Raw genomic sequence first — 57671 nt, forward strand, 5'->3', positions numbered from 1 at the left:
GTAGCTGGTTGATTGCTCGTCCCATCCGCTGGTTCCTCTACTGGAGTAGCTGGTTGATTACTCGTTCCATCTGCCGGTGACTCTACTGTGCCACCTGGTTGACTAACAGTTCCAGTTCCCGGTTGTTCTTCCGTACCGTTATTTCCTTCCACAACAGGTGTTACTATCGTGACTTCATTTGAGAAACTACTTTCCACATCATTTACAATTTGGGTAGCCTTATACCCTGAACCCGCAGGGATGTCTGTAAATGTGATTGTTCCTTCTGAATTAGCGGTTCCGCTAACGACAACCTCTCCCTTACTATCGTAGATCGTAATCAATGCACCTGGTGTTGCATTACTAATCTTAATAGTATTTTCACCATTTGAACTTCCTGCAGCTGTTAATTTATCTGGCTTAACTATGAGAACACGTGTTACAGGATCCGCCTCATTGCCCGCTTTATCTTTTACAGTATAGGTAATCGTGAACTTTCCTGGTGTTTTTGTATCTTCTGGAATACCAGAGACCTGAATCCTGCTAGTAATATCTCCATCTATTAGATCTGTGGCTTCCGCTCCAGCATCTTGATAGACATCATTAGCTGTAACGTTGACTTTCTCATCACCTTTTAACACAAGAGTCGGCTTCGTCGTATCAATCGAGAATGTAACATCATCCGTTGCCGAGTTTACGGCAGCGGTTGCGGTATAGTGCCCGTCAGATAGTTTGTCCGTAACCGTAACACTCCACTTATTATTTTCCACTGTACCTGTATACGTATTGCCCCCGATTTTCACCTGCACCGAAGATCCATCTTTTACATTGGTTGTGCCAGTTATGGTTGGTGATTGATCTTTTAGATATGCATCATGATCCGGGCTGTCAATTTGAATCGTAGGGTCTGGAATAATCGCATCCATGACGATGTTATATCGCATCAGCGTTTCACCGATATGGATCACTCCATTCTTGATCCAGCTATCGCCAAGACTGCTATTCGTCTTCGAATCTAGCCGGCTATCAAAAGTGACATATCCATCTTTTTCACCTGTAATATAGTAATCTCCATCAGCGAACACCATCCAAGCATAATTACCAAGCTCTTCCGCATCAGCCGTCATACCGGTTGTCAGCTGTGGATTGCTATTTTGATTTGGCAAAAAGTTATTTAATTGAGGTAAAGATACCAACGTATTAGGGGTATGGCCGTTTGCCTTATTAAGGTCCGTATCCGCCCAATAGATTTTCATGTTTACTCCCTCAATTAACTCACCGGTAACACTATCTGTAACGAGACCAAACGGGTCAATTAATTCATGTTGAACGACTAATTGCCCATCAGAGCCTACCGTGATCTCTGAAAATTTACCCGCTAACCGCTGGCCATTCACTACTACATTAAAAACAACCTGGTATGTTTTATTAGCTTCAAATCCTGTTAATTCATAATGCCCCTGATCGTCAATCTGTGCTTTAATTGCTCCACTTGGATCGTTTAATACCTGCATATCCAAATCGGCATCTGGGAACATTGCTTGAATCGACTTTAATTTATCATTTCTCGTTTGTATAAATAATTGGCCGCTGACTTTCCGTTCTGATTTAAATTTTTCGCTTTGTCCACTAGCCTGAACATGAGCCTCCTGAGTATAAACAGAAGTCACCTTTTCATTCCCGACAAGTGATGTTACTTCAATATTAACCGTATAATCACCGCCCGTTGGAACGGTAATCTGATAATTTCCATCACTGTCTGTGGTCGCTTCGATTTTTTCACCATTCACCACAATCCATACCTTAGTGTCAGCAATTGGTTTTCCACTCTCATCTAAAACTTGTCCCACAATAATCGGGGGTTCAAAAGCAATGGTGATTTCATCTTTAGCAGAAATTCCCTTATCAGGATCACTAACCGAGGCACTCACTTTCTTCGTGACAGCAACTGTACCTTCTATTTTAGGAGCAGTCAATTCTACGATGGCTTCCCCTTGCTCATTTGTTTTACTAGTGGTCTGTGATAAGGTGCCTGCTTCTGCCTCAAAATGTACCTCAGTATTGGAAATAGGGTTTCCATTACGGTCTTTTAAGACGGCTTTAAGGATTGCGGTTGATGTCCCATCACCTATGATTCTTGTCGGATCCGCTGTTAAAACAAGGTCAACCGGATAATGAATGGAAATCGTGTGGTCAGAAGTTGTACCATCTTCCGCCGTAACCCGAATCATCAGGTTGCTGTCAATCTCTGTGGCAGCTGTTTTTTCTATCATCTCACCACTAGGACCCACAACTTCCAATTTTGCTTTTGGAGAAATCACTAACCCCGCTATCAATTCACTCACCTTGGTTCCAGCTGGTACTTCCTTGAGGCTATTATCCTCCGTCAGCTCTCCCAATGTTGTCGAAAGAATTTGTTTCTCACTACTAAAGGCACGTTCTACTACGACTTCCTTCACATCGCTTACCAGCTTTCCAGGAGACGTAGCATTAAGTGAAAGCTGCTCTCCTTCAGAAAGGGATTGATTGGCACTCAACTCTAAGGTCCAATTTCCTAATTCATTCGCTGATACCTTTCCTAATTCATCACCATTCTGCTTGACCAGGATTTCGGCTCCAGGCTCTGAAGTTCCATTCACCTGTCTGTCACCAGAACGAATCGTCCCTTTAACAACTGGGGCTGTTGTTTTTTCCTGTGCGGTCACATAGACCGTCCATTCTTTTTCTGTCCCATCTTCTGCTTTGACAATATAAAGTAAAGAATGCGTAAAATCATTGGCTGTCTGTCCACTTACCTGAGACACTTCACCAATTTTCACACCTTGGGCACGGCCGGACAAGGTAAAGGCAGCGATTAAACCTTCAAGTTCTGTCCCATACTTTACTTCCACATGTATGGTTCGGTTGGTTTGATCAATTTCAGCTGACTTTGTTTCTTCTGGGATTTGATAGGACTCAATATCAGCCGAATCACTCAAAATTTGAACAGTCCCTTTTGGTGGAGAAACATTTCCATCATTATTAATCCCTGCTGGTAACTCTCCAAAACTGCCTGTAAACACATAGGCACCCGCTTGATTTCCATTATAACTCGGGGAAGATTGCTCACTCCAAGTAACCGGCACATCAATCTTGTCACTATTCTCTAACTCGACCCTGACGGTTGTTCCTAATGCCGCAAGAGCTGCTGTTTTACTCGTTCCTAATGCTACTGTTTTCGTCAAATCGGACACTTTGGCAATCTTTACAGTTTGCGGCTCTTGAACAGGAACTGGCTCTTGATTAGGAGCTGGGTCTTGATCAGGAGCTGGCTCTTGAACAGAAACTGGCTCTAATACGGTAACTGATCCAGTTGGAGTCGCGACTTCATCCGCGTTATCTATACCAGCTGGTAACGTTCCAAATGTTCCTGTAAATTGATAGGTTCCTACGTGTGAACCATCATAACTTGGGGTCGATTCAGAGCTCCATGTGATTGGTATTTGTACCTTTTTACCATTCTCTAACTCAACCTCCACTGAAGTCCCCAATGCTGCGATCGCATCTTCTTTGGCTGTTCCATTGGGGACTGTTTTTGAAACATTGTCTACATGTTTTAAACTTACCGTAGGTGGCAATTGAACGGTCACTATTCCGGTTGGAGCCGAAACTTCAGCATCATTATCAACACCAGCCGGCAAGGTCCCGAATGTTCCTGTAAAGACATAGATTCCTGCCTTAGTTCCATCATAGTCTGGTGTGGATTGTGTACTCCAAGAAACCGGAATATCTTTAGTCTTGCCATCTTCCAGTACAACAGCCACACTCATGCCCAATGCTTTCTTGGCATCCTCCAGACTAGTTCCATTTTGCACAGATTTTCTAACATCATCTACGTTAGCAAGACTGCTGGTATCCGGAACAATGGTAAAGGTATGGGTATCTGTATCCTCATTCCCAAACGGATCGGCGGCCGTCGCTTGAATTGTGTAGGTTCCTACAGACAATTCAGTGGACATCGTGTTTAGCCACTCCCAAGTAGAACCTATAGTTGTACTCGAAGGCACCGCATTTATGTTAGTAATATGAACAACCTTTTGATTTTCATCTATGACACGCAGCTCAACGCTAGCATTCATTTCTGATGTTCCACTAAATGTAGGTTTTTTCTCTGATGAAGTGGAACCATCGGCTGGTGCTTTGATAGTCACAGACGTACCCGTGTCCACCACAAGCTGCTGGCTGGCACTTGCACCATTTACCGATGCCGTTATGACATGAGTACCATCATTAAGTGGCTTGATATCTGGAACCTCAATTGCCCAACTTCCGCGGCTGTTCGACTCGATGGTATCCGTATAGATATCTTTCCCGTCAATAACAACTGTAACAACACTTCCTACAGTGGCATTTGTATTCCCCCGTATGGTCGGTTTATTATCATTTGTCGTAACCGACGTACCATTGTCAATGGAAATGGCTGTGGTATTGACCGTATAGTCCTTATTTGCCGCTGCTGTATTTCCTGAAGCGTTACTTGCGATCGCGGTGATCGTATGATTTCCTGCCGTAAGAGGCTTCTCTAACGCCGGAATGGACCAACTGCCATCCTTATTCGGTGTGGCAAATTCAACGGTTTTCCCATCAATACGCAATTCCACTTTATCCGCTCCAGAGGAACTTCCAGTGATGGCGGGGTTGGCAGCTCCGGTTGCGCCTGTAATAGCCACCTCTACAGGAGAGGCTGAACTTCCCTCTTTATACGTTAACTGTTGCGTGGTGGTTGCAAAAGTAGAAGCATTATTCGCTGTACCAGTCCAATCCACCTTGACAGTATAGGTCTTCCCATCAACAGGGGCCGGTAGGGTTTCTTGGTAATTCCAAGTCAATATATTAGTATCTCTAGGAGCATTATCCGTTTGCATTACCCCATCTATATAGACCTTAATCCGAACATTATTTTTGTTGGTTCCTGCATACGTACCAGATAGGACAGGAGTTTTGCTGTTTGTCATCGCAAACGAACTACCGTTAATCACCAGAGTATTAGAATTATCCAGTATCACAATATCCTGCTTAGCGGTTTCTGTCTTGTTGTTATCCGTTACCGCGGCAACGGCCTGATAAGTTCCATTTATTCCCGTGATCGTCGGCGGAAGTTCATAGTTCCAGCTATGCTGGTTAATATTGACTGATACCGCCGGGTCATTATTGATTTTTAATGAAACAGTACCAGTTTCTAAGGAACTTTTTCCCGTAACCGTATGATTGGCGGTGCTATAGGTTTTACTATTTCCACCATCTATGGATACGGTAAGAGGCTGTTCATTAAGACTTAGCTCCTTTAAGCCGCTAAAACTCACGTTATCTTCCGTACCGTTTGCGTTCATCCAATCTTTATTAATAACAGATAGATTGGCAGCTTTGGAGGTACCGAAGAAAAATTGGACGGGTTGTGTAGCGGTAATGTCAGAGGCCACTTCTGTAACCTTACTAATCGGCACCTGAAAATCTAAAAAGTACTGGCCATTCTCAGCCGGTGTAATTCGTGTTCCAGCTACTTCCGATCCACCATCGGTTGACGTTTGATAAACCTTATGTACATCTGTTCCAGATTCATTCGCTACATATACGTAATCAATATGCGGAGATTTTCCATTTAAACCAATAGTTGCCTTGGCTTCCCCATTCACCGCCAGCTTCACTAACCAGACTGAAGAAAGAAAGCCTCCTTTTCGGTCATATGGATTTCCTTTCACTCGTAATCTTACAAAAAAGTTTGTTCCATCTGAAGCCACATACATCGATGGCAGTACCCCTGTACCCCGGTCTACCCCGCTGGTAATATCAACATCAACTGGATGGACATCACTTGCTGGATCTAAAACGGGTGTACCGTTTGCTAGGGTATAAGGTGAGAATACCTCTGGCCATGCAGCGGGAGTTGAACCAGACTCTGTAGCTCCCTTAGCTGGCTTCGGGGGAACAAAGGTAGAGAATAATACAAAGAAAGTCAGTACTATTATCCCTATTTTGTTCAAGTTTTTCATTTTTACGATAGCCCCCCTCTTCTTAAAGATAACTATTTTAATAGATATAAATTTTCCTCTCCTTTCCCTAACTCGATCGAAATAGAAACATTTTCCTAGTACTTTTTGACTATTAAAAGAGTAAAAAAATTTTCGATTCGCTATTTATAGACAAATTTCACTATAAAACTAGAAAATAATGGAGTTATAGAAAAAGTATAGTCGGAAATTGTTGACATGTCACGAAAAGTTTAAGAAATTTGTTGAAATTTTTTATTGACACATTAAAGCGATAAATAGCAATACTGGTTTCAAATAAATATTTTCCGGGTATCCCAATATCGACACCATTTTTAATATACTTTCAAACTATACGAAAAAGTGATTCGAGGGGGAACTTTGCATGAAATTACAAAGATTATTGAAGCTATTCTATCCTGTATTAATGGTTTTTACATTGTTATTACTACCCTCACAGAGTTCACAAACATATGCAAATACGAACATTACAAAACCCCCAAAGGTGGAAAAAGCAACAACCTACATAACTTCCTTCAAACAGATAAATGGGAAATGGGTGGGAAAATTTGATTATATCCAATGGTATTTCGGCAAGTCTGCTGATAGAGAATTTCTAAAGGATTGCAAATGCCAGAAAGAAATGGATGGTGCCCCAGACGGGTACTGGATCCGAAACGTTAATCCTAAGATACGTACCTTTACCATTTCAAACAATGCCCAATATGTCTTACAGACACGTAGTCTATACGAAATCAAATGGAATGAAAAAGTAACCAGAAGTCAATTTATTACTTTCTTGAATCAGCGGGATAAGCACCATCAGATTCCTTTTCATCTCGAGATAACAAATGGGGTTGTAACGAAAATTATAGAACAATATATACCTTAAAATAATAAGCCCATTATTTCTGATACAGAGATAATGGGCTTATTTATGTTGACCGTTTTATTAAAATCATCCATCCATAACAAAAAGGCCAAACTAGGCCCCTTCTACTTTAACCTATATCTTCAAATATTTTTTCAAATACCTCAGACGCTTCTGTATCGATACCAGCCATCCAATGAATATATTTAATTTCTTTTCCTGTTAAATCCCTGTCGAGCCGATTTGAAATCAAACGGACCAATCGTTTATATCTTTCCTCATCTTCATTCACAAAGGTAATTGCTTCTAAATACTCTTTTCTAGTCATTATTTTGAATCTCCTCCCTCATCCAATCCTTTCCAAGAATCGATAAAATTAAACCTAAGATTACTGATAAAATAGGAAACTATGACAATACATACCGCTTATTCTTCCTTTCTACTGCTATTAAAGCGTTCTTAAAGCCTTCTATTTAACAAATAGAAGCGTGTTTCTCTCGCCCCAAGGGATGCCCATATCCTTCCTCCATTAATACAACTTTCTAATCCCCCAAATTATTAAAACAGGAATATTGGGAACCAAATAAATGGCTAAAACATTAGAATTGCAATTTGACTCAGAGTTTGGAAAACTGCGGAGGTCATAATGAATTAGAACAGAACAATCATTAAAAAGGAGCACGCGAATCAACCTCATCGGCGACCCCTTCCATAGGCCTTATTCACCCAACAGTCTATGAATATCAGATAATTTTCTACAAATTTTTTTTACCAGTTTAATCTTATTGAATGCATTCTCCAAAAATAGTAAGATTAGTCAGTAATTGTAAGGCTAAATAACAAAATACTATTTGTCTAATTCAGTGGAGGAAAATATGAAGAAAAAGAGTGGAAGAAAACGAAAAATTATTGGCTTCAGTATTCTAGGAATCTTACTTCTAGGGGTTGCTGCATTCGGCTATGAATACTATCAACTACAGCCCAAAAATCACTTCTCAAAAGTTCCCGTAGTGGGTGCGGAGAAAGCATCAGGTTCAACGAATACAGAGGAAAAGGTTGACGTGAAGACACCTGTATTTAACGTCCTCTTAATCGGTTCGGACCAACGAAAAGGTGATAAATTAGGTCATACCGATTCTATGGTGCTTGTCCATGTCGATTTAAATAAAAACAAATATCAGGCGGTTAGTATACCTCGTGATACTCGTATTCATTTAGATGGTTATGGATATACAAAATTAACGAGTGTTCAATATATTAAGCAAGCCACCGTTGGGTCCCAAAAAGGGATTGAAGCTGCTGTTACAGCCATAAGTGAGTTTATGGGTGTCCCGATCAATTATTATGTTGAAACAAACTATTGGGGCTTCCAATCTATGGTTGACGCATTGGGTGGAATCGAGATGAATGTACCTTTTGATGTAAAATTAACACACCCTTGGTATGCTGAAAATAGTAATAAAGTAATTAATACAGGTACTTATTCATTTGATGGGAAAATGGTAACAGAGGTTGTTCATGAGCGTTATTCACTAAAAAATGGTGAGTATGGCCGTCAGCAGTTACAGGAAGAAGCACTAAAGGGGATTGCAAAAAAAGCATTAAGCCCAAGCAATATCACAAAGTTGCCAGCCCTGGTTAAAACGATCCCTCAATTTGTTGTCGCTACAAATATGTCAACAACTGATATGTTGAGCCTAGGTCTGTCTGCGAAAGACTTTGATCCAAAAACTCAGTTGGTTTATCAGCAAATGCACGGTGAAGGAAAAAAGCTTTACGATGATATACTAAAAGCAAACAATTCCCAAATAGTGATCAATCAAGAACAAGTAAAGGCTATAGCAGCTAACTTTCAATAAAAAGTCAAAGGAACGGTTCTCATGCTTCCGAAGCATGAGAACCGTCCCTTTGCTTCTTTCTTCACCAAAAATCAACAATTAACCCCTAAATCTCACGTAATTATTTTTATTATTCCACAATTTATTCCATTGATATTGAAAGCGTTTTCAGTTATAGTTAATAAAACACTTTTGATAGGCTTAATCGTTATCTACAATTATTCCTAGGAGTGGATGTACATGGACAAACAAGGGAATTTATTAGTGGGATTATTTTGGGGTACGTCTTTAAGTATACCTTTGTGGATGGCGTTTTTTGGCTGGCTGAAACTTATTATTCATTTTGTTATTTAGTTTAAAAACCTAATAATTATATAGCAACCATAAAAGAGTAAGGAACAATCATGGTCCTTACTCTTTTGTATTCATTCAATTTAAGTATATGAAACAATCATTTCACAATTACCATCGATCTTAAACTCGCCAAATCCAACAGGAAGAATGAAATGGGTTCCCTTCCTTAAATCATATTGTTTTTCATGATGAGATAGGGTGCTTTCACCTTTAATCACACTAAAAAGCAAATACTGGTCATTAAATGAAAAGCTAGTCCTGCCACCAACTTGCCATTTATAAACAGAGAAAAACTCTGATTCCACAAAGGTGGTAATGGTAGTAGCATCTTTCTCTTGGACTGTTTTCATGCTTACCGCATCTTGATGCGGAACCGTAGTAACCTCGATGGCTTTCTCTAAATGAAGCTCCCTTAAGTTGCCCTCTACATCTCGGCGATCATAGTCAAAGACCCGGTAGGTTGTGTCAGAGCTTTGCTGTGTTTCTAATACAAGAGTTCCTTCACACAGGGCATGGATAGTCCCGCTTGGAACATAGAAAAAGTCACCTGGTTTGATTTTTACTCGGCGGAGCAGATCACTCCACTGACCTTCCTGAATTTGCTGCCGTAATTCTTCCTTGGTTTTGGCATTATGGCCGAAAATCATGTCAGCATTCTCTTTACAATCAATAATATACCAGCACTCCGTCTTACCAAGTTCGCCGTTCTCTTGAACCATCGCATAGGAATCATCAGGATGCACTTGGACAGAAAGGTCCATGTTGGCATCCAGTATCTTGGTTAATAAAGGAAATACCTTCCCCTGTGGATTTCCAAAAAGTTCCGGATGCTTCTTCCACAAACTATCTAAAGTCATTCCCTTATAGGGGCCATTATCTACCATAGAAGGTCCATGAGGGTGAGCGGAAATCGCCCAGCACTCGCCTGTGTTTTCATTAGGGATATCATATCCGAATACTTCCTGTAAAGCTGTCCCTCCCCATATTCTCTCTTTAAAAACGGGCTGTAAAAATAATGGTTCCAAAAATAGTCCTCCTCGTGGTTGTTAATCCGTCATAAACTTATATCTTAAAATAGCGGCAAGACCTGCACCATGCTTGAAATCACCTTTAATAATGAGGTCCTTCAGCTCTTCCATGGTAAGAGTATGCAATTCTAGTGTCTCGCTATTTTCTAACGTTTGCTGGGTTGAAGTTAAGCCAGCTGCCGCAAACAAGAATATTTCTTCCGTTGTTGAACCTGGAGAAGGATAAAAGCTACCTAATTCAAGCCAATGCTCTGCCACATACCCTGTTTCTTCCTCAAGTTCTCGTTTTGCAACCTCAAGCGGATCATTACCCACTTGATCAATCATTCCAGCAGGCAACTCCCATTGCCAACTATTAATCGCATGGCGATATTGTTGTAAACAGACGACTTCATGCTCTTTCGTTATTGGGAGAATGCAGACTCCTTTGGCAAAGTCCAAATAGGAAAACGTCTTTTCGTCCCCGTTTGGAAGAATCACCTGATCGATGGTTATGCCAAACCGATCTACCTTATTCTTATTAGAACTCGTAATCTTCCAGGTCAATTTGTTCACCTCAAACTTAATCATTCTTATTTTTCTAGTTTAACTAACTTATCTCCAAATATTAGGATACTACAAAACGAAAGAAAATAGGAGAACAAATTTATGATTACTTTATCTGTGACAAAGTTCCTTCAGGCACATTAGTTGGGATTTAAATGCCAGATTAATTTTCCTTCGTTTAGGGAATAATATCATTATTAAATTTCAGTAATGGATCAACTATTCGGTCATTTTATTTAAAAAGAGGACGATTATTTTTCGGGGTGAATTTCATGGAGAGGCAAGGGAACATTTTAGTAGGGATCATATGGGGTACGTCTTTAAGTATACCTTTGTGGCTGGCGGTATTTGGCTGGCTAAAACTATTCCTTCGTTATATTTAATGGTAACCTTCTGTTTTTAAGCGGGCTACGTATAAAAAGTAACGATCTGATAATAATTTACTGGACAAAAAAACAATCCCAATATAGAAAGGATTGTTTAGAAAACGTTTACATATTAATGATGAGTATTTAACATTTGATCTCCTCTTTTGGCTGCAACCATTAAACTCATAATCAAAAGCATCGAAAAAGAGCCGACAAATAAACCTGCTATAAATATAAACATAGTAAACCTCCTAGATGAATGATAATTCGTAGTAAGGCGATTCATATTCGGTAACTGGCTGGCATAGTTATAGTAAAAACCTTAGCCCCTCTAGCTTTGCGCGGCCACTTTTCAATGGTTTTGCCCTTTCGTACGAACTATGTATTTCTTATTTTATTATAACATTTATTACGAGTGTTCCATAGTATTAATAACCTTTTAAATATTTATATTATGTGAAAAGTGTTTAAGGGTGGCTCAATGTATGGACGAACTTCAATTGAGCCCGCAAAATGGAGGGAATAAATTTGAAAGAGAACGAGGATGGGGGGAACTTTGGTTTGGGATGCTTATGGGGGATCATTTTATCCATCCCTTTATGGATCCTCACCTATTTCATATTTCGTCATGTACGACACTAAAGAACAATTTACATCTATCAAGGAAGCTCAAGCAGAATAAATCACCTTATGGCTTTTCCACACCCTAAGAAATTATTTATTATGCGTCCAATTAAATGTTAAGATATTTCCTATATAAAGATTTAGTAGGAGTTCTTATGCAAAAAAGGTTACTTATTCTATTACTGTTTATCTTTTCATTGGTTTTTATTGTTAGATTTACGATGTTTCCAGATTCTTCGTTAGGCATAGGGATAAGTAAAGGGGAAATAAACTTAATACCTTTTAAATCTTTGGGAAATCCAATTTCATCAAACTTCATCGTGAATGTTGGGGGGAATATTTTATTATTTATTCCGTTTGGTTTTATCTTACCGTTGAGGTATCCCAAGATTAGTAGATTGCCAACAGTCACTTTAGTAGGAGTATGGTTATCCGACCCTAATTGAGTGTATCCAATTAACCATGCCCAATAGAACCACGGATATTAACGATGTTATGTTAAATACTTTAGGAACATATATTGGATTTAGTTTATTCAAAAAAGGGATGTAGCTTAAAGCCCTAGAATTCGAAGATTAACATTGGTAAACATACTTAATAGTATTAATTGTTTTCCAGAGTAGAGTAATAGTCCTGCTAGAACGATAATGAAAAAATTTTTTCACGTGCTTAGAAGAAGGATTGTTTTATTAGGTTTTGTGTAACATCACATTGCAAATTTCCCACGAGAAATAGATTATTAACATTCAACATCAGGGATGACCTGATGTGTTTTCATTTTATATAATGTCGTATAATTAAGTTAGCAATACACCTCCCTTTGAAGGAGGGGAGATCAATAACAATGTCAGCTATTCAAGCACAGTTAAATACCAATCGTCAGTACCTATTGTCTACACTAGACGAACAAGTCAATTGTACTGGAAACTGGCTGAGCACCAATTGATAAAGTATAAACCATTGGATTTATGCGAACCGTTACATGAACAACGATGGGAACAGTTGAAGTTAAGTTGATTTAATATTTGTCCGTAAGCAAGTCCAAATCAGGTCTTTATATAAAGAGGAGAAAATGCTATGTCCGAAGCATATCAAGTAATAAGTTTTGTTGAAAATCAAAATATGAAAATTGAGATTTTAGAGTATCAACAATTAGGCGGAAATGATAACTTTGCTGTTGCTGAAAAGCTATTTTTTGCACAAAAATCAAACATTAAATTAAGACAAGTAAGGATTACACTAAAAAACAGCGCTCTTACCGCTGAATCAGGTGCCCTACAGTTTATGAAAGGGAATATTTCGTTAAAAAGTCTAGGAGGAACGAGTGCAAAAGGGTTTTTAAAAGGGTTAGCTTCCAGTGTTTTAACCAATGAATCCATGATTAAACCACAATACCAAGGGAGCGGAATCATTTATTTAGAACCAAGCTTTAAACACTTCATGATCGTTGAACTAAATAACGAAGAAATCATTGCAGATAAAGGTCTTTTTTATTGCTGTGAATCGACTGTTTCGATCTCAGTCCAAGCAATGAAGAATATTTCTTCCGCCATTGCTGGAGGCGAAGGATTATTTCAAACAAAAGTATCTGGAAGCGGATATTGCGTATTTGAAATTCCTGTTCCTGAAGATGAACTAGTAGAGTTTGAACTGCAAAATGAAATGGTTCAAGTAGATGGAAATTTCACGCTTTTCCGATTGGGGAATATCGACTTTACCGTTGAAAAATCAACAAAAAGCATTTTCGGTTCTGTTACATCCGGCGAAGGTCTACTTCAAACATTTAGAGGAACGGGGAAAGTCTTTATTGCACCAACGTTACCTGTTTATGAAAAGCTAGGACATCTATTAAACCCGACGCCGCCATCAAAATAAAAAGGTTTTTTGGCTAAGGTTTAAAGTTTCGGAGAATAAGATGACAGCTTGTTAATTTCTACTGCATATTATGTAAAAAAGTCTTGTTTCATTTAAGCTGTAATACAACCAATGCCTATACCTGTTTTGTTTCTTGTCAAAAGTGCAGCCTTTGTCACAAAATTCCCCATTTTGTTGTGACAAGGGCTTTATTTTTAATCTTTAGAAAAAACATACCTCGGAGCGGAAGTTTGCCGCTGACTTGTGTTAGGGACTTTCACCCTTAAGTTCAATGTGCTGCCAAGCGCACAAAAGAAGCATGAGAACCGTCCCCATGCTTCTGCTGTCTACTTATGTGATAAAATTATCTCGCAATGACCGGAAATTTCAAATTCACCAAATCCTACAGGGACAATAAGATGCGTACCTTTCTTCAAACTATATTCCTCTCCATTATGTAAAAGTGCTCCTTCTCCATTTATAACACTAAGAAGTAAATAGTGATCATCAAAAGAAAACAAGGCAGACCCTTGTACTTCCCATTTATAAACCGAGAAAAACTCTGACTCTACTAAAGTAGTAATCTTAACATTCTCCTGCTCCTCAACCCTTTGAACAGCTTCACCATTTCGGTGTGGGACTGTCGTTACATCAATAGCCCTTTCTAAATGGAGCTCACGTAAATTTCCGGCTGAGTCCCTGCGGTCATAATCATACACACGATAAGTAGTGTCCGAGCTTTGCTGTGTTTCCAACACAAGTGTTCCTTCGCATAAAGCATGAATGGTTCCGCTTGGGACGTAGAAAAAGTCACCCGGCTTAATTTTCACACGGCGCAAGAGTTCATTCCATTTCCCCTCGGTAATTTGTTTTACTAATTCCTCCCTTGTCTTGGCGTTATGGCCAAAGATCATGTTCGCATCTTCTTTACAGTCGATAATATACCAGCATTCCGTTTTGCCAAGCTCCCCATTTTCATTTACCCTTGCATAGGCATCATCGGGATGAACCTGCACAGATAGATCCATATTGGCATCCAAGATTTTGGTTAACAACGGAAAAGCTTGCTCTTTTGGATTCCCAAATAGTTCAGGATGCTCCCGCCAAAGATTGTCCAGAGTTGTACCGGTATACGGTCCGTTTTCGATGACGGAAGGACCATTCGGGTGAGCAGAAATGGCCCAGCATTCCCCCGTGTTTTCAGATGGGATGTTATATCCATATTCTAGCTGTAACGTAGTTCCTCCCCAAATTCTCTCTTTAAAAACAGGCTTTAAAAATAATGGCTGCAACATAATACCACCCTTACTATATAAAATTTTTCTGTCGTCAATAAGAGCTATTGACTACCCTATTAACCTATTTTTTCCATATACGGTAGTCAATAAGGGTCTTTGACTACCCTGTTAACCTATTTTTTCCATTTACGGTCGTCAATAAGGGCTATTGTCTAACCTGTTAATCTATTTTTTCCATATAAGGTCGTCAATAAGGCCTATTAACTACCCTGTTAATCTATTTTTTCCATTAGTCCTCTTAGTAAGGAACTGCTTGGATTATTCCGTATGATTTAACCGATAGCCAAGACAGCGCTTAAAGAGTCGACAGGATTTCCAACTTCAATTTCAAACCATCCTTGTTCAAGCTTATAGGTATTTTGGCTGCTGAATACTTGTAATTCCTCCGCCCCAAGCTCAAGCATCACTTCTTTGGTCTCCCCGGAAGCCAGCCATACCTTCCTAAAACCTTTTAATTCCTTAACCCTTCTGGTTATACTTGAGCCCTTTCCTTTTAGATAGAGCTGAATCACATCATAGCCATCGCGGTCCCCTATATTGGTGACATCCACCGTTATGCTGAACTTTTCACCAGCCAACAATTGGTCAGCTGTTATGGTTTTCCTTGTGACCCGAAGATTTTCATACTTAAATTTTGTATAAGAAAGCCCAAAGCCAAATGGATACAAGGCATTTCCGGATTGATCGAAATAGTCCTTCTTGTATCCCCCGTCCTTATAATTATAAAAAACAGGCAGCTGCATGGAAGACCTTGGGATGGACACCGGCAATCGTCCGCTGGGATTGACCTCTCCAAATAACACCTCCGCTATGGCCTGACCACCCATTTGTCCTGGGTACCAAGCACTTAAAATCGCCGGGGCATGTTCCGCAATCCATGGTATCGCATGTGGTCTGCCCTGGATTAAAACAACGATAACCGGTGTTCCTGTTTCCATCACTTTTTGAAGCAGCTGGAGCTGAAGGCCGCCCAATTCCAAATTGGCTACATCCACATTTTCGCCGCAATCCATTTCTTCCTCGCCTGTTGTATTAACAACAGCTCCGTTTAGGTCAAATTGGGCATCAAATTTCCTGGCACTGGAACCACCTAAAACAACGATAGCCACATCTGAACCGCCGGCGAGACGAACAGCCTTCTCCATTCCTGACCGATCTCCAGAACGAATGCCGCAGCCCTTTTCATAAACCACTTCCGCCTCAGAAGCCAGTGAGGTAATCCCTTCCCGTACCGTGATAACGCGGCCTTCCCGCTGGAACGGTGTATAATCGCCAAGCTGATTATAGATTGCATCTGCATTCGGACCAATGACCGCTATCTTTTTAACATCTTTTTTGAGAGGAAGGATTCCGTCATTTTTTAACAGAACCATCGACTGCCGGGCCGATTCCAGATTAATTTTCTCAGCCTCTTCCTTATTTTTCATCTGACCGGATTCCACATAAGGCCGGTCAAGCAAGCTCATTTTGAATTTAAGCGTTAATACCCTTCTTACTGCATCATTAAGCTTTTCTTCACTGACGAGCCCCGTTTCCACTGCGGTTTCCAAAGTAGTATACACATCATCCCAAAGGCTGATATCTACTCCATTTTCAAGGGCCAATGCAGCGGCTTTCTCCCGGCTTCGGGTTAAAGCGGTCAAATTGTCGAGCGCACAGCCGTCAGCCATCACCACTCCCTTAAATCCGAACTCCTCCCGCAAAACTTGATTAAGAAGATAGCCATTGGCGTGACAGGGAATTCCGTCAATTTCATTGTAAGCTGCCATACAGGCAAGCGCTCCTGATTGGATGGCTGCGATCATCGGCGGAAGATGAATTTCCCTTAATTCTCTTTCCCCGATGGAAGCTGGCGCAGCATTCTTACCTCCTGTTCCGTTGCCCTGGGCCGCAAAATGCTTTAACACAGCGGTCATTTTCCCATCTGGGATAAAGTCACTTGGCTCCCCCTGCATTCCTTTAACAACAGCCTCGGTTAAACGGGAGGCGAGGTAGGGATCTTCACTGAAGCACTCCTCTGATCGCCCCCATCTTGGATCGCGCAGGATATCCAGTGTCGATACGAGGGCCAAATGGGCCCCTTTTGCCCTGACTTCCTCTGCAACAGCCGCCATCAGTTTTTCATGCAATTCGGGATTCCACGTGGCACCAATTCCCAAATTGACAGGCGTAATCATACTGTCCAATCCTTGATGACCATGGGAGCATTCCTCCGAAAGAAGGACGGGAATTCCCAATCTTGTATGTTCCTTTACATATTGTTGAATCAGATTGGCCACTTCAGCACTAACATCCTCCGTAATCCCATTTTCAAAATGAACGGCTGACCATGGATCGGAACGGAAGAGTCCATAAAGGACTCCGATTCCATCCCATCGCTCGACATGTTCTTTAAACTTTTCCGTTAGTTCGAAGCCGGTGTCTGTTTTTCTGTAAACTTCCCAGCCATACAATTTCTGATTAACCTGGCCGACCTTTTCCTTTAAGGTCATGTTAGACAATAATGCTTCAACTCGTTCATTTATCACTTCTGTTGCCGTATTAGAATGTGCCATTTTTCCACCTGACCCATGTAGTTTTTTGATTCTAAAAGCTTACTAAAATTGTTTTTACTTCAAATGGCTTCAGTGAGGAGGATAGCTTGTTCCCTTGGACGGAAATGTCTGCCTGTCTCTCTTCCAACAAATTGGTTTCATATGCAGACTGAACCTGCCCCGCCAAGGATAAGGAAATATTCTCTCTGCCGCCGCTAGATTCATACATTCTCAGCGTAAGCCCCGTGCCATCCTCTGACGGCTTGACCGTATCAAGAATGACCTGCTTGGACTCTGTCTTTATAAAAGAATGCGAACTTGGCAGGATTCCCTGATGGGCAGAAGTACAGAGAACAACAGCTGGGTGATTCAACTCATACCCGCGCTTAACCACTTCAGCCTCTCGCCAGTCACCTTCATGCGGGAAAAGGGAGTACGTAAATTCATGTTGTCCCTGGTCTGCCCCTTTGTCAGGCCATCTAGGTGCCCGAAGCAAGGATAAGCGCAGAACATTTTGTTTCACATCATATCCGTATTTGCAATCATTCAACAAACTGACTCCATATCCAGCTTCAGAAAGGTCGGCAAAGCGGTGGCCGCACACTTCAAACTGTGCCTGCTCCCAGCTCGTATTCGTATGTGTCGCTCTTTCCACCGATCCGAACGGGATTTCAAACGTGGCTTTATTGCTAACCACATCGACCGGGAAGGCAACCTTTAATAATTTGTGCTCCTCCTGCCAATCGACTCGCGTTTGGAAATCGATTCGTCTACTGTGGTGATAGAAAACCATCTCTTGCTCGATGGTTGATTGAGCCAGCTGCCATTTAAACCGGATCACATCCTTGACCGCTCCTTTTTGGATGTTTTTCTCAAGAAGGACAACCGCTTCCGCCGGCTGGTCTTCAAAATGGGGATCCACATCCCATGCATCCCAGAGCATCGGGCGGTCATGGAAGAGCTGGAACTGATTAGCGGCGGCACCGCTAGGCACCACTTCACGCTGGGCTTTTTTATCATAAAGGCGGGAAATTTCCCCCTTTTCATTCCATTCCACCAGATAATAGTCTGTTTCCCACTCGCGGCCCAATTCCTCTTGTTCCTCGACTACTTGTTTCCCTAAATCCTTTAACCATATGGCTGCATAGCCCATTTCTGGAATCTCAGGCACGTAAACAGTTAATTCAGTTTGGCCATCTTCCCTTTGAATAAAGTCCGTTGGAAGTTCCTGCCCCTCCTGATTGACTGCTCCCATTCCTGCCAATTCAGGTCCACCGGTCATTCTTACGGTTTCAGACTTCTTCCAAGACAAGCTATTAAAGAGGATGACCGGTACTCCGTCGCCCTCGGTGTCAATTTGCTTTTCAAGCGCATCCAAAGCCTCCTGTCTCACCGTTTCGCCGTTTGCAAAAATTTTCTTGTAATCGGACTCCGAATCCACATAGACCTCCGGAATAGATGACCCTGGAATTATATCGTGAAATTGATTGAGCAGAAGCAGCTTCCAGCCTTCTTTCAATGACTGAGAAAGATTGGCTCCGGCAAGGTTTCCAGCTAGGCTGCGCCAAATCTCTGCATCCCGGTAAAGGACTTCTGCTTTCCGGTTCCATTTCTTATTCCGGGCATGTGTAGTGTACGTCCCCCGATGAAGCTCCAAATACATATCCCCCACCCATGCAGGCAAAGCTGGATTGGCCTCACGGATCCCATCGAAAAATTCGTGGGCTGTACTGTTTACCACTGCCGGCAAGCCCGGCAAAGAGGCGGAACGATCAATATAATCAATCATTTCTTGTGTCACGCCGCCGCCGCCATCCCCATGTCCATAAAGGAGCATCTGTTTTGAATGGGCATTCTTTTGCTTAAAACTATCCCAGTGACTCTGGATTTCTTGGGGGTGGGTATATTCATTTAATCCATGATTCAAAAAGGAAAGAATCTGCGTTCCATCGATCCCTTCCCAATAAAACAAATCATAAGGAAATGGATTGGTGTCATTCCAGTTCATTTTAGAGGTCATAAAATAGTCAATTCCTGCACCCTTTAACAATTGTGGCAGAGAAGCACAATAGCCAAAGGTATCAGGGAGCCACTCAATTCTTGGCTGTACGCCGAATTCATCCTTGTAAAATTTCATCCCATATAACAACTGACGGACTAATGATTCACCGGATGGCATATTTAAATCGGGCTCCACCCACATGCCTCCGACAACCTCCCAGCGCCCATCGGAAATATGCTTTTTCACCCTTTCATAGATTTCAGGGTAATGCTCTTTCACAAAGGCATAGGCTTGGGGCTGGCTCTGTGCATAGGTAAAGCCTGGATTCTCATCCAGCAGGGTACTCATCGTCGAAAAAGTCCGGCTGCACTTGCGAATAGCTTCCTTTACCGGCCAGAGCCAGGCCAGATCAATATGAGACTGTCCTACCATTAACATTTGACCAAGGGAGTTTCCCGCCAAATCAGATAGTTTTTTCTTTAAGTCTTCTTCTATGCCAGCAACCCATAAACCATTCGTTAACGCTTCCGGCGCTTCAGACAGAATCCTTTTTTCAACCTCAGTCAAACTCTCAATGATTTTGAAACGTCCCATGTCACCTTCCGGCAGCAATTTTGCGGTGTCATAGTAACACTTCACGGTGGCCAGCAGACTTTGGACAGCCGTATTTGGAAAATCAAGATTGCCTCTCAGAAGGGTTAGTGGTGGGGGATCATATTCGGCAGGTTCATTTTGGTAATTTAACTCATCGAGCGTTTGGCCCGCATAGTTATATAATTCTATTTTTATGTTGATTTGTTCCTTTCCCCGTACATTCTCCGGAAAAGGAACATAACTACGGTTCCGATCAATTCCATGGTGGGGCATGCCATCGATAGAAACCAACCCCTCATGGAGAGTCCGGCGTCCCTTTGCACCGGCAAGAAAGGTAAGTCCAAAAGGCCGATTCTGCCAGTGAGCGGGGATCGATACTTCCTTCTCCAAAAACATGGTACCACCCGCATCGATTAACCAATCACCTTCATTAATGGTAAAGCCGTCCTCAGAATCAAACTCATAGTTTGCTGGTGACATATAAACGCCGCGTTTTGCACGCCAATCCTTAATCTCGATCGACTCTAGTATCTGCTGATTCGATAAATGCTGAATAAATCGCTGGATTCTCTCCAAAGTCAATGTCGTTCCCTCCCAAGCTAGTATTCTTTTTTTAAAAAAATGACTGTGTTAACTTTTGGCTGTTGATTTCCGCGGGCATTAACCAGCAAAAAAATAAAGAGTATGGCAGATCATTTTCTTATCTGCCATACCTGATAACTTCGCTGGCTAGCAGCGGTTTACTTCGACCATGTTCTTAAAAAATAGTCGGCGCTTGCTTTTAGTCTATTTTTCGTATCTTGTGAAACGCCTTTGAATTCACCGCGGTCAATTTGAGCTTTAAACTTTTCTAATTGCGTGGCTGCTTGCTTCAAGCGGCCTGCCTCATAATGTTCCTTCGCGGTGTTCAATGTGGCCGTTAGCATTTCACCAGCTGTTGCGGTCAATTCTTTTTTCTCAACTAATCCGTTGATGATACCGTAAAGGTCATCTAAGGTCATTCTGACAACCGTAGTGACTTTATTGCCCGAATAGTCCTCCATAACAAACTCAAGGATGCTGTTCGTTGACTGAGTTTTAAAGGTAAGCTCTTGTAAATGCGTGCGTCCGCGCACAATATACGGTTTACGTCCTTGACTGTAAGTGGTATTGAACGATTTAGCTACACCATTTTCATAGACATACAGGTAATGCCAATCCCTTGCGTCCGGTATTCCCCACGTCACGGAAGTCCCATTAATGGTAACTTTTTCGGCTGGATACGCTTCGATTGATTTGTCTACAAACGTGCCCTGATAGCTAATCCAGTCATGGCTGCCGACTTTTATTTTTAGAAGATATTGATCCCCATTAATCGGCATATTGGACAGTTTTGCTTCTGGCTTGCCATTACTTACAGTGACCGTTTCGTTCACTTCTTTGGCAGAGTCATACTCAGTTGAAAGATTGACGATGACCTTTCCATCCACATCCTTAGGATTTTCCCATGAAACCACCATACCGCCGTTATCCGTTTGGACAGCTTTTATGTTATGAACCCCTTTTGTTAAATCATACTGGACAACAGCAGGTTCACTTTCCTGGCCATCCTGACTCACGGCTGTGACGGAAATATCACCTGATAGCCCTTTCAAATTCTTGATGTAAAAGACATCATCATAAATACCGCCAACATAGGCTCCATTATTATAGACATTGTATTGTTTTACATGATCATAATCAGCGAGGTTCCAAGAGATATACATTTCATTAGAATCACGTAAAGCTTCAGTAATCTGAAGTCCTGTAGGTGCCTTCGGTTTCTCAATCGAGTTGTCGCTGATTTTCACCTGGCCAATATTGACCTGATAATTATTGATTTGTCCTTGTGCCCCGTTATCAAAGACGATTCCAAAGGCTTCAATCTCTTTGCCAGCATATTCGGACAAGTCAAGATCGGCTGTCACCCATCCATCGGTCTTTTTACCAGAATTCGGTACGGTCACTTTCACAACTTTTTCCGGTGCATCTTTAAAAAGTAAACCGACGCTCATCACAGATGCATCATCTTGGGATGTTTTATTGTAGGTGATTGAAAATTTGGAGCCCGCTTTTACTTTTAAATCAGTTTTATAAAGGTGTAAAAAGTTTTCCGCATCCAATGTGCCATTTACAACAAGTGAGTTTCCGCCGTTATAGGCACCTACCTTTTGATAATGGTAGCGTGAGCCTGCATTGTAATTAGGACCGAAATCAAAATCAGCCTGAAGCGGCATGCCTGATGTTTGCATCCACCACTGCCATGTCACAGGAATATCCTGAATATTGATATTGGACCATTCTTCATTGTTACTGACCTTGCCATTGACATAATAGGCTAATCCGCGGCCCATGTTAAAATTGGAGACAAAGTTGGAGCCCTGAATAACACTGCGTTCAGCGATATACGCAGCAACACCATCCCAGTTATCGCCTTTTGCCGCTACATCAGAAAGGGCAGCGTTTGCATTTCTGCCCGTATTGGTTGGATCAAGGTTAGGACCTGTCCACCATGCACGGTCACGAATAAACGACATCCATTGGTAATCGCTGTTGTTGCGGCGCATCGTATCCGCTCCGCCGAGATCTTCATCCAAGCCATGATGGGTAAAGTCCGCTCCAAGCATGGCGATACTGTTCATCGGTTTTCCTGTGCTGTCTAAATTATTGCGAAGATCGTTCCGATGGGTATTAAATCGATCGCCGCCTGCTTCCACACCGGCAAACACCGTCTCCAGAGGATTTAAACCTAAGCTCTCTGCCAGTGTCTTCGAATTTAACAACTTTTGTTTGTTCCAATTGTAATTTAAGAACATTGACTGAGCCAGATCGCCATATTGCGGATCCTTTACAAACGGACTATTTCCGGAGGTAAATTCGTTGTCGTATTTTAATTTACCAGTTGTATTATTAACTGCATCGTACCACTGGACATATAAACCACTATTTCGTAAAACCTTTAAAAACTCTTTATAAGTAGGGATATCTTTCACAGCTACCCCGGAAAGCTCTTCTTGGTTAAAGAAATAGCCGTCATATCCATAATACTTAGCCATTTCAATCAGTTTTTCAGCAACAGGGAAGTTCCCATCCTTGTCTTTGACAAGCATTTGCGTATAGGTTTGCGGACCCCTGTCATTGCTTGAGAAGAAAATAACAGCAAGGGATTTGACTCCGTTTTTATGGGCGGCATTGGTATAAGCCGGATTTGGGATATTTAATGCACCAAATTCAAACCATCTTTCATACCATTGAAGGCTCGGATCATATAAATCTTTTGGAACATCGGCTGTCGCCATTCCATGCCAATAAGAGTAATAATCTACATACTGCCAGTACGGAAACGTATACTGCCCGAATTTATTCGTGTAGGCGGTACTGTCCATAAAAGCATTCCCATAGTCACCTGCAATATTAGACATTTGTGTTTCCGGGCTCAAATTAGGGTTTGCCTGTGTGGCGGTAAATGCTTCATTACGTTGTTGTAATGGGACTCTCGACCTGAGCATCTCTGAATCTTTATCTGTTTCCGGTTTCCATTTTAAAATGTCATTCGATGTATAACCGTGCTGGGTTGGCTGATTTAATCCGGTTGCGCTGCTACCTGTATATGGTAGTGTATCCCCCGCCAAGGCTGAGGTTGCAAAGCCGGCCTGCAAGGTAAAAAGCGCCGAAATTGTGACGATCAGTGTTTTTTTCGTTTTTCCCATTCGTGAAAACATCCATTTCCCTCCCCTTTTTTCAGCTTAGCTGCTTAGACAAAAGAAGTAAGTTGATCACCTACAATTATGTAAGGCATCAATAGATTTATTGATTGATAGCCCCGCCCCCTTTTAAGTAAAATAGGTTACATTTCATCCCATAAATCGGCATAAATGTAAGCCTTTCCACTATTTTAGCAATACTATTCCTATCATCCTATTGGCTAAAACATAGATTCATTGGTTAAAGTAAAGAACACTATTGAACAATTCAGAATGTTAAAGTCGTGCTGCACGAAAAATGTCCTTCATCTAGGGATGAAGGACTAAACTAGGGTGTGCCCTCTCAAATCTGTGTAATAGACAGCGGCTATTGGACAAAATTTTAGATTCCCTTTGGTAATTGTCCAATAGCGATAACTCTATTAGACAAAACCCCATCGAACAGCGGGAAATTGTCCATTAGAAGAGTCCAACTTCTCGAATTTATTCAAGCCACCCACACAAAAAAAACGTACCACTCTCCCGAGTAGTACGTTCCCTCTATTAAAATACTTTCCTACTCTCACTCCATGCCTGCCGCGCCAGCAAAAGCGCCCCCGTAATCCCTGCATTATCTCCCAGACCAGGACTTACAATATACTCCGACAGCTCCGGCAACGACACATAATCACGCAGAAACTCCTCCAAATACTGATAGATAGAAGCGAATACTTGTTTTTGGTTCATCACGCCGCCGCCTAAGATGATCCTTTTTGGAGAAAGAATCAGAATATATTGCATCAGGGCCTGGGCGATATAGTAGCCTTCCAGTTCCCATACTTCTTCTCGCTCCGCCAAACGGACTCCTTTTTCTCCCCATCGTTCTTCAATGGCAGGCCCCGCCGCCAGTCCCTCCAGGCAATCACCGTGGTACGGGCATCTTCCCTGATAGGAATCTCTTGGATGACGTCGTACCAAAATATGCCCCATCTCCGGATGTGAATGCCCTTGAAGCAGTTGCCCCTGAACAAGCGCCCCTGCACCAATTCCTGTGCCAACCGTAATATATAAACAGCTGTCCAGCCCTTTGGCTGCACCAAAGGTCGCCTCGCCTAATGCGGCCGCATTTACATCTGTATGAAAGCCAATGGGAACATCAAAGGCATCCTGAATCGTTTGCACAAACGGATAGTCCTTCCACCCTGGTTTTGGTGTAGACGTAATATACCCGTAAGTCGGACTTTCCCGATTGACATCAATTGGGCCAAATGAGCCAATCCCGATCGCCTCCACTGGGTACTTTTTAAAAAAATCGATGACTTTTGGAAGGGTTTCTTCCGGAATAGTCGTGGGAATCTGAATTCGGTCCGTTATCTTTCCCGTTTCGTCTCCGACAGCACAAACAAATTTTGTCCCTCCCGCTTCAATCGCACCAAGCATTTACAACTCCTCCTAGTCTATTATTCTTGAAACCGTCCTTATCATTCAGAAAATGAAACAAGGCCCCGATTAAGTTGGCATCGTTACCAAATTGACACGCTTCTACCTCAATATGTAACGTGGATATATCATTTCTTAATCCCTTTAATTCACGATTGATCCCGGCAATCACGTCCTGCCGCTTGCTAACTCCCCCGCCAATCAGGATTTTTTGCGGGTCTAAGGCATATTTTAAATTATAGATACCAATTGCCAACCTCTTATAAAGCTCAGCAATACAGTCTTGGGCAATAAGGTCGCCTTCTTCGGCCAAACGAAAGACCTTTTCTCCGTTCAGCGTCCCTTTCTCAAGCAACTTTCTCCTTTCCACTTCCTCCACAAGGGCATTAGTGGAAGCGACATGGCTCCAGGTTGCTTGCAGCGGTTCTTGGAAGGGAGCTCCCATAATCATGTAACCGAACTCCCCGCCGTGCAGCGAGGCCCCGCGTAAAATCGATTGGTTCAGGACAATACTTCCGCCAATTCCTGTGCCTATCACAATACAAATATAGTAATCCGTTCCTTTGGCCGCACCTAGCCAGCCTTCCGCCAGGGCAGCGCAATTGGCATCATTTTCAATCGTTGTCTGAAGTCCCGTCCGTTCCTTTATGAGTCCGGTCATGTTGACTCCATGGATATAGGGAATCGCACTGGCCCCGCCAATAATGCCTGTTTTTACATCTACAGATCCTGGAGAACTTACGGCAATTCCTTGCAGTTCAAAGTCATCCGCATATTGTTCTACAATTCTTTGTAAAGTCAGCAAAAAGCTCTCCAAGCCTTCTTTGGGAGTTGCCAGCTTTCCGCTGATCAGTTTCTTGGCCGTTTCATCCATAACCGCATATTTGATATACGTGCCGCCAATATCGAATACCATGTAGGCTTTCATTAGAATCCCCCTACGTGTAAATTGTTCGTCTCACCAAGCTAAAATCCTTTGTTCTCTGCCAGCAGTTTATACCATCGGCCGGATTTTTTTATGGTTCTTTTTAGACCATTCTTCAAATCTACTTCTACCAACCCGTAGCGGTTCTTATAGGCGTTTGTCCATGACCAGTTATCCATGAAGGTCCAGATATGATATCCAAGACAATTGGCTCCTTCCTGAATTCCTTTATGTACCCACTTTAAATGTTCTTTCACAAACTCAATCCGATAGTCATCCTCAATGAATCCTTCTTCGTTACGAAACTTCTCTTCTCCCTCAACCCCCATGCCATTCTCGGAGATGAAGAAGGGGATGTTTCCATAATGGTCACGAAGATCGATCATAATGTCATAGATGACTTCCTCGCATATCTCCCAGCCACGATGCGGATTGATTCTCCGCCCTGGCATGATATAAGGATCAAAAAGATGTTCCGGCATAAACGGAGTATTCTCCGGCTCCGGCTGCTCCTTCGCTTTTACACGGCGCGGCTGGTAGTAGTTCACACCTAAAAGATCAATCGGATTCTCTCTGATCACGTCCAAATCGCTGGCCTCCACCGTTGGAAGCAGCTCTCTTTCTTTTAAGAGATCAACCAAATCACGCGGATACTCCCCTTTTGTGACTGGATCAAGAAAACTGCGGTTAAAGAACAGATCCGAAATATGGGCTGCGGCTACATCTTCCGAATCATCCTTGCTTCTTGGATAGGTAGGCGTTAGGTTCAGGATGATGCCGATGTTCCCTGCTATCTTCTCTTTCTTAAAGGCCTCTACCGCCCTTGCATGGGCCACAATCGTATGGTGCGCAACAACAGCTGCCCGTTTGAAATCTGTTACATTCGGATAATGCCAATTATATAAATAGCCTGCCTCGACTGGAACAATCGGTTCGTTAAAAGTAAACCAGTATTTCACGCGGCCTCCAAATAAACGGAAGCAAGTTCTTGCATAATTCACATAGGCATCGACGACTTCCCGGCTTTCCCAGCCGCCTATTTCCTGCATACACATCGGCATATCAAAATGATATAAATTCACAAACGGCTCTATTTTCTGGGCCAGCAGCTCATCGAAGACTTGATTGTAAAAGGCAACGGCCTTCTCGTTTACTTCCCCAGTTCCATCCGGAATTAACCGGGACCATTGAATTGAGGTTCGAAAGGAGTTATGCCCCGTTTCTTTCATTAACTGAATGTCTTCTTTAAAGCGATGATAGAAATCAGATGTCTGCTCCGGGCCGACCTGATGATGAAAACAATCAGGCTCTACGCTGTACCAATAATCCCAGATACTTTGCTTTCTTCCATCCATCATTGCGGCCCCTTCCGTTTGCGGACCGGATGCGGCACTTCCCCACCAAAATTTTTCAGGAAAACGATAGTTTAGTTGATTAATATTTTTTTCCATCTAGATCACCGCTTCTCTCTATTAAATGGTCATGCACGATTAAATTTTCCTCCACTCACTCGGTGTCGTGCCAATGATTTTCTTGAATTGCTTATAAAAGTAAGTAGTATCTGAATACCCGACCTTTTTTCCTATATCCCCTGCTCGATAATGGGTGGTTTTCAGTAATTCCTTTGCTTTCTCCAATCGGTAGCGATTAAGATATTCTGAAAAGACAACCCCTACTTCCTTTTGAAACAACTGCCCCAGATAAATGGCATTGACATGGAACTGCTGCCCTAGTGTTTTTAAGGACAGCCCCTGGTCATAGTGTGCATGGATGTACTGGAGCACATTCTGTACAATGGGGCTTCGCAAATGAACATGATTATGAATGGTCAAGATTAACTCGTAGCAATATTCAGTCAAGATGGTCCTCATCTGCCCGATATCCGAGCAATAAACAATCCGTTCAACGACAGCGGTATAAAGCGAAAGGTCATCCGGCTGCAGGGAATAATGAATATAAGAAATTAAATCAAATGTATATTTTTTTGCCACATGAGGGGAGATGATGGTTGATTTTTCTGTTAATCCCTTAAAGAATAAATCAATCAATTTTAATGATTCTTCCTCCTCATTCATGAGCTGCTTTACAATATTCTCCTTGAACTCCTGCTGACGTTTCAGATCTTCCTGGCGGTCGACTGCTAGTTTATCGGTCAGGAGCACATTCGGTTCTGAGTATAGCTGAAGAGAGCTATTTTCCCTAGCTACCATAAAACTTTCTTCAAATTCATCCATCGTACAGACGGGCTTTCCCATCGACAAATAGAATAAGCCTGTCCTTCTTTGTTCATTGCGGAGGTCCTCCACAAGGCTTTGATGCTGCTTTTCCAGTTCCTCTTCACTCGCACCGCCGAAAAAAATCACAATTTCTTGATGAGGACTATAGAAACATAATGCCGAGTATTGCTCTTCAATATGGTGCCTGACACCATTTACAACCTCTGGATTGTGGTAATGTTCAATAGTTAGGATTGAAACCGCGTACATTGTCTGGTTAAATTCGATTTGGTATAAGGCCAATCTTTCGAGGCAGTTATGCCTGTCTATTTCGCCATTTAGATAACTCCATAACGTATTGTCCAGCAGGGTGGCTGTTTCTTGTGCCTTACTGCCTGCTGCTTCAGCTTTTAATTTCCGTCCGAGGACTTGAAGCGTTGTCAATAATTCCTCTTCATCCACAGGCTTTACCAAATAATTTTCAATTCCTAATAACAACCCTCGTTTGATAAAATCAAACTCTTGATATCCTGTTAAAACCATACTTTTGGTCTCAGGCCGGATGCTATTTACCTCTTGTATCAGGTCTAAGCCGGACATTTCCCCCATCAATATATCCGTGATGAGGATATCGATGGGATATTTCTTAATATAGGAGAGCGCCTCCTCCCCGCTTTCTGCTGTATGGACGATTTCAAACCCGTAATCTTCCCAATCCAAGATGGCCGCCAGTCCTTTTGTGATGATGGGTTCATCATCAGCAAGTAACACCTTAAACATGGTAAAGGCCCTGCACTGGAATGGACAATGTGACCCTTGTTCCTGTGTCTTTGCTGCTTTTTACCGAGAGCCCAAACTGGTCCCCATACTTGTGTTTCAAACGTTGATGGATATTTCTTAACCCGATTGATTTCATTTCATCGCCCTCTTCACCATTAATATGTTGAACAACTTTGGCCAGTTCATCTTCAGACATACCTTTACCGTTATCTTCTATACAAATTTCGATTTTTTCACCAAGATTGGCCCCATAAATGTTTAATTCATTATCGGACCGATCCTTTTTAAAACCATGAATAAAGTAATTCTCAATAATCGGCTGAAGGATCAATTTTTGAACAGGGGTTTGTTCTACCTCGTCTGGAATATCGAAGTGGACTTCGAGCTTATCCGGATGCTTAAACTGCATTAAGGTTAAATATTGTTTGACATATTCCACTTCGGTATAGAATGGGACGGTATCCTTTGATTCCAGCGAGTAGCGAAACAATTTGGATAAATGAAAAATCATTTTACTGGACGTTTTGGAGCCCTCCAAGACCGCTACCATTCTGATTGCTTCAAGCGTATTGAATAAAAAATGAGGATTGATTTGAGCTTGTAGCGCTTTTAATTCCGCCTGCTGCTGCTTCATATTGAGCATGTAAAATTGTTCTATATAATTATTCAATTCATTAAGCATGGAATTCATATTAGAGGCAATGCTCGATAATTCATCTTCATGTTTGGACTCGGGAATCCGTGCATCCAGGTTCCCCTTTTCCACTTGACGAATCGTCGCAACAATCTTATTAATCCGTTTCGAATAATTTTGCATAAACGAATAAGACAGTAAAATGGCCGCCATAATAAGTAAAATGATTACGACCCACATAGTTCCCCTGACAATGGATAACTTTTGCCACCCTTGGTCGGTAATAACACTGACAAACGTATAATCACCCTTGTTAGCGATGGTATTGACATAATACTTTTCAAATTTATACTTTATCTTCGTTTCATTTGTTTCTTGTTTTAATTGATGGACAAGCGCGAGAGGGACTCCCTCATTATGTGAATAAACAATTTGGCCGTCTTGATCGATTAAAAAGAAAGAAGCCGGTGCACCTTCATCCCTTTTGACCATCTTATCTAAATGTTCAGTAGAGTAATAGATGGAGATTTCCCCAAGTTTCTCAAGGGTGACTGGGTTATTAATGACCACCTTTTTTGTAATGGTATCTTTTAATTCCCGCCCTTGTGGCAGTCCAGCCTCATTTAAGTGAGAGTATCCCCCCGGCAGGGTATCATGTGTATACGGCTTCGGTTCAACGATACTCTTATTCCAGCGAAGATAATTATTGATAAGTAAATATTCGATTCCTACACGATCCAATGAACGTAAGCTAATGGCGTTAATATCACTGTCTTGGCTAAAAAAGCCATTAAAATAGGTATCAAGATTGCTAGGAAAATACGTGCGGTCCTCCGAAAATCGATCAAGGCGGTATTCTAGATATTTCCCATAGCCATTATGGAGGGCAAAGGAGATATCATCGATCAGATCCCCTTGAACGTAAATATCCCTGATCGCTTTATTGATATCTGAATCTTTGGCAGAAAAATAATCCTCTACCCGTTCGATCGTCCTAGTATTCACATTGACTTCCTTCTGAATGATGATATCGGAATAATAGTTTGTAATAGTCACAATTAAGACGATTACCGTTACAATAATCGTAATGGAGGAAGTTAAAAAAAGTTTATTAAATATTTTTTGATGAAAACGGCTGTTTTGTTTTAATTTCATTTTTCCAATCCCTCGGGTTGTCCATATTTTTCAGTTCAAGTGTAACACAATAGAGAGGATCGAAGACTAGCTAACTTTCTTTGCCGTTCCAGGTAAATTCATCCTATCCTCGAAATAAAATCAAGCCGGAATACTCCACCCAGCTTGATTTTTTTTTACTTATTTTTGTGAGCTTTTCCACTCGTCGTATTGCTTTTGAATTTCTTTTAACACCTTGTCAAGTCCAGCCTCTTTCAGCTTTTTATTGAATTTTGGCAGGTATGTTTCCGGATCAACCGAACCTGTGGCCAATGCCGGGTAAAACTCTTTCGAGATGTTGGTAATGGAAGCAAGCTCTGAGCGAACTGGATCACTGTTAAATTTGAAACCAAGTGATGGTGCCTTTACAGCAGAAGCGTTAAATTCCTTGAACTTTTCCCATTTATCTTTTGGATCGTCCTTGTACAAATCCAAGATAAAGTGGTTGCCTAAAGAGTAAGATGGCATATTATATCCGTCGATACGTGCAGGCAGGTCTTCAATCGTGCCATCTGCATTCTTCTTGTAATGTACTCCTTCAATTCCTTTATCAACAAGGTTGCGGAGATATGGATCTGTATTGAGCAGCGTTAAAAATTCCATAGCTTTTTCCGGATTCTTAGATGTTGCGGAAATCGCTTGAATCGAACCAGAAACAGAATCATTAACAATCGTTGGTTGTTCAGCAGGAACAGATACTACTTCATACTTGGCAGAACGGGACCATAGTAAATCAGCATATGGCTGGGAACCGCCCATGCGGACAAACCAGTTTTGTACATCCATTGGCCAGCTGTCTTTACTTGTTGCGGCATCTTCTTTAAGATAGCCAGCTTTATAGTACTCGCGCATGGTTTTAAATTGTTTCATAGCAGCATCCGTGTCAAATGGATTGATCACTTTGTTAGTATCACCTTCAAACGGGAAGGCAAAAGGCATTTCATTATTGAAGACATAGTCAAAGCGTAAAGGTGCTTTAAAGGTTGCCATTGGTGTAACACCAGATTCATTTTCTTTAATCGTCTTCAGCATTGGCTCAAGGTCTTGTAACGTTTTTACCTTCGAAAGATCAAATTGATATTTATCAACAAGGCGTTTGTTAAATGTATATACATCTTGTCTGGCCACCTCTTTGTTAGTAGGGACGCCGTAAAGTTTACCGTCAACTTTATTTCCTTCTAATAAGTCAGGGTTGATTACGTCTTTTAGTGCTTTACCTTCCTTATTTAACAGATCATCAATGGCGAGGAATGCACCTTTTTGGGCATTTTGAACGTAAGAGGTGCCATTTGTAAAGATAATATCAAAGGATTCCCCTGAATTAATCATGACTTGTGACTTTTGATCCCAATCGCCCCAGTCAATTTGCGTCATTTTCACTGTGGCATTGATTTTTTTCTTTGTATATTTGTTCACCTCTGCAAAAACCTTATCAGTATCTTTTTGCGGGGTTCCAATGGTGTACCATTTAATTTCATATGGGGCGCCATTTTTACCGCCTTTTTCTGATGTGGCACTGTCTTTGCTGCTGCAGGCAGATAATAGGGTTCCAGCTGCCAGGACGGATGCGAGAATAATGCCAAGTTTCTTTTTCTTCATTCCTTTTCTCCTCTTTCTGTTAGTTATTCTTTAACGCCGCCAATGGTCAGTCCGCTAATAAAGTACTTTTGAAAGAACGGGTACGACACTGCAATTGGTAAGGTGGCGATCACAACCATAGCCATTTTGGCTGATTCTTGCGGGATGGTATCAAATAAACTTGTCTGCATGATAGCTACATCCATATTTTTTCTCATAAACTCAAGATTTGCCTCTATTTTCATCAGTAAAGCTTGAAGCGGTACCAGATTAGGGTCATCAATATAAAGCAAAGCGGTAAACCAGTCATTCCAATAACCCAGTGTACTAAACAGTGCAATCGTAGCAATTCCCGGTAAGGAAAGCGGGAAGATGATTTGGAAAAAGATTCGCCATTCACTTGCTCCATCTATTCTGGCCGATTCTAAAATTGATTCAGAAACAGACTTTAAGAAGAAAGTTCTCATGATGATAATATAAAACGCATTCATTGCAAGTGGAAGGATCAACGCCCAAATCGAATTTTTTAAATGTAAAAATTGAGTGACGACGATGTAAGTCGGTACCAACCCGCCGCTGAACAGCATCGTAAAGAATGCCAGGAATGTGAAAAATTTTCGATACTTAAATTGCGGTCTTGAAATCGCGTAGGCATAAAAGGTTATCATGAACACACTGATAATGGTACCGAAAATGGTAATAAAAATCGTGACACCATAAGAGCGGAAAAAAGACTCCTTCATCCCCCATAGATACCGATAAGCATCCGTGCTCCATTCGTTTGGGATCAGTTGAAAACCATTCCTGACAATACTTTCCTCACTTGTAAACGAAATAATAATCACATAGATAAAAGGAAAGACACATGTAACCGCGAGAATCCCTAGCAGCACAGCAATAATAGTATTTGCGGCCGGATGCATATGTTGAGGGTCTCGATACTTTTTCCTTGTTACCCCTCTTTTAATTTCTTCTACTGGTTTTGAAATAGCAAGCGATGAATGGGTTTGTTCTAGTTTTGGCATATAAGCAGCCGCCGGGCGACTTTTCCTCCCTTCGTAAAGAAATGAACATTAAAACAAGGCACTCTCCTCATCCACTTTTCGGACAATATAGTTCGTAATCATAACAAGGATAAATCCAACAGCCGACTGGTATAGACCCGCCGCCGTACTCATCCCAATATCCCCAAGATTCATAAGACCGCGGTATACGAATGTATCAATAACATTTGTTACTCCATACAAAGCTCCCGAATCTCTTGGCACTTGATAAAACAATCCGAAATCCGAGTTGAAGATCCGGCCAATATTCATAATCGTTAAGATAATCATTAAAGGTTTAAGCATTGGCAAGGTAACATGTTTAATCTGCTTCCATTTGGAGGCGCCATCAATCATCGCTGCCTCATAATAGCTCCGATCAATCCCGACGATGGATGCTAAATAAACAATACTGCCGTAACCTATCCCTTTCCACATGCTCATAAATACAAGAATAAACGGCCAATACTTCGACTCGCTATACCACGAAACAGGGTCAACATGGAACCAGCCAAGAATATGATTTAACAAACCGTGTTCCGTACTTAAGAAAGTGAAAACAAAGTAACTGCCAATAACCCAAGAAATAAAATGTGGGAACAAGATAGAGGTTTGATAAACCTTTGACAACCTCTTATTGATTAACTCACTGAGCAGGATGGCTGTTGCCACCGCAGTTACTAACCCTAATACAATAAAGACAACGTTATAGAGTATCGTATTTCGTGTAATAATCCAGGCGTCATTTGTACTAAATAGATATTTGAAGTTATCTAAGCCAACCCATTCACTATTCATCACGCTGGCAAAAAAACCATCGGGATCAATCCGAAATTTTTTAAAGGCCAAAACCTGTCCAAACATCGGCAAATACGAGAATAGCAGCAGCCAAATGGTGCCTGGTAAAACCATCAGCAGCCAAATTCGATTTTTATAAAGATCGTTCAGTATCCGTTTCATCTTTGTCCTCCTCCCGCTTTTATGTAAGCACTTCCATACCTTTATTCTATAGTGAAAAGTGGCCTATTTATAGTTGACTAATTTAGGATTAAGTGCAAAAATCTTAGAAGTTTTTACAACAATTAGGCGAAAAAAGACAATAACCGACTGGAATGGTCCAGCCGGTTATTTTTTTCCTATAAAACTCTTAAAGTCTTAATCTCATAAGGCTTGATTTCAACCTCAATGGGGGATGAAGATTCTTCTCCAATTGATTCTTCCATTAAATTGGTCTCCACCCATGAGGTGATGCCTCTAAGAACGTCCAGAGAGACTTTCCCCCTCCGCCCTTCATATTCATGCAGGCGGATGATAATTCCGTTGCCATCGTGAGCCGGCTTAATCGCATCAATCCAAACATGGTCCGAATCGATTGCCAGGAATGACTCCTCTTTTTCCCATTTTCCTTCCACAGCCAGAATAGGGTCATTTAGATCCCATGCTTTTTCCACCGTCTTCGCATCGCGCCAATCCCCTATATGAGGATAAAGTGAATAAACAAACGAATGTGTTCCCTGATCCGCTTGCGGATCTGGATGAATCGCCGCTTTTAATAAAGTGATCCTCATCGTATTTTCTTTGATGTCATAGCCATATTTGGAATCGTTCAGTAAACTTACCCCATAGTCCGGCTCTGACAGGTCAGCCCATTGATGGGCAACGGTTTCAAATTTGGCCATATCCCAGCTCGTATTCCAATGGGTCGGGCGCTTTACATTTCCATATTGAATATCATAGGTCGCCTCGGTTGCGCGGATATCCACAGGGAAAGCGGCCTTCAGTAATTTTCTCTTTTCATGCCATTCCACCGTTGTATCAAAATCAATGCGGCGGTCATTTTTGTAGAATATCATCCGCTGAGAAATTTCAGAATGGTGATACGTCCACTTGGCAAGCATCGTAAACGTCAATTCCCCATTCTCCACTACTTCAAACGTCTCTAACCGGCGGATTTCTTCCATTTTTTCTTGATAGAAAAGATCGATATCCCAAGCATCATGGGCAAGCGGCTTATCTTCAAAAATTTGCAGGATATTCCCCTTTTGATTTTCAGAAAGAACCTGACGCCCCGCTTCCTTATCAAAAAGCGACGTCATTTGACCAAATTCACTCCATTCCACAAGGTAATACGGTGTCTCCAACTTACCTTCCTGATAGGTAAAATTCGATTCCGCTTCCTGTACGGTCCCCACAGGCTCAAAAAATAAATTCTTGGCACCAAAGGATGGCAGGGTGTCGACCTCAATAAGCCAGCCGTTATCCCGTTTTTGATGGGTTAGGATTTCTCCCTTACTGTCCTTCCAAACACCAGCAGCAAAATCGGCAAATTGAGGGACTGTCACATTTCTCCTACTCTGCTGATGGGTCGCGTTAAAGAGCACAACAGAGCGGTCAGCTTGGTTCACACCATGCTGAATGATACGGGATTCCAGGCTTTGAACTAACTCATGCGCCTCTTGGTATTCTTCCTTGGCATCCTCATACACCTCATGAATGGAGGAGCCGGGAATAATATCATGGAATTGATTACGCAAAATAATCTTCCAGCCGTCTTTCAGCTCATCCCTTCCGCTCCACTCTCCATTCTCAGACAGCCACGAAGTGAGGAATTCCGCCCGTCTATATAAAATCTCCAGTTTTCGGTTCATCTGCTTCATAAAGGCCTGGCTTGTATAGGTGCCCCGATGGTATTCAAGATATAGCTCCCCATCCCATTTATGGATATAGCCATTTGCTTCTGATACATTTTGGTGGAGCTTGTCAAAAAATTCCCCCGCTGTCGACGTTTTCACATTCGGCATCCCTGGCAGCGAATCAAATCGACGGCGCATTTCTAGCATATGACGGTTGACCCCGCCTCCGCCATCACCATATCCATAGGAGAGAAGCAAATCTTTAGATAAGTCCTTATCACGATACCCTTTCCAAGCACCATTCACCGTTTTCGCCGTAATAAAGCCATTATACGTATAGAACCAAGAGTCTGGGAATTCCATGGTTCCGGCGTCGTAATAAAATGCGTTAAAATCTCCGTCCCATCGATCCCTTTCCAGTGAAAGGTATCATGCGGCATCCGGTTATACTGGTTCCAGCTGATTTTTGTCGTCATCATCGTTTTAATGCCTGATTTTTGTAGGATTTGCGGCAGGGCCCAGCTGTAGCCGAACACATCCGGCAGCCATAGATACTGGCAATCAACACCAAACTCTTCTTTAAAAAAGTTTTTCCCGTGAAGGATTTGGCGGACAAGCGATTCGCCGCTCGGAATATTGCAATCAGCCTCAAGCCACATCGCACCGCCAGCTTCCCACTTGCCTTCTGCCACTCTCTCCTTTATTTGAGCATAAATCTCAGGATAATCTGTTTTGATATAATCATAGAGCTGCGGCTGTGTTTGCAAAAATAAATAGTCAGGGAATTGATTCATTAGATGCAAGACCGTTGAAAAGGAACGGGCAGCCTTCTCTCTTGTATTTTTCAAGCGCCAAAGCCACGCCACATCAATATGGGTATGACCGATGGTGTGGATGGTGATATCGGATGATTTGGAAAATGATTGAATCGCCTCTGTAAGGCTTTCCTCTGCCACATAACAGGACTGATAAAACTCCGGACTGCCGGGCTCGGTCCAATTAATCAACTGCAAGGCATCAGAGATCAACTTTTTCAAAATGGGAGAGGCGGAGTCTGACTCACTTGTTTCTTTTAACACCTCATAGGCGGCCAAAAGCGTATAGTAGAGGTTATCTACCCGACGATCCAGCCAGCCGATCGCTTCCATTTCCAGTTTAAATTCATTTTCCCTCGATTCTCCGCCGCCCTCAAGCCCTGACCAGAGCCGGAAATCCAAGCGAATCGGCCCCTTGGCGGTTTCGTCATCAAAAAGGACTTCTTCATGGTTGGAATCGACACCTTGATAAGGCTTGCCATTGATAAAGAGAAGGGATTCAAAGCCTGAATTATTCCCCCCGCCCGTTTTTCCAAACGAGAAAAGACCCGCAATCTGCTGATCGGCATAGGGCAAATGAGTATCAATCTCTGCATGAAGCCAAATATAGCGATCGCGGCCTTTCCAGTAGTCGCCGATTTTCAGCACATGTTGTTCATTATAGGCAGCCGGAGGATGGGCACCGATGGCCCCATCATCTTCCTGTGTGTAAAATGAGTGGATCGCCGTCATGTCCCGGTACCGATAACCCTCTAATTCCGTGATACGTGCTTCAAATTTTCTATCTGTTAAAAACATACTTTCACCTCGTTAGGACTAGTTATTATAATGAAAAGTTTCCTGCGGTGACGATCCGGTGATACACATTGCCGCCTGCCACTCCGTCAACCATTTCCCATGGCCCATCATGACGCAAGCGTTTTTCTTCTAATTCCTCTATCCGGGAAATCCTTCCTTCGAGCCACTCCTTAATTCGGTATTTGACAGAATCAATCCGAGTTAGGATGCCGCCATAACGAATATCGATCACTTCCCAGCCAAATGGCTTGTACGCTGCAAACCAGATGTCTCGGTGCTTTTTCCTTAAAAGATCAACATTCGCTTGGATTCGATCCAAGGTACTAAGAATGGATTTCATTTGCTCATCATCGGAATTTCGATATGCCTCTAGGATGTTGATGCCGATTTCCGCTTTGTCAGCGAGAACCCTCGCCAGTTGTTCATATAAATCAAACAAGCCTTCCCATGCCGGATTCTCCTGCTTGGCTTTTTCAAACACGGGCACCAGCTGCTGATAGTGCTCTCCTAAAGCAAGTCCGCGGACGTTCTCATCATATAAACCGATTAAACTATCTTGGTAGAGCAGCACTTTCGACGTCATCGAGGAATTCATGTTATCCTTCATGACACCAGGTGTTTCATCCAATCGTTTTAAATTCATAAAATCTGTAAAATGTCCATCACCGCAAAATTCAAAACGCTCTGACACCTTTTCAATCGACACTTCCTTTTGATAGGTGTGCTCGGCAAATAATTGCAGGATCGGAGAGGCAGCCGCAAACGGCGTTTCTGCCCCATTATCCCCCCACAAGGTTACGAAGATTTCCTTAATTCCTTCCTGTTTACAGGCAGCCAGTGCCGCTTCGGTTGTGGCAATCGCCTTGCCATAGTTCGGCGCTAGTCCATTCCACGTCCAAGCCCCGCCGGCAAAAATTGGCGAAGAACCGAGAAGCTTATGGTTTTGAAAATCCCGTTCATATACATCTTGTTCGTTTCGATAATAGTTCCAATAAACAAGCTCCACATCCGGGATTCCTTCTAAAATATCCTTCCGAATGCTGCCGCTGTCATCTTTATAGGGGCTGTTTTCCGCAAACAGCGGGAAATACATATCACTCCAAATCATCGGTTTCAGTTCGAGCCTATCGGTAATCGAGACCACCTTTTGGAGATGCCGATTCATCAGATCAACATGGTTTTCAAACCCATGCTTTTCTAGATACTTACCTAAGCCAAGCTGAAAGGTCTCGTCCATGCCAATATGAATCCGCTTCGTTTGAAAGGGCTCTGAGGCTGCTCTTAGACAGCTCTCTAAAAACTCATACGTTTTGGGCTCATCAACGAGTAAGATGTCATCTGTGTCTTTGAAGCTTTGAGCATAATTCCATTTAAGAGCTTCCCGTAAGTGGCCTAGTGTTTGAATACAAGGGATCATTTCAATCCCGAGATTTTCGGCATATTGATCACATGCTCGTAACTCCTCTAACGTATACCTTCCCCGCATATAGCCAAAATACGGATATTCCTTTACCTCGTACGTGTCCTCCGTATAGAGCATCAGGGTGTCTAATCCCATCACCGCCATCCGCTGGAGCAGCTTCTCTACTTCCGTAACGGTCGGAACGGCATTTCTCGACGCATCAAGCATCACACCACTCATGGTAAATTGAGGGTTTTCTGTTAAATCGAATTCATTGCTTTTTTGAAGATGCTCAAGCCACAGTCCTAAAGCCCGGAAAAAATGAATCGGTTTTTCAAACGAAATCTCCCCTTGGCCACTTTTATTTGCAGCCCTTAACGGCCCTTGCTGATTTCTCACTTGAATCGGATAACCGTCAGTAGAAAGCTGAATATTGAATCGGTTGGATAGCAGCTTCAGTCCTTCTGCTATAGAAGATGTGTCTCCCTTAAAGTATAGTTCCACTTGTAATCCCCCCTGTTTTTGTCCAGATTGTAGTCGATTTAGTGTTGCAGATGTTTTTTAGCTATGTTTAAACACAAAAAGGCGTGAATGTGAGTATTTTTTTACTCTAAATAAATAGGGTGATAGATTTATCAGCGGTTTTTTTTAGTTTTTCAGCAGTTTTTTAAAATTTATCAGCATTTTATAGAGTTTATCAGCAGTTTTGCGGTAATTATCAGCAGTTCCTTCATATTACAGGAATTGCCCCGCCTCGTATCACAGCTATACTCAACAGCAATAACTAACCATATACCCTCTCCAATTGAGTAAACCGGCTAAGACAAATCCTCATCATCCAATAAGCAGGAGCCACCGCAGAAATAAACGGGATAAGGCCTGGATACCGATTAATCAAATAGCCAATCACCATTAACCCGATTCCAATCAATAAACTGAAAGGCAAACTGGTCAATGTCATGAAAAAGGACTGCTTGATATATTCCTTATTGGAATACTCATAATGGACATAGATGGCAAAGAAATAGCCTGCCGCTAATAATAGGATGATCACTAAAAGGTAAAGAATAAGCGAAATAAAACTGCCTAACACACCTGTTAAAAAACCCTCTGTAATCCTGATATCGATAAAAAGAAACAGGCCAATGCTGTAAAAAACAAGGCCTATTCCATTGCTTCGCTTCCATTCTTTGAAATACACTTGCTTAAACGTCTTCCAAACAGGGAGATCGGTATCCTTCCTCAGCCATCTCGGGACAATCGTAAAAAGGGCCACAGTGGCAGGAAAAAAGCCAAACACCCCTAATCCCAAAGCGGTAAAGACAATCCAGCATACATTTGCTGTGATTGCCCTCCAGATCCACTCACAAACACCGATGATCCTTGAACTTTTTTCCATAATGGTACCAACCTTTCCAATCATCGATCAAAATGAACTTACGCTTGATTCATTTTCAAAAATTGTTGATCAAGCGGACTGCCTTTGACTGCTTTCCCTGTCAGACTTAGCACGAATTCACTAAACATCGTATTCGCCCATGCAAACCAGTCCCTTGTAAATTCCTCAGGGCCGTCGGCGTTAAAACCTTCATGCATAAAATTCGTACCGCCATCTGTGTTTTTAAAATAAGCTAATATCTGCTGCTTTTCCTCTTCACTCGTCGAGGTCATCCCTTGGATGGCCAGGGCGATATGCCAAATGTAGTGGTCCGGCGTATGCGGGCTGCCGATGCCCTTGGCATACTTTCCTTCGTAATAGTACGGATTATCCCTGCTCAAAAGGAACTTTCGTGTATGGATATACGTCCGATCATCAAATGGCAGGTACCCTAAATAAGGGGCTGCCAGCAAACTTGGAACATTGGCATCATCCATTAACTGGCTTCGACCCTCCCCATCTGTTTCATAGACATACATCTCGCCATAGATCGGGTGATCCAATTTTGCATATTGTTCAATCCCCTGCCTGATTTCCTCACGAAGTTGTAAGCACGCTTCTTTTAAGGAAGAATCCCTCAACACCTCGTCACAGATTTCCGCCGCATATCCTAACACGACAACTGCAAACATATTGGCTGGAACGAGGTATCCGTAGGTGCAGGCATCATCACTTGGACGGAACGCGCTCCAGGTCATTCCGGTTGGGACAACCCGCCCCCCTTTTCCTTCGCGGATTAAAGTATCCGATTGGCGCACATCGGCCCGTTCAAACCGGTAAGGAGACTGGTTTTCATGATCCTGCTCCGTCCTCCAAACCTGGATAATCGTCTCGAGCACCTCTTGGAACGTTTCTTTTATATAAGCTGTCCGTCCTGTTGACTTCCAAAATAGATAGGCAAGCTGGATCGGATAGCATAAGGAGTCAATTTCATATTTCCGTTCCCAAATATGGGGCGTCATCTGGGTGAGATCGCTCTGGTGCCCCTTGCCATTCGCCGTTTCATTAAAGGCATTGGCATAAGGGTCATGTAAGATAAAAGCGAATTGCTGGCGAATAACCCCTTCAAGTAAATCGGCCAGCTCCACATCCTCTTCCGCCGCAATCAAATAAGGGCGTACTTGGGCAGCAGAGTCTCTTAACCACATTGCAGGGATGTCTCCAGTGACGACAAATGTTTTTCCATCCTCTAATTTTTTCAACGTCGTTGTGTACGTATTAACAAAGCATTGTTCAAACATAGTGTGTAATTTTTCATCCCCAGGAAAATATTCCTTCACATGCTGGATTAATTTTTGCATCGATTTTGGAATTACGGCTGTCATTTTTCCCTCTCCTATCTGTTTGGTTGAAAACCTAGTGTAATAATTTCATAGCCAGCGACATCATACTGATTACTAGACTCATTGGTTTGTTCTTCAAGTATCGTGCTCTTGTAAATTAAAAAATCAGGTATGGATGCCTTAAGGCTAAGACTTTCTGGTGCCGGATTAAACCAGCGGATCATCACGTCATCACATTCTTCCGCCACTTTCATCGATGACCACGCAAGGCCCTCAGACTCCCACTTCACAAACTGATGGTCAGCTGGCAATGTTCCCTCATGAGCGCTTGTCTGGATCACCTGAAGCGGCACTTTATATTGATAAGCATCCACAAATGCTTTTGACGTAACCACATCCTCTTCATGCATGAACACCTGCCACTCGGCTGTCTGGATCCCTTGGCACTGGGCCTCTGGTGTCGGGAAGTAGCCCCAGTCGCCAAGCTCTGCAGTGGAACGAAGGACGGTGAGGGCAATCGTTCCTTCCGCTGGCAGGATTTCATATTCCTGAAGGCCATCTGTGGCCACGGTTAAGCCTATCTCTCCATCCGAAAGGCTTGAGAAGCGCTGCTGATGATGGCAGAAGCTAGGATTCTCCCATTCTTTTTCCGGCGTATTCGGGCGGGTCGCAATCTCAAAAGCACTGTCCGCCTGATGTTTCTCGGTTTGCAATCCGGTTGGGAACAGAACACGCAGGCGATGATCGGCAGCTTGATTGTCAATGGTCAGTTTAAAAGCAGGACCCTTCATTCCTTTTTCAAGCGTCACAACGGTTCGCAGCATGAGGACGCAAGTTTCAGATAATCGGCCCGACTTTCTTTCCTTGTGCCAAATCAAGCGATTCCGTTCGTCCGCTAATTGATCGTCCGCTGATACTGGGATCGTGATGGTATGCGTAAATTCAAGCTCCGTACGCAAAGCTGTTTTTTCAATAAAACGAAACTCGGCCGGAACCCCCTTTGTTGTAATCGGATCCTGTCCTTCTGCTTCCTTAAACATATATTCATTTCCGACATCCCCTGTGTCCTCGTAAATTCCGAGACGATAGAAGGTCTTACCGGCTGCTTTATTCGTAAGATCATAGGTGCCATCCTCATGAAACTGGATGCGTACATATTCATTTTCCATGACCAGACTATCATCGGCCGAGTGTCCGTTAAGCTGCCCGGCAGACTCCTGACACGGAACAAGATAGAACGTCTTGTAACCAAATGCTGGGATATCTTCTGCAAAGAAGCTTAGCTTGGCCCGCTTAGCAAAAAACGGCTGGCGGAATTTGTCATCCGGTAAATCATAGCCAAACTCAACCACTGAGTTTTCTAAATCAAATTCGATGGTCTTGCCAGCTTGATCCACCAGCTTGTAGGCCGGCATCTCTTTGTCCTGTAAATAGACTGGAATTTGTTCGAAATGCATTTGGGAAAAATACACCTTCTCCAGATCGACTGTTTTCGTGACGACTTCGTTTTTGGTCCATCCCGTTGTATTCATAACAACAAGAGGAATTCCGCCCTCCGGTTCGCTCGAGGTATCAATTTTTCCAGCAAGCTCTGCTGCCTGTTCCTGGACAAATACCTCTCCCATTTGCGAAACGGTTTCAAAGCGGGTAACCATTTCACGGTGCACCTCATCCACGCTGCAGCCGCAAATGCTGTCATGCGGGTGATTTTTCATCAATGATTTCCACATGAAGCGAAGATATTCCCTTGGGTACGTTTCGCCTGCTAAAAAGGCCATGCTGGCGAGTGGTTCAGCGATTTTCTCCAAAATGGTTTGACAGTGGTTGTTCCATTGCTTTAAATAAATCCGGCTGGATGCCGTATTGACTAGCGTCGACCAGCCATCGGTCCGCTGATTGCGCAATTCGCCTTCAATGACCTGCAGCTTCTCAGGAAGAGCTTCTTTTAAAGCTTCTGTATATTCATCGAAACTTGAATGCTTAAAAGTGTATTCAGGATACAGAGCAGATGCGGTTTCAATCGCCTGCGGAATCGTTTTTTGCAGCGGCTGGTGATCGCATCCGTTCATAAACAATAACTGATTGGTGGACGCATATTTTTCTGCATCACGCAGCTTTTGATCCCAGAATTTTTTTGCTTCCTCTTCGTTCACCGGGATTTCATTTCCGTTGGAGTACCAATTGGCAAAAAGAATGCCTAATACAGTGGAGCCGTCAGGTGATGACCAAATCATCTCGGAATAAGGTGATTCATATTCGGGAGCATCTGACACGGTGTTATTAAACCCGGTCGGTTTGACGCCCCTTCCAAAGGCAGCTGTATCAATTCCGGCCTGCTTTAAAAGCTGAGGCGCCTGCCCATAAATGCCAAAGGTATCAGGAAAATAACCAATTTTTGAGACATGCCCATAGGCTTTGCTATCATGTAAACCGATTTGCAGGTTTCGGACATTTGCTTCAGAGCTTGTTAAAAAGGCATCCTGCAGTACATACCACGGTCCGATATGCAGTTTTTTCTCTTCGATTAATTGTTTGACAATCTCCCTGTTCTCCGGATGTACAGCAAAATAATCTTCCAAAAGAACGGTTTGGCCATCAAGATGGAACGCTTGAAAGGCATTTCCTTCTTCTTTAAACTGAGCGATCATTTCATTCATCAGCTTTATGAAGTAATAACGGTGCTTTTCAAAAGGCAAATACCATTCCCTGTCCCAATGGGAGTGTGAAATAATATGCGCTGTTTTCTTCATGGACTCTTACCTGCTTTCTCTTAAAATAGCAAAACGAAAACGCTGTCATTTACTTTGATTTCATTTTAACAATCCAAGAAAATGGAGCAATAGATTACTCGTAAGTCCTATGGATTTTCCAGTGTTTCTAAAAATAGTTCATGAAAAATGGGGGCAGCCTCCATGAAGCAAGGGGACGGTTCTCTTGCTTCCAATCAAACCTCCCCTGCTCCCGAGATTAAGGACGAATTACTAAGGGGGCCAACCCTTGATTTCTAGCTTCCTAAGCTTAAAAAAGTGTCGAAGACCTTATCATGATTTGGGGGACTCTTCTTCTTTTCTAGATACTTACAACATCCACTTGAAGTACAAAAAAATTGCCCTCAAGGCTGTCCGAGAACAAGCCTTGAGGGCATCCAGTAATATTATAAAAGGGGGTCTGAAAATGATTATCTTAATAATAGCCTATTATTCTTTAAAAATTCTTAACATGCTGTAGTCGCTTTTTTTAGTTTCGCTTTCGATATTGCGACAAGAACCGTCACCTTGCTCCCCCGGCCATCCTCATCATACAACTTCAGTATGAAAAATTTCACTTTTGGTTGGAAATGAATCTTGTCCACCCTTTTTTGTCACTGTTATGGCACTTACATGAGTAGCGAATTTCATACATTGATCAATAGAGGATCCTTCTGACATAGCATAGATGAGTGCTCCGATAAAAGAATCTCCTGCCCCTGTAGCATCGACAGCATGAACATTCTCTGAGGGAAAAAACTCACTGTAAGATTCAGTTATCACTACGGATCCTTCTTTTCCCAATGTAATAACAACCATACCACCAGTTTGAGGAAGCATTTCTTGACCAACCCCAATTGCATCAACAGAAGATTGGATCGTTTTCCCTGACATGAAGGCTGCTTCAGTTTCATTTACAACTAATATATCAACAGATTTTAATATAGCATTTTTTATTTTACGAGCAGGAGCATTATTTAAAACTATTTTTAAGTTATCTTTTTTATATTTGTCAATAATATATTCTACAACTTCTTCAGGAATCTCTTGTTGTAAGACTATATAAGCAGTGGAATCAAACAAATGAGAAATTTCATCAATATCATTTACTGTAATTAGATGGTTAGCTCCTTTAACTATGGTACTATAATAATCTCCGTCCGGCATGACATGAACTACACCTATGCCGGTTGAGCCCTGTTTTTTTATATAAGAAGTATTAACCCCAAAGGCAGTTAATGAACCAACTAAAGCTTCACCAAAACGATCATCCCCAACTTTACCAACCATGATCGTTGGCAATCCTAGCTTTGCACATTGAGCTGCTTGATTGGCACCTTTTCCTCCGGCACTTTGAACCAATTCATCAGCAACAAATGTTTCACCTTTATTTGGCATACGCTGTTGTTTGACAATAATATCATAATTTAAGCTACCAATAACAACTACATTTTTTGATTCCACTCTATATCCCTCCAGATGTTAAGTTCGGTGTGATATAACCGATTCTTTTGTTTTTAATAGGTTTTCATAAGATAAATTTTGCTGATTCAAGCTTAAAATTGTGAATAAAACATCCAATATATTTAATTGAGCAATTCTTGCAGCAGCATTTTCACCTGTAATAGGGGAATTACGGGCAGAAGAATGCAAAATAATATTTGAAAATTCCGTAACTGGACTTTTAACATGATTTGTAACACAAATGGTAGTTGAGTCATTTTCTTGTGCTAGTTTGAAAATATTGATCACATCTTTAGAAGTACCTGAGTGAGATACACCTAAAACTACGTCTCCTTTTTTCAATAGTGACGAGCCCATTAATTGCATATGTGAATCTCTATAAAATATTGCAAAAATACCGATTTTTAATAATTTATGTTGAAAATCTTCACAAAGGACACCCGAACCACCGCTGCCTACTAATACTAACTTTCCTTTAGATTGAATGCTTTTTAACGCACTTACTGCTTTACTCAGCTCTTGCCGGTTAATGACAGCTAATGTATCTTGTAGTGCAACAATTGAATTAAAAAAGACTTTCTCTAATATCGTTTCATTATCATCTTCATACTCAAAATCCTCTTGCATTTCATCATTGATCGCAGTTTCTCCATTTTTCAAGAAATCAGCTATCACATGTTTTAACTCATAAAATCCTTCACATTTAAGTTTTTTACATACTTTAGTAATACTTGATTCACTTACATTGAGATGAGCCGCAAGATCACTAATTGTCATTTTTGCTAATTCCTGATATTGATTGCTTATAAAATTTACTATTAGTTTTTCTTTTTTACCAAGCGACGGAGCAATGCTTCGAGCATATAAAATTACTTCTTTTCCCTCTATATTATTGGATTTCATCGTTATACCTTCCTTCTGAGCTGAGTTCATTATACCATAATAAATAAGCGGTTCCAAAAAAATATTTTATTTTTATTTTACCGAAAGTAAAATATACATAGGTAAATTCATTGAAAATAAATATTTTCAGTCAAGTTTTTTATTTTTGTTTACTAATTAGTAAAATTAATCTTATAATCGGTTTAAGTTAAACCTTCCTTCCGATAAAAACAAAGAGGAGTGCTATTATGAAATTTTCAACTAGATTAAATTCTTTTAAGACAAAAAAGGAAATCTTCTTTAAAGATGTGGACAGTAAATCATTGACCACAGTGGATTATATCTCCAGAATGGCAACTGTTAAGGGACTAACTCACGTTGAGCTCAATTACCCTGAACATTTTGACGGAGTGACAGTTGAAGAGATCCAAAATAGTTTGGAGAAAACAAATCTAAAGATAAGTGGAATTGCCTTGCGATTTTCAGGTAGTTATACTTACGGTGAATTTGCCAATCCAGATGAAAGTATTAGGGAAAAAGCAATTGCAACTACAATGGAAGCTGTACAATTATGCAATGATTTAGGCGGGGATGTTACTACTATTTGGCTTGCGAACGATGGGTTTGATTATCCATTTCAATTGGATTATGAAAAGGCACTAGATAAAGTTGTCGATGCTTTAAAGCAAATAACTCAAGCATATCCTGATAGTAAAATTAGTTTTGAATATAAGCCATATCAACCAAGAGCTTTCTCTTTAGTAGGTGATATTTCCACTACATTATTGGTGCTTGAAGAAGTAGGTTCACCTAACTTAGGAGTTACGCTTGATTTTTGCCATATGCTAATGAGAAAAGAGAATCCAGCTTATTCACTAGCTCTAGCAGCAAGAAAAAATAGAGTAATGGGATTTCATTTAAATGACGGTTATAACGATAATGATGATGGATTAATGCTTGGAACTGTTCATTTACTTCAAACACTTGAATTTATCTATTATGCGAAAAAATATAACTATGAGGGACTTATTTATTTTGATACATTCCCAATTCGTGAAGATCCTGTAAAAGAATGTGAGCAAAATATTAAAATGTACAAAGCGCTAGATGCCTTTTTAGAAAATTATGGATTAGATAACATTGAAAAAATAATTCAAAACGAAAATGCACTGGAAGCCCAACAGCTATTATTGAGTTTAATAAAAAACCAAACAGATAATCTTGTTACAATCTAGTATCTAAAGGAGAGGTTTGCGATGCTGAATAAGATTGGATTACCAAAAAACTTATTATGGGGTTATATAGGTCTTACTATATTTATGATCGGTGACGGTGTGGAACAAGCATGGATTTCACCATACTTAGTTTCAAGAGGGATGAGCGTTGAAGACGCCTCCCTTTTACTCACTGTTTACGGTATTACAGTTGCGATTGCTGCCTGGTTCTCTGGAGTATTAGTGCAAACACTTGGACCTCGGAAAACAATGTCCTTTGGGTTAATCGCTTTCATACTTGGAAGTCTTGGTTTTATTGGGTTAGGAATTTATAAGTTGAACTTTGCTACCATGTTACCGTTTTATGCAATAAGAGGTCTTGGATATCCTTTATTTGCTTATTCATTCCTGACATGGATTAATTACAGCTCACCGTTAAAAATAAGAGGTACAGCAGTAGGTTGGTTCTGGTTTATGTTTTCTCTAGGGCTAAGCGTTATAGGACCTTATTACTCATCAGTTGCTATACCTGCAATCGGGCATATTAACGTTTTATGGACAGGGCTAATTTTTGTTGTAATCGGTTCCTTAGTGGGTATTTTGGTTAATAAAGATAAAGTACCAGAATCTGAAATCCATAAATTTGAATTAAACGAACTAATGAAAGGGATAACAATTTTAAAAAGAAAACAAATCTCTTTAGGACTTATAGTAAAAACTGTTAATGGATTAGCACAATATGGACTTGCTGTATTTATGCCTATCTATCTTGCCCAATTTGGTTACTCCACAACAGAATGGCTGCATATGTGGTCTACAGTATTTACAGTAGCAATTTTTGCTAACCTGTTCTTTGGATTTCTTGGAGATCGAATCGGATGGAGAAATACAATCCAATGGGTTGGAGGAGTAGCATACGCAGTTGTTCTGGTACTTGTTTACTTTACTCCCCAAATGGTAGGTCATAATTATTTAATCATGACTTTCGTGTTAAGCTTATGCGGTGTGACAATGGCAGGATATGTTCCATTATCAGCACTTTTCCCTCTACTCGCACCAGATAATAAAGGAGCTGCAATGTCTATCTTAAATTTAGGGGCTGGTTTAGGTACGTTTATAGCTCCTGCCATTGCAGGATTGTTCTTTAAGCCACTTGGAGCAGAAGGTGTTTTATTCATCTATGCAGGTTTTTATATTATAAGTGCCATTTTAACTCCATTATTGAAAACACCAGATGAATTAGGAGAAAATGGTAATAAAGGTGATCATTCAAATAAAAGCGTTGTCAACCTTTAAAATTTACGAATTTAAAAAAGTGGGAAAAGTTACAATGTTTTTTCCACTTTTTTCCTAAAGACTCTTTTGGAAGACCTGCAAAGGAACCCAAATTGATGTGTAAGCTGCTATTCTTGGAACATTATTGAAGAGGTTTACGGAGATAAAGGGTATTTTAGAATGACCTATTAAGTATGTCCATACAGGCAAAATTGACGGCGATAGCAGTAAATTTAAAGAGGATAGCAGCAATTGTATCCTCTCTTCTTTACTGTTTTCCTCTAAAAACCTACTTAATTTCCTTAAATGACAATCTCTTCATATATAAATCGTATATATAGGATTAAGTTTTTCACAGGTCTCGGACGGTTCTCTTGCTTCCAAGCAACCTTCCCCTGCTTCCTTAAGACCCTATGGATTGAGATATCCATGTACTTCAAATTCATATATTCTCGCAGCTGTATCGCCGCCCTGAGTCGGCTTGTCAACCAACAAACGGACATACCGCGCGTTTGTAAAAGTGACGCTGTGCTCCGAAACAGCCGCTGTGTTATCAATCACCTTCACCGCCTCTGTCCAATTTACTCCATCCAAACTTACTTCAATTCGGAATGCCTGAGTGTTAAAGGCTGCTGGCTCCCCGCCCGCCTCTGCATGGCGAATGACAAACTTGGAAACGGCATATTGGCCGCCAAGATCGACCTGTAACCAATGAGGAGGATTCCCCAAGGCGCACCATTTACTGTTATCCGTTACCTTGCCATCGAATGCGAACTTCGCCGCCTCAGTCGGAGAACATTGTCCGCTGGCAATGGCGGTCTTGTTCAATGCCACATTTTTAATGTCCTTGGCCGCTTCAGAAATGGTGATCATTTCCTTCTTAGCGAGGACACTCTCGCCCTCGCTGTTTTTCGCAATGAGGGTCACCGAGTAGACGCCTTCTTTATCATAGGTGACGACCGGATTTTCCTCATGGCTCACAGCTGGAGTGCCGCCTTCAAACTGCCATTCCCATTCTTCCGTTACTTCAGATGACTTATTAATAAAGTGAATTTCCTGGCCTGGAGCCGCTACCGTTTTATCCGCACTAAAATCAGCCTCAGGCTTTGGATACGCGGGCCAATCGAACGTAACAGCCGTTGGCTCACTGCGTTTGAAATCTTTGCTCACTGCAACAATTTCCAATGTCGTGCTGCTTTCTTTACCACTGCGCTTTAACTTGGATAGGTAATAAACCTGGTTAGGGGTAGCGCCAACAAACTCTTTTTCATTGTTCGGCAGCTTCCGGTAAATTTCATAGTGGCTCACATCAGAATCAGATGCCTTCCATGCAAGCGGGACATCCGCGTAGATTCCTTTGTTGTACTCCACTTTATTGACCTTTGCCTCAGTCGGAGCATCGATGGAATCATGTTTTTCCTGTTTATTATAAATCTTGATTTCTCCGATATTGGTCGTAAAATCTTTCACATCCTTGTCACTCTCAACAAGAAGAGAAAGGGCCGCGATTTTTTTATCACTGTATTTTTTAAGTTTAATAGTGTCAGTCGTCCACGGTTGGTCCGTTAGTTTTTTTACATCAAAAAACACAAATTGACTTGGGTTGTCCGTAAAGCTGACTCCTACTTTCATGTTTGGTTTTTTCATATCTGTTTTGTAAGTCAACGAGATTTCCGTATCCTTTTGGATCGGCAGATTGGTTTTATAAAGCTTGATATGTGTAGGGTTGTCCGCTTCAATCGTTCCAGAAAGCTTTAACGAACTGCCGCCATTATAAGCCGTATCCCAATCGAAATTGACGTCAACCAATTGTCCGCCTTCCTTCAGCCAGCGCCAAGTCGGAAGGATATCCTGAAGACTGCGGTTATTCCAAGATTGTTTGCTTACCGTATTTCCATCTGTTGCAAAAAACTTGCCGCTTCCTGTATTAAAATGAGTCACAAAAGGAAGTTCCTGAATGGCCGTTTTAGCAGCAAAATAGTTGGCCATCCCTTTCCAAGTTCCGTTATTGCTGGTGGATGCCGGATTTCCAGACCTACCAACCCAGAATTCATTTTCCTTTTGGTAAAACTCCTCCATCGTGGAAGCCGTTTTAAAGGCCCAATCCGGACGATAAATTCCTAAAGAGGTTAATGGTGCTTTGCCCTCAGGGAAAATCCCCTCCCAAGCAACATTTGTACTTGTCCCATTTGCTTCCACATCAATCCCGGTAAAAATATCATACGGGCTTCTGCCAAGTTCCTGGGCTTTAGCAGCAGAAGACTGCTGGTTGCGCCACCAGAAGTTTAAAAACATACTGTCAGAAACACGTGACCCTCCGTCCTGTAGGAAGCTTGAGTTTTTGTCGTTCAACGCATTTTGCCAGCTAACCTTCCCATCTTTCGTCATCGAATCATACCACATGATCTGCATGCCTTCTGACTTATGCTGCTGAAGATAGACAAGGAAATCCTTCATTTTTTGAGCCGTTTGAGCATTTCCGCCTTCGGTTTCCTGGTTAATAAACCAGCCATCAAATCCGTAATAGCGTGCAACTTCAATCAGCTTGTCGGCAGCAGGAAAGGAGCCATCCTCCCGCTGAGCCAGCATTTGGTTCAGCCACTCCACCTTACCGCCATATACAGTCGGCGGAAAGAAAACGTTTCCTAAAATGGGTACGCCGTTTTTATGGGCCGCGTCAATGACGTCCGCGCTTGGCGGCACGATGATTCCCTCGCCGGAAGAACCCGCCCAATACACCATTAAGTCAACGTATTGCCAATAACTGAAGGTATTTGCCAAAAACTCTTTCCCGCCTTGTGAAGGTACACCGCTTGTTGTGGGGTTGAGTGCAGACAAAGCCACTAACTTTGCATCTGACTGGGCATGGTCATTGACCTTGTACAGCACATCCCGTTTGCCTAATGGGATTTGGCTTCGGTTAAATACAGCATTCGGATCGTTCTCTGGTGTCCAGTTCAATAATTGTTCGGGATACCAATAAGATGATTCTGGCTGTTTGGCATAACTAGTGTTAGGTGATAACCCCACAATCAAGATGCATAAAAAGAAAACCAGCCACCAATAGCCCTTTTTCATGTTTTTCATTGTTTCTCCTCTCCCTCTGTCTATTTTTTATATTGAAGCTTATGTAAGCATGCTTCCCCTTTTCCTGCGTCAAACCCAAAATGATAGCGCTGCCAAATTTATGACCCGAGTTTTTTCTGTCATTCATTCCCATTGGGCTCTTTTTTCTCACATCTTATTCTGAGCGGTGGGCCCCGTCAATGTATGCATAAAATGTGATTTAGTTTTTCCATTATCTCTAAGGTTTTTCCATTAAAACTATAAGCTGGGGGAATGGTTCTTTAAGGGTACATTCGGAATTTTTTTCGTGAAAAGTTATTTTAATAGGTAAGATCTTTCGCAAAATTTCTTTATTGCCCGCTACAAGAACCGTCCTCATGCTTCTTTGAGAAGCAAAAGAATGGCGAATCGACAGCGTTTCGCCCCCTTTCCCTATATGCTATACTAATCAAACGTTTAATTAAAAAAGCCGAAATGTTCATCCCGCTTAATTTATCCTTCAATATTAGTAAAAAGATTGTCGAGCAAGGTTAGAATACTTCATAAATAAAACTTCAATTTCCCGGAAAATTCTATTGTTATCGACTCAACCAACACTTTTCTCGTCAATTCCCTTTATTTCTCAACTAATTAAACATTTGTTTAAAAACAATATTAACCACGTCATTGCTGAATTTGTTACCACAATTGCGTGAAATAAATGTCGAGAGCTGCCCTATTTAATAGAGCTCTAGAAAAACATTTCCTCCCTCAACCTAGCCCGGATTTGAGCATGTTAATGACATATGCTTCTTCGGATCATTGCCAAGTTATTACTTCCCATTCAGATAGACATAAAAACAGGGTCAGTCCCAGATAAAAACGGACTGACCCTGTAATATTCTATTAATAAGAAGTGCTTGCTATTTTATTTGAATAAGATTTTGATGCCATTGCATTTCTTTATAAATTTCACTAGATTAACAACTCTACTTGTTCTCTCCCTTTTATCTGTCCCCTGGCAACGCTACTTACTGGACTGCTCTCAAGTGTATGGGAGCATAAAATACGTCCTCATGCTCCCATTAATCAGAAAAAAGAAGCATAAGAACCGTCCCTGTGTCTTTTTTGAACTAGCTATTTTTTTATGACCTTTAATTGGATTTTGTTGGACTTATAGATAACCTTTACATTGTATTGGCTTGGTAAACCCACGGCCTCAATGGAAGAAAATTTTCCTTTAAGTTCATTCTTGTCATAGTTTATGAGCGTTAACTCATTAGCAGGTACATTATTATCAGAAAAGTCCAGACGTAATTTTCCATTGATGGTGGCCTTGCCCTCAATATCAACCTGATCATTTGGACTATCAAGGGTGAGCTCAAGCGTTCCCTGATTAGATTGTGTGTAATTTCCGCCTATGACCAATTTTCCAGAAACATTTTCTTTAAGTGTGCCTCCGTTATTCACAATATCCCCGCTGCCAAAAGCTGTCTCAGTATCCCCTTCTAGTATGCCTTGGTCAATCACTGTACCACCGGTGTAAGTGTTCTGGCCTTGCAGCATTAACGTACCTGTCCCCTTTTTGGTCAGCTTTCCTGTACCAGAAATATCGTTGCGCCAATGGTCGAATGCATTGAAACCGCCTTTGGAGGCGTCCATCGCCACCGTTACGTCTTGGACGAAAGCACCATAGCCATCTGCTGCTGCGAAAAGATTTAACCTCCCCCATCCCTCAGGATCGTCAAGTACGGGATAGCCGGAAGGAAGGCCAGTCGTAGCTAAAACCCAGCGGCGCTGAGTGCTGTCAAGATACGGCAGACGTGTTTCCAGCAAGACTTCTGCTCCCTTAGGAACAACCATTGGTTTTGTACTTGAGTTAATCTGGTCAAATCCATAGGTTAATCGTTGCGTAAAATCCTGTTTGTTCTTGGCATAATCTGCAAAGCGATCTACCGCTGTACCCGTTTGGGTTAACAATTTAGTTTGAGCTTCGTCATAAGCCGCCTTCTTCAGATCCTCATTGGCTGGGTCGGACAGAATCGACGCTGCCAGTGCAGTCGCCATCACCCGTCCGCCAATAACGTCAAGGGTAGAGTGCATACCGGCAACAATCCGGTTGTTCCCAAGCTCTGAAGCACGCGTAAGCATTTCCTGATAACGTTCCGGGATGGCATAAGCCATCGCAAGAGAAGCAAGATAAGCTGCATTGGTATGGCCGCTCGGGAACCCGCCATTTTTACTCGGATCAGGGTCTATAGAAGAACGAATGGACGGAACGACAATGTCAGGGCTGGTCCAGCGAAACGGTCGCATATAACTATAGTAATTCTTAGCCGGTGTTGTGGATGAATAGTTGCCGCGCAAAGTCTTTACCAGATTTACGATGTTACCAAGATTGGAATTAGTAAGTCCTGCATCAGTTCCCCCATCGTTATATACTACAGTCCCAGCATCTGCCGGGATACTGTTGATAGTTGTTGTCGCCCCGGCGTTCTCACGATAGACATCAGTTAGTGAACCAAGTCCATCGATGACGCTGTAGCTTTGACCTCGACGCTCATCGAAATAGGCTGCATCCTCTTGGCTGGAAGTACGGCTGCTTGTAATGTCAAGTACCTTTTGAATGTTGGCATCAAGCACAGCGCTGTTCAGTTTAGTCCCTGTATCCCAAGTAGGACCGGGAGCCCATAACTTATTAAATTCAGAAAGCACCCCAATGGTCGGATTTGAATCGACCGTCATATTGGCGGAGTTATTATTTTTGTATGTATCTACAAAATACCCCCAAGATGGCTGTGCTGCCGGATATACGTTCATTGGAAGAGCAGTTTGTTCCGATTGTGGCTTTAGATTTGCAGCTGCACTCACCTTACTTCCATTATAGGAACTTAAAAGCAACGGCAGAGACAATGCGGCAATTGAAAGATGCTTCGTTAATTTTTTCACTCTTAGGTCCTCTCCCCTCTTAAACTAGTTTTCTCTTATAATATTTTTAAAATAAAACCTAAATAGTACCTTTTCTCCTCCATTTAATTATGTTTAGGAAAGTGCTTAACCTAATCCAGACCAAAAAAGGGGTCAGACCCTTTTTTAAATCCCTCAGGAGCTCATCCAGCCGCCATCGACGCATAATATATGGCCATTTACATAGTTTGATGCATCCGAAGCAAGAAACACCACAGCGCCTTTTAAATCCTCCGGTCTGCCCCAGCGGCCTTGAGGGATCCTGGCGGTAATGGAAGCGTTGCGATCAGCATTTTCCCGAATGGGTGCAGTATTATCGGTCTCAAAATAACCAGGTGCGATTGCATTTACATTTACCCCTTTACCCGCCCACTCATTGGCAAATGATTTCGTTAAACCAGCAACCGCATGCTTACTTGCCGTATAGGCAGGAACTCGCATTCCACCTTGGAACGAAAGCATCGAAGCAATATTGATAATTTTTCCAGATCCTCTTTCAATCATATGTTTTCCGATATCCCGGCATAATTGAAAAACTGCATGCTGGTTGACATTGATCACATCATACCAATCTTCATCCTGGGTATTGACTGCTTCATCACGGCGGATAATACCAGCATTGTTTACTAAAATATCAATTTGTCCCAAAACGGAAAGGGCATCCGCTGTAAGTTGGGAAGCAGCACCATGCTTAGACAAATCGGCCTTTATTTCATAAAAAACTCCCCCAACAGCCTCTATTTGCTTTCGAGTTTGGGACATATCACTCATTCCCGCCCCAATAACAGATGCACCTGCCTCTGCAAGCCCAACAGCCATTCCCTGCCCCAAACCGCGGCTGGCTCCCGTTACAAGCGCTACTTTTCCTTTTAATGAAAATAATGATTGCATCTTTGTCCCATCTCCTTTACTATTCATGCCTGCTCATATTTTTCTCTTAAATACATTAAACTACTTTCAATAAACGGCTCTTCCGTTTCTTCCATTATGATTTGAATAAATGGTTTCTTAGCTTTAACTAAAGGAAATAAGAAATCGTAGTTTAATAGTCCTTTACCAACCGCTGTCGTGATGACCCTGTCACCCTCAACGATAAAATCCTTAGCATGGAAAATGGCCATTCTATCCCCAAATAGCTCCAGTGCCTCTAGAAAAACTTCTTCTTGATGCTGGTAGTTATCGATCGTTAAGAAATTAACTGGATCAAAAACAACTTGGAGATTATTGGAATGCACACTATCTAACAGTCTTTTAAGTGTTTTCGGGGAATAGACCGGATGATTCACCCCAGCCTCTACTCCTACAATCACTCCAAACTTTTCAGCCTCTTCAACTAATTCGCGTACAGTTGTTACTACTTCTTGGAATGGTTCTTCTTTGAAATTTTCCTCTGTATAAATAATTTCAGCATTAACATTACCCGTTTCGCTGGCAACAATACTGCATCCAAAATCCCTGGCATAGCGGATATGCTCTTTAAATCGCTCGATTCCATATCTTCTTTCCGTTTGATCAGGATGAATCATATTAAAATAGCAGCCAAGCACGGCAATATCGATATTTTCTGCGGAAAACGCTCTTCGGATATGATGGGCAAAGCCAGGACTTAAGCTTCCCAAATCTGAATTAACATCCAGAGATTTTTTTAAGACTAGCTGAACAGAGTTTAACCCTTTATCAGCCATTACTCTCGTTAATTCATTTAACGGACGTTTCTTAAAATCATGACCTCTTACCCCTAAATTCATTGTTATCACCTCTATCCAATTAGGAAATCTATTATTTTAAATCTTCCATCTTCACATGATCCATGTCATCATACGTGATGTTTTCACCACACATCCCCCAAATAAACGTATAGTTACTTGTTGCCGTTCCAGTATGAATCGACCAGCTCGGTGATATCACCGCCTGTTCATTTTTAAGCACTAAATGTCTTGTTTCATCCGGCTTTCCCATAAAGTGGAATACACGTGTATCTGGCTCCATATTAAAATAGAAGTATACTTCCATGCGGCGCTCATGAGTATGGCAAGGCATTGTATTCCACACACTTCCAGGAGAAAGCATCGTCAAGCCCATTTGAAGCTGGCAGCTTTCACAGACATTCGGATGGATGTATTGATGGATTTTCCGTTCATTTAATGTCTCGTTTGCCCCTGCTTCAAGCGGTTTAATTTCATGAATGTCAATTTTCACTGTTGGATACTTATGATGGGCAGGAGTTGAGTTAATATAAAATTTTGCTGGATTCGCAGCGTCCTTTGAACGGAATAACACTTCCTCCGTCCCTTTTCCAACA

Annotated in this window: 36 protein-coding genes and 1 riboswitch (1 of these 37 running past the window's edge); of the genes, 7 read left to right on the forward strand and 29 right to left on the reverse strand. The window is 41.8% G+C overall.

Going from position 1 to position 57671, the window contains the following annotated elements; translation table 11 throughout:
• A partial coding sequence (locus tag J7E81_RS25565) for an Ig-like domain-containing protein (protein ID WP_215046798.1) occupies positions 1 to 6008 on the reverse strand: 6008 nt, incomplete at its 3' end.
• 382 nt (positions 6009 to 6390) lie between these two features.
• Here J7E81_RS25565 and J7E81_RS25570 point away from each other — a divergent pair.
• A complete protein-coding gene (locus J7E81_RS25570; protein ID WP_215046799.1) occupies positions 6391 to 6897 on the forward strand; it encodes a hypothetical protein in 507 nt (168 codons plus the stop codon).
• Between the two features lie 109 nt (positions 6898 to 7006).
• On the opposite strand, the gene J7E81_RS25575 is transcribed toward J7E81_RS25570, so the two are convergent.
• Positions 7007 to 7204, reverse strand: a complete 198-nt coding sequence (locus tag J7E81_RS25575) for a hypothetical protein (RefSeq protein ID WP_215046801.1) — start codon at positions 7202 to 7204, stop codon at positions 7007 to 7009.
• A gap of 547 nt (positions 7205 to 7751) precedes the next feature.
• Here J7E81_RS25575 and J7E81_RS25580 point away from each other — a divergent pair.
• Positions 7752 to 8735 (forward strand): LCP family protein, encoded by a 984-nt coding sequence (locus J7E81_RS25580; RefSeq protein ID WP_215046803.1) that lies wholly within the window; start codon positions 7752 to 7754, stop codon positions 8733 to 8735.
• 413 nt (positions 8736 to 9148) lie between these two features.
• Here the strand turns inward: J7E81_RS25580 and manA (J7E81_RS25585) are convergent, their stop codons facing one another.
• Together manA (J7E81_RS25585) and J7E81_RS25590 are read right to left on the reverse strand one after the other, a co-directional pair.
• Entirely contained in the window at positions 9149 to 10093 is a 945-nt protein-coding gene (gene manA, locus J7E81_RS25585) for a mannose-6-phosphate isomerase, class I (protein WP_215046805.1), read from the reverse strand.
• Between the two features lie 21 nt (positions 10094 to 10114).
• Positions 10115 to 10651 (reverse strand): NUDIX domain-containing protein, encoded by a 537-nt coding sequence (locus tag J7E81_RS25590; protein ID WP_308162286.1) that lies wholly within the window; start codon positions 10649 to 10651, stop codon positions 10115 to 10117.
• 646 nt (positions 10652 to 11297) lie between these two features.
• Positions 11298 to 11386: riboswitch (cyclic di-GMP riboswitch) on the reverse strand.
• Between the two features lie 403 nt (positions 11387 to 11789).
• Between J7E81_RS25590 and J7E81_RS31435 the strand changes: the two genes are divergently transcribed.
• The 3 genes from J7E81_RS31435 (at position 11790) to J7E81_RS25605 (ending at position 13509) form a co-directional block, all read left to right on the forward strand.
• Positions 11790 to 12080: a VanZ family protein gene (locus J7E81_RS31435; RefSeq protein ID WP_215046809.1), complete on the forward strand. Its 291-nt coding sequence runs from the start codon at positions 11790 to 11792 to the stop codon at positions 12078 to 12080.
• Positions 12076 to 12186: a VanZ family protein gene (locus J7E81_RS31440; protein ID WP_374104102.1), complete on the forward strand. Its 111-nt coding sequence runs from the start codon at positions 12076 to 12078 to the stop codon at positions 12184 to 12186. Before J7E81_RS31435 ends, J7E81_RS31440 begins: the two co-directional genes overlap by 5 nt.
• A 525-nt stretch (positions 12187 to 12711) precedes the next feature.
• A complete protein-coding gene (locus J7E81_RS25605) occupies positions 12712 to 13509 on the forward strand; it encodes an AIM24 family protein (RefSeq protein WP_215046813.1) in 798 nt (265 codons plus the stop codon).
• Positions 13510 to 13835: 326 nt separating this feature from the next.
• Here the strand turns inward: J7E81_RS25605 and manA (J7E81_RS25610) are convergent, their stop codons facing one another.
• The 20 genes from manA (J7E81_RS25610) to J7E81_RS25700 all read right to left on the reverse strand — a co-directional run bounded on the left by manA (J7E81_RS25610) (position 13836) and on the right by J7E81_RS25700 (position 46889).
• Positions 13836 to 14783 (reverse strand): mannose-6-phosphate isomerase, class I, encoded by a 948-nt coding sequence (gene manA, locus J7E81_RS25610; RefSeq protein WP_215046816.1) that lies wholly within the window; start codon positions 14781 to 14783, stop codon positions 13836 to 13838.
• 275 nt (positions 14784 to 15058) lie between these two features.
• Positions 15059 to 17341 (reverse strand): glycoside hydrolase family 3 N-terminal domain-containing protein, encoded by a 2283-nt coding sequence (locus J7E81_RS25615; RefSeq protein ID WP_215046818.1) that lies wholly within the window; start codon positions 17339 to 17341, stop codon positions 15059 to 15061.
• Between the two features lie 31 nt (positions 17342 to 17372).
• Positions 17373 to 20492, reverse strand: coding sequence for an alpha-mannosidase (locus J7E81_RS25620; RefSeq protein ID WP_215046999.1), 3120 nt, complete (start codon positions 20490 to 20492; stop codon positions 17373 to 17375).
• A 164-nt stretch (positions 20493 to 20656) separates the two neighbouring features.
• Positions 20657 to 23656 carry an endo-beta-N-acetylglucosaminidase gene (locus J7E81_RS25625; RefSeq protein ID WP_215046819.1) on the reverse strand — a complete coding sequence of 1000 codons (3000 nt, stop codon included), beginning with the start codon at positions 23654 to 23656 and terminating at the stop codon, positions 20657 to 20659.
• A gap of 525 nt (positions 23657 to 24181) precedes the next feature.
• Positions 24182 to 25057, reverse strand: coding sequence for an ROK family protein (locus J7E81_RS25630; protein WP_215046821.1), 876 nt, complete (start codon positions 25055 to 25057; stop codon positions 24182 to 24184).
• Positions 25041 to 25985, reverse strand: coding sequence for an ROK family protein (locus J7E81_RS25635; RefSeq protein ID WP_215046823.1), 945 nt, complete (start codon positions 25983 to 25985; stop codon positions 25041 to 25043). Before J7E81_RS25635 ends, J7E81_RS25630 begins: the two co-directional genes overlap by 17 nt.
• A 38-nt stretch (positions 25986 to 26023) precedes the next feature.
• Entirely contained in the window at positions 26024 to 27433 is a 1410-nt protein-coding gene (locus tag J7E81_RS25640) for a glycoside hydrolase family 1 protein (RefSeq protein ID WP_215046825.1), read from the reverse strand.
• 39 nt (positions 27434 to 27472) lie between these two features.
• Positions 27473 to 28978 carry a response regulator transcription factor gene (locus J7E81_RS25645; RefSeq protein WP_215046827.1) on the reverse strand — a complete coding sequence of 502 codons (1506 nt, stop codon included), beginning with the start codon at positions 28976 to 28978 and terminating at the stop codon, positions 27473 to 27475.
• Entirely contained in the window at positions 28971 to 30767 is a 1797-nt protein-coding gene (locus tag J7E81_RS25650) for a sensor histidine kinase (protein ID WP_215046829.1), read from the reverse strand. Before J7E81_RS25650 ends, J7E81_RS25645 begins: the two co-directional genes overlap by 8 nt.
• A 159-nt stretch (positions 30768 to 30926) precedes the next feature.
• Entirely contained in the window at positions 30927 to 32384 is a 1458-nt protein-coding gene (locus J7E81_RS25655; protein ID WP_215046831.1) for an ABC transporter substrate-binding protein, read from the reverse strand.
• 23 nt (positions 32385 to 32407) lie between these two features.
• A complete protein-coding gene (locus J7E81_RS25660) occupies positions 32408 to 33286 on the reverse strand; it encodes a carbohydrate ABC transporter permease (protein ID WP_215047001.1) in 879 nt (292 codons plus the stop codon).
• A 150-nt stretch (positions 33287 to 33436) separates the two neighbouring features.
• The gene (locus J7E81_RS25665) at positions 33437 to 34366 is read right to left on the reverse strand and encodes an ABC transporter permease (protein WP_215046833.1); all 930 of its coding nucleotides are present in this window, start codon (positions 34364 to 34366) and stop codon (positions 33437 to 33439) included.
• A gap of 176 nt (positions 34367 to 34542) precedes the next feature.
• On the reverse strand, positions 34543 to 36402 hold the full coding sequence (locus J7E81_RS31155) for an alpha-mannosidase (RefSeq protein ID WP_308162281.1): 1860 nt from the start codon (positions 36400 to 36402) through the stop codon (positions 34543 to 34545).
• Positions 36342 to 37652, reverse strand: coding sequence for a glycoside hydrolase family 38 N-terminal domain-containing protein (locus J7E81_RS31160; protein WP_308162282.1), 1311 nt, complete (start codon positions 37650 to 37652; stop codon positions 36342 to 36344). Before J7E81_RS31160 ends, J7E81_RS31155 begins: the two co-directional genes overlap by 61 nt.
• A gap of 25 nt (positions 37653 to 37677) precedes the next feature.
• Positions 37678 to 39558, reverse strand: coding sequence for a beta-N-acetylhexosaminidase (locus tag J7E81_RS25675; RefSeq protein WP_215046835.1), 1881 nt, complete (start codon positions 39556 to 39558; stop codon positions 37678 to 37680).
• A 280-nt stretch (positions 39559 to 39838) separates the two neighbouring features.
• Complete coding sequence (locus J7E81_RS25680; protein WP_215046837.1) at positions 39839 to 40453, reverse strand: YesL family protein; 615 nt, start codon at positions 40451 to 40453, stop codon at positions 39839 to 39841.
• A gap of 38 nt (positions 40454 to 40491) precedes the next feature.
• On the reverse strand, positions 40492 to 41817 hold the full coding sequence (locus tag J7E81_RS25685; protein WP_215046839.1) for a glycoside hydrolase family 125 protein: 1326 nt from the start codon (positions 41815 to 41817) through the stop codon (positions 40492 to 40494).
• A gap of 11 nt (positions 41818 to 41828) precedes the next feature.
• Positions 41829 to 44525, reverse strand: coding sequence for an alpha-mannosidase (locus J7E81_RS25690; protein WP_215046841.1), 2697 nt, complete (start codon positions 44523 to 44525; stop codon positions 41829 to 41831).
• 546 nt (positions 44526 to 45071) lie between these two features.
• Positions 45072 to 45986, reverse strand: a complete 915-nt coding sequence (locus J7E81_RS25695; protein ID WP_215046843.1) for a ribokinase — start codon at positions 45984 to 45986, stop codon at positions 45072 to 45074.
• A gap of 18 nt (positions 45987 to 46004) precedes the next feature.
• A complete protein-coding gene (locus tag J7E81_RS25700) occupies positions 46005 to 46889 on the reverse strand; it encodes a MurR/RpiR family transcriptional regulator (RefSeq protein WP_215046845.1) in 885 nt (294 codons plus the stop codon).
• 227 nt (positions 46890 to 47116) lie between these two features.
• On the opposite strand from J7E81_RS25700, the gene J7E81_RS25705 reads away from it, so the two are divergent.
• Together J7E81_RS25705 and J7E81_RS25710 are read left to right on the forward strand one after the other, a co-directional pair.
• A complete protein-coding gene (locus J7E81_RS25705) occupies positions 47117 to 48103 on the forward strand; it encodes a sugar phosphate isomerase/epimerase family protein (protein ID WP_215046847.1) in 987 nt (328 codons plus the stop codon).
• 21 nt (positions 48104 to 48124) lie between these two features.
• Positions 48125 to 49378 (forward strand): MFS transporter, encoded by a 1254-nt coding sequence (locus J7E81_RS25710; protein ID WP_215046849.1) that lies wholly within the window; start codon positions 48125 to 48127, stop codon positions 49376 to 49378.
• A 390-nt stretch (positions 49379 to 49768) separates the two neighbouring features.
• Here J7E81_RS25710 and J7E81_RS25715 read toward each other — a convergent pair whose 3' ends face one another.
• The 5 genes from J7E81_RS25715 to kduI all read right to left on the reverse strand — a co-directional run.
• On the reverse strand, positions 49769 to 52444 hold the full coding sequence (locus J7E81_RS25715) for an endo-beta-N-acetylglucosaminidase (RefSeq protein ID WP_251028885.1): 2676 nt from the start codon (positions 52442 to 52444) through the stop codon (positions 49769 to 49771).
• 1095 nt (positions 52445 to 53539) lie between these two features.
• On the reverse strand, positions 53540 to 55351 hold the full coding sequence (locus tag J7E81_RS25720) for an acid phosphatase (RefSeq protein WP_215046851.1): 1812 nt from the start codon (positions 55349 to 55351) through the stop codon (positions 53540 to 53542).
• 153 nt (positions 55352 to 55504) lie between these two features.
• Positions 55505 to 56260, reverse strand: a complete 756-nt coding sequence (gene kduD / locus J7E81_RS25725) for a 2-dehydro-3-deoxy-D-gluconate 5-dehydrogenase KduD (protein ID WP_215046853.1) — start codon at positions 56258 to 56260, stop codon at positions 55505 to 55507.
• Between the two features lie 23 nt (positions 56261 to 56283).
• Positions 56284 to 57117, reverse strand: coding sequence for a sugar phosphate isomerase/epimerase family protein (locus tag J7E81_RS25730; RefSeq protein ID WP_215046855.1), 834 nt, complete (start codon positions 57115 to 57117; stop codon positions 56284 to 56286).
• Between the two features lie 31 nt (positions 57118 to 57148).
• On the reverse strand, positions 57149 to 57671 hold the 3' portion of the coding sequence (gene kduI / locus J7E81_RS25735) for a 5-dehydro-4-deoxy-D-glucuronate isomerase (protein WP_215046857.1). 308 nt of this gene lie beyond the right edge of the window; only the last 523 of its 831 coding nucleotides appear in the window; the start codon falls outside the window, past its right edge; the stop codon is at positions 57149 to 57151.

It is taken from the genome of Bacillus sp. ISL-18 (genome assembly GCF_018613415.1).
GTDB lineage: Bacteria > Bacillota > Bacilli > Bacillales > Cytobacillaceae > Neobacillus.

Coding starts and splice junctions, on each gene's coding strand:
- J7E81_RS25570 (WP_215046799.1), top strand. CDS start 6,391: ATGAAATTACAAAGATTATTGAAGCTATTCTATCCTGTATTAATGGTT.
- J7E81_RS25575 (WP_215046801.1), bottom strand. CDS start 7,204: ATGACTAGAAAAGAGTATTTAGAAGCAATTACCTTTGTGAATGAAGAT.
- J7E81_RS25580 (WP_215046803.1), top strand. CDS start 7,752: ATGAAGAAAAAGAGTGGAAGAAAACGAAAAATTATTGGCTTCAGTATT.
- J7E81_RS31435 (WP_215046809.1), top strand. CDS start 11,790: ATGCAAAAAAGGTTACTTATTCTATTACTGTTTATCTTTTCATTGGTT.
- J7E81_RS25605 (WP_215046813.1), top strand. CDS start 12,712: ATGTCCGAAGCATATCAAGTAATAAGTTTTGTTGAAAATCAAAATATG.
- manA (WP_215046816.1), bottom strand. CDS start 14,783: ATGTTGCAGCCATTATTTTTAAAGCCTGTTTTTAAAGAGAGAATTTGG.
- J7E81_RS25615 (WP_215046818.1), bottom strand. CDS start 17,341: ATGGCACATTCTAATACGGCAACAGAAGTGATAAATGAACGAGTTGAA.
- J7E81_RS25625 (WP_215046819.1), bottom strand. CDS start 23,656: ATGTTTTCACGAATGGGAAAAACGAAAAAAACACTGATCGTCACAATT.
- J7E81_RS25630 (WP_215046821.1), bottom strand. CDS start 25,057: ATGCTTGGTGCGATTGAAGCGGGAGGGACAAAATTTGTTTGTGCTGTC.
- J7E81_RS25635 (WP_215046823.1), bottom strand. CDS start 25,985: ATGAAAGCCTACATGGTATTCGATATTGGCGGCACGTATATCAAATAT.
- J7E81_RS25640 (WP_215046825.1), bottom strand. CDS start 27,433: ATGGAAAAAAATATTAATCAACTAAACTATCGTTTTCCTGAAAAATTT.
- J7E81_RS25645 (WP_215046827.1), bottom strand. CDS start 28,978: ATGTTTAAGGTGTTACTTGCTGATGATGAACCCATCATCACAAAAGGA.
- J7E81_RS25650 (WP_215046829.1), bottom strand. CDS start 30,767: ATGAAATTAAAACAAAACAGCCGTTTTCATCAAAAAATATTTAATAAA.
- J7E81_RS25655 (WP_215046831.1), bottom strand. CDS start 32,384: ATGAAGAAAAAGAAACTTGGCATTATTCTCGCATCCGTCCTGGCAGCT.
- J7E81_RS25660 (WP_215047001.1), bottom strand. CDS start 33,286: ATGCATCCGGCCGCAAATACTATTATTGCTGTGCTGCTAGGGATTCTC.
- J7E81_RS25665 (WP_215046833.1), bottom strand. CDS start 34,366: ATGAAACGGATACTGAACGATCTTTATAAAAATCGAATTTGGCTGCTG.
- J7E81_RS31155 (WP_308162281.1), bottom strand. CDS start 36,402: ATGGAATTCCCAGACTCTTGGTTCTATACGTATAATGGCTTTATTACG.
- J7E81_RS31160 (WP_308162282.1), bottom strand. CDS start 37,652: ATGTTTTTAACAGATAGAAAATTTGAAGCACGTATCACGGAATTAGAG.
- J7E81_RS25680 (WP_215046837.1), bottom strand. CDS start 40,453: ATGGAAAAAAGTTCAAGGATCATCGGTGTTTGTGAGTGGATCTGGAGG.
- J7E81_RS25685 (WP_215046839.1), bottom strand. CDS start 41,817: ATGACAGCCGTAATTCCAAAATCGATGCAAAAATTAATCCAGCATGTG.
- J7E81_RS25690 (WP_215046841.1), bottom strand. CDS start 44,525: ATGAAGAAAACAGCGCATATTATTTCACACTCCCATTGGGACAGGGAA.
- J7E81_RS25700 (WP_215046845.1), bottom strand. CDS start 46,889: ATGAAATCCAATAATATAGAGGGAAAAGAAGTAATTTTATATGCTCGA.
- J7E81_RS25705 (WP_215046847.1), top strand. CDS start 47,117: ATGAAATTTTCAACTAGATTAAATTCTTTTAAGACAAAAAAGGAAATC.
- J7E81_RS25710 (WP_215046849.1), top strand. CDS start 48,125: ATGCTGAATAAGATTGGATTACCAAAAAACTTATTATGGGGTTATATA.
- J7E81_RS25715 (WP_251028885.1), bottom strand. CDS start 52,444: ATGAAAAACATGAAAAAGGGCTATTGGTGGCTGGTTTTCTTTTTATGC.
- kduD (WP_215046853.1), bottom strand. CDS start 56,260: ATGCAATCATTATTTTCATTAAAAGGAAAAGTAGCGCTTGTAACGGGA.
- J7E81_RS25730 (WP_215046855.1), bottom strand. CDS start 57,117: ATGAATTTAGGGGTAAGAGGTCATGATTTTAAGAAACGTCCGTTAAAT.